Origin of the sequence: Rhizobium sp. RCC_161_2, assembly GCF_041355235.1 — a bacterium.
GTDB lineage: Bacteria > Pseudomonadota > Alphaproteobacteria > Rhizobiales > Rhizobiaceae > Rhizobium.
In genome coordinates this window covers 574,019-631,689 of sequence record NZ_JBFUPL010000001.1, presented here as the reverse complement: position 1 = coordinate 631,689, position 57,671 = coordinate 574,019, and the positions used below count along the sequence as shown (strand labels likewise).

Annotated in this window: 51 protein-coding genes (2 of these 51 running past the window's edge); 25 read left to right on the top strand and 26 right to left on the bottom strand. The window is 59.0% G+C overall.

Features of this window, described 5'->3' with window-relative positions; translation table 11 throughout:
* The 3 genes from AB6803_RS02775 to AB6803_RS02765 form a co-directional block, all read right to left on the bottom strand.
* Positions 1-454, bottom strand: partial view of an amino acid ABC transporter permease gene (locus AB6803_RS02775; RefSeq protein ID WP_371107424.1) — the 5' portion only. It extends 215 nt beyond the left edge of the window; only the first 454 of its 669 coding nucleotides appear in the window; it begins with the start codon at positions 452-454; the stop codon falls past the left edge of the window.
* On the bottom strand, positions 451-1,092 hold the full coding sequence (locus AB6803_RS02770) for an amino acid ABC transporter permease (protein WP_153364325.1): 642 nt from the start codon (positions 1,090-1,092) through the stop codon (positions 451-453). Before AB6803_RS02770 ends, AB6803_RS02775 begins: the two co-directional genes overlap by 4 nt.
* Before the next feature lie 80 nt (positions 1,093-1,172).
* Complete coding sequence (locus AB6803_RS02765) at positions 1,173-2,000, bottom strand: transporter substrate-binding domain-containing protein (RefSeq protein WP_371107423.1); 828 nt, start codon at positions 1,998-2,000, stop codon at positions 1,173-1,175.
* 228 nt (positions 2,001-2,228) lie between these two features.
* Here AB6803_RS02765 and AB6803_RS02760 point away from each other — a divergent pair, with 228 nt between their 5' ends.
* From AB6803_RS02760 to AB6803_RS02750, 3 genes are all read left to right on the top strand, one after another.
* Entirely contained in the window at positions 2,229-2,972 is a 744-nt protein-coding gene (locus AB6803_RS02760; protein WP_371107700.1) for a UTRA domain-containing protein, read from the top strand.
* Positions 2,969-3,904 (top strand): LysR substrate-binding domain-containing protein, encoded by a 936-nt coding sequence (locus AB6803_RS02755; protein WP_371107422.1) that lies wholly within the window; start codon positions 2,969-2,971, stop codon positions 3,902-3,904. The genes AB6803_RS02760 and AB6803_RS02755 overlap by 4 nt, the downstream gene beginning before the upstream one ends.
* A gap of 105 nt (positions 3,905-4,009) precedes the next feature.
* The gene (locus tag AB6803_RS02750) at positions 4,010-5,350 is read left to right on the top strand and encodes an LLM class flavin-dependent oxidoreductase (RefSeq protein WP_371107421.1); all 1,341 of its coding nucleotides are present in this window, start codon (positions 4,010-4,012) and stop codon (positions 5,348-5,350) included.
* A gap of 6 nt (positions 5,351-5,356) precedes the next feature.
* Here AB6803_RS02750 and AB6803_RS02745 read toward each other — a convergent pair whose 3' ends face one another.
* Entirely contained in the window at positions 5,357-6,520 is a 1,164-nt protein-coding gene (locus AB6803_RS02745) for an aminotransferase (protein WP_371107420.1), read from the bottom strand.
* Between the two features lie 378 nt (positions 6,521-6,898).
* On the opposite strand from AB6803_RS02745, the gene AB6803_RS02740 reads away from it, so the two are divergent.
* The 3 genes from AB6803_RS02740 (at position 6,899) to AB6803_RS02730 (ending at position 11,123) form a co-directional block, all read left to right on the top strand.
* Positions 6,899-7,570, top strand: coding sequence for a hypothetical protein (locus AB6803_RS02740; protein WP_371107419.1), 672 nt, complete (start codon positions 6,899-6,901; stop codon positions 7,568-7,570).
* A gap of 382 nt (positions 7,571-7,952) precedes the next feature.
* Positions 7,953-9,164, top strand: a complete 1,212-nt coding sequence (locus AB6803_RS02735) for an efflux RND transporter periplasmic adaptor subunit (RefSeq protein WP_371107418.1) — start codon at positions 7,953-7,955, stop codon at positions 9,162-9,164.
* Positions 9,165-9,167: 3 nt separating this feature from the next.
* Positions 9,168-11,123, top strand: a complete 1,956-nt coding sequence (locus tag AB6803_RS02730) for a MacB family efflux pump subunit (RefSeq protein ID WP_371107417.1) — start codon at positions 9,168-9,170, stop codon at positions 11,121-11,123.
* Between the two features lie 398 nt (positions 11,124-11,521).
* Here the strand turns inward: AB6803_RS02730 and AB6803_RS02725 are convergent, their stop codons facing one another.
* The 9 genes from AB6803_RS02725 to AB6803_RS02685 all read right to left on the bottom strand — a co-directional run bounded on the left by AB6803_RS02725 (position 11,522) and on the right by AB6803_RS02685 (position 22,125).
* Positions 11,522-12,799, bottom strand: a complete 1,278-nt coding sequence (locus AB6803_RS02725) for an ATP-binding protein (protein WP_371107416.1) — start codon at positions 12,797-12,799, stop codon at positions 11,522-11,524.
* Positions 12,796-13,527: a response regulator gene (locus AB6803_RS02720; protein ID WP_371107415.1), complete on the bottom strand. Its 732-nt coding sequence runs from the start codon at positions 13,525-13,527 to the stop codon at positions 12,796-12,798. The genes AB6803_RS02725 and AB6803_RS02720 overlap by 4 nt, the downstream gene beginning before the upstream one ends.
* Positions 13,528-13,692: 165 nt before the next feature.
* Positions 13,693-14,748: a hypothetical protein gene (locus AB6803_RS02715; RefSeq protein ID WP_371107414.1), complete on the bottom strand. Its 1,056-nt coding sequence runs from the start codon at positions 14,746-14,748 to the stop codon at positions 13,693-13,695.
* 18 nt (positions 14,749-14,766) lie between these two features.
* Positions 14,767-16,092, bottom strand: coding sequence for a glycosyltransferase family 4 protein (locus tag AB6803_RS02710; protein ID WP_371107413.1), 1,326 nt, complete (start codon positions 16,090-16,092; stop codon positions 14,767-14,769).
* Between the two features lie 39 nt (positions 16,093-16,131).
* On the bottom strand, positions 16,132-16,995 hold the full coding sequence (locus tag AB6803_RS02705) for an FkbM family methyltransferase (RefSeq protein WP_371107412.1): 864 nt from the start codon (positions 16,993-16,995) through the stop codon (positions 16,132-16,134).
* A 128-nt stretch (positions 16,996-17,123) separates the two neighbouring features.
* Entirely contained in the window at positions 17,124-18,296 is a 1,173-nt protein-coding gene (locus AB6803_RS02700; protein ID WP_371107411.1) for a polysaccharide biosynthesis/export family protein, read from the bottom strand.
* Between the two features lie 55 nt (positions 18,297-18,351).
* Positions 18,352-19,365 (bottom strand): helix-turn-helix transcriptional regulator, encoded by a 1,014-nt coding sequence (locus AB6803_RS02695; protein WP_371107410.1) that lies wholly within the window; start codon positions 19,363-19,365, stop codon positions 18,352-18,354.
* Positions 19,366-20,023: 658 nt separating this feature from the next.
* A complete protein-coding gene (locus tag AB6803_RS02690; RefSeq protein ID WP_371107409.1) occupies positions 20,024-20,755 on the bottom strand; it encodes an ABC transporter ATP-binding protein in 732 nt (243 codons plus the stop codon).
* Positions 20,752-22,125 carry a capsule biosynthesis protein gene (locus tag AB6803_RS02685; protein ID WP_371107408.1) on the bottom strand — a complete coding sequence of 458 codons (1,374 nt, stop codon included), beginning with the start codon at positions 22,123-22,125 and terminating at the stop codon, positions 20,752-20,754. Before AB6803_RS02685 ends, AB6803_RS02690 begins: the two co-directional genes overlap by 4 nt.
* A 186-nt stretch (positions 22,126-22,311) precedes the next feature.
* On the opposite strand from AB6803_RS02685, the gene AB6803_RS02680 reads away from it, so the two are divergent.
* The 5 genes from AB6803_RS02680 (at position 22,312) to AB6803_RS02660 (ending at position 29,586) form a co-directional block, all read left to right on the top strand.
* Positions 22,312-23,742, top strand: a complete 1,431-nt coding sequence (locus tag AB6803_RS02680; protein WP_371107407.1) for a capsular biosynthesis protein — start codon at positions 22,312-22,314, stop codon at positions 23,740-23,742.
* A gap of 21 nt (positions 23,743-23,763) precedes the next feature.
* Positions 23,764-25,893 carry a capsular polysaccharide biosynthesis protein gene (locus AB6803_RS02675; RefSeq protein WP_371107406.1) on the top strand — a complete coding sequence of 710 codons (2,130 nt, stop codon included), beginning with the start codon at positions 23,764-23,766 and terminating at the stop codon, positions 25,891-25,893.
* Positions 25,890-27,251, top strand: a complete 1,362-nt coding sequence (locus AB6803_RS02670) for a glycosyltransferase family 4 protein (RefSeq protein WP_371107405.1) — start codon at positions 25,890-25,892, stop codon at positions 27,249-27,251. The genes AB6803_RS02675 and AB6803_RS02670 overlap by 4 nt, the downstream gene beginning before the upstream one ends.
* A gap of 54 nt (positions 27,252-27,305) precedes the next feature.
* Entirely contained in the window at positions 27,306-28,406 is a 1,101-nt protein-coding gene (locus tag AB6803_RS02665; RefSeq protein WP_371107404.1) for an FkbM family methyltransferase, read from the top strand.
* Between the two features lie 85 nt (positions 28,407-28,491).
* Positions 28,492-29,586: a DUF6270 domain-containing protein gene (locus AB6803_RS02660; RefSeq protein WP_371107403.1), complete on the top strand. Its 1,095-nt coding sequence runs from the start codon at positions 28,492-28,494 to the stop codon at positions 29,584-29,586.
* A gap of 28 nt (positions 29,587-29,614) precedes the next feature.
* Here AB6803_RS02660 and AB6803_RS02655 read toward each other — a convergent pair whose 3' ends face one another.
* A complete protein-coding gene (locus tag AB6803_RS02655; protein ID WP_371107402.1) occupies positions 29,615-30,424 on the bottom strand; it encodes an ABC transporter permease in 810 nt (269 codons plus the stop codon).
* A gap of 14 nt (positions 30,425-30,438) precedes the next feature.
* Here AB6803_RS02655 and AB6803_RS02650 point away from each other — a divergent pair, with 14 nt between their 5' ends.
* Complete coding sequence (locus AB6803_RS02650) at positions 30,439-31,797, top strand: capsule biosynthesis protein (protein WP_371107401.1); 1,359 nt, start codon at positions 30,439-30,441, stop codon at positions 31,795-31,797.
* A gap of 57 nt (positions 31,798-31,854) precedes the next feature.
* On the opposite strand, the gene AB6803_RS02645 is transcribed toward AB6803_RS02650, so the two are convergent.
* From AB6803_RS02645 to AB6803_RS02625, 5 genes are all read right to left on the bottom strand, one after another.
* Complete coding sequence (locus AB6803_RS02645; RefSeq protein WP_371107400.1) at positions 31,855-32,700, bottom strand: tetratricopeptide repeat protein; 846 nt, start codon at positions 32,698-32,700, stop codon at positions 31,855-31,857.
* Positions 32,697-33,614 carry a hypothetical protein gene (locus AB6803_RS02640; protein ID WP_371107399.1) on the bottom strand — a complete coding sequence of 306 codons (918 nt, stop codon included), beginning with the start codon at positions 33,612-33,614 and terminating at the stop codon, positions 32,697-32,699. Before AB6803_RS02640 ends, AB6803_RS02645 begins: the two co-directional genes overlap by 4 nt.
* Positions 33,615-33,654: 40 nt before the next feature.
* Complete coding sequence (locus tag AB6803_RS02635) at positions 33,655-35,973, bottom strand: glycosyltransferase family 4 protein (RefSeq protein ID WP_371107398.1); 2,319 nt, start codon at positions 35,971-35,973, stop codon at positions 33,655-33,657.
* Between the two features lie 157 nt (positions 35,974-36,130).
* A complete protein-coding gene (locus AB6803_RS02630; protein WP_371107397.1) occupies positions 36,131-37,321 on the bottom strand; it encodes a Hint domain-containing protein in 1,191 nt (396 codons plus the stop codon).
* A 39-nt stretch (positions 37,322-37,360) separates the two neighbouring features.
* Positions 37,361-38,053, bottom strand: coding sequence for an outer membrane protein (locus tag AB6803_RS02625; protein ID WP_371107396.1), 693 nt, complete (start codon positions 38,051-38,053; stop codon positions 37,361-37,363).
* Between the two features lie 502 nt (positions 38,054-38,555).
* Between AB6803_RS02625 and AB6803_RS02620 the strand changes: the two genes are divergently transcribed.
* Entirely contained in the window at positions 38,556-38,966 is a 411-nt protein-coding gene (locus AB6803_RS02620; RefSeq protein WP_371107395.1) for a hypothetical protein, read from the top strand.
* Between the two features lie 684 nt (positions 38,967-39,650).
* On the opposite strand, the gene AB6803_RS02615 is transcribed toward AB6803_RS02620, so the two are convergent.
* A complete protein-coding gene (locus tag AB6803_RS02615; protein ID WP_371107394.1) occupies positions 39,651-40,190 on the bottom strand; it encodes a DUF982 domain-containing protein in 540 nt (179 codons plus the stop codon).
* A gap of 311 nt (positions 40,191-40,501) precedes the next feature.
* Between AB6803_RS02615 and AB6803_RS02610 the strand changes: the two genes are divergently transcribed.
* Complete coding sequence (locus AB6803_RS02610; protein WP_371107393.1) at positions 40,502-41,245, top strand: IclR family transcriptional regulator; 744 nt, start codon at positions 40,502-40,504, stop codon at positions 41,243-41,245.
* Between the two features lie 83 nt (positions 41,246-41,328).
* Here AB6803_RS02610 and AB6803_RS02605 read toward each other — a convergent pair whose 3' ends face one another.
* The 3 genes from AB6803_RS02605 to AB6803_RS02595 all read right to left on the bottom strand — a co-directional run bounded on the left by AB6803_RS02605 (position 41,329) and on the right by AB6803_RS02595 (position 43,380).
* Positions 41,329-41,574 (bottom strand): helix-turn-helix domain-containing protein, encoded by a 246-nt coding sequence (locus tag AB6803_RS02605; protein WP_007697897.1) that lies wholly within the window; start codon positions 41,572-41,574, stop codon positions 41,329-41,331.
* Positions 41,575-41,849: 275 nt separating this feature from the next.
* Complete coding sequence (locus AB6803_RS02600; protein WP_371107392.1) at positions 41,850-42,377, bottom strand: DUF992 domain-containing protein; 528 nt, start codon at positions 42,375-42,377, stop codon at positions 41,850-41,852.
* Positions 42,378-42,480: 103 nt separating this feature from the next.
* Positions 42,481-43,380, bottom strand: coding sequence for a GNAT family N-acetyltransferase (locus tag AB6803_RS02595; protein WP_371107391.1), 900 nt, complete (start codon positions 43,378-43,380; stop codon positions 42,481-42,483).
* Between the two features lie 275 nt (positions 43,381-43,655).
* On the opposite strand from AB6803_RS02595, the gene AB6803_RS02590 reads away from it, so the two are divergent.
* The 6 genes from AB6803_RS02590 (at position 43,656) to AB6803_RS02565 (ending at position 50,562) form a co-directional block, all read left to right on the top strand.
* On the top strand, positions 43,656-44,984 hold the full coding sequence (locus AB6803_RS02590) for an NAD(P)/FAD-dependent oxidoreductase (protein WP_371107390.1): 1,329 nt from the start codon (positions 43,656-43,658) through the stop codon (positions 44,982-44,984).
* 129 nt (positions 44,985-45,113) lie between these two features.
* Positions 45,114-46,037: a 2-hydroxyacid dehydrogenase gene (locus AB6803_RS02585; RefSeq protein WP_371107389.1), complete on the top strand. Its 924-nt coding sequence runs from the start codon at positions 45,114-45,116 to the stop codon at positions 46,035-46,037.
* A 22-nt stretch (positions 46,038-46,059) separates the two neighbouring features.
* Positions 46,060-46,413, top strand: a complete 354-nt coding sequence (locus AB6803_RS02580; RefSeq protein WP_371107388.1) for a cupin domain-containing protein — start codon at positions 46,060-46,062, stop codon at positions 46,411-46,413.
* Between the two features lie 157 nt (positions 46,414-46,570).
* On the top strand, positions 46,571-48,034 hold the full coding sequence (locus tag AB6803_RS02575; protein ID WP_371107387.1) for an aldehyde dehydrogenase: 1,464 nt from the start codon (positions 46,571-46,573) through the stop codon (positions 48,032-48,034).
* A 9-nt stretch (positions 48,035-48,043) separates the two neighbouring features.
* Positions 48,044-49,087, top strand: a complete 1,044-nt coding sequence (locus AB6803_RS02570) for a tartrate dehydrogenase (RefSeq protein ID WP_371107386.1) — start codon at positions 48,044-48,046, stop codon at positions 49,085-49,087.
* A 20-nt stretch (positions 49,088-49,107) separates the two neighbouring features.
* Positions 49,108-50,562, top strand: coding sequence for an NAD-dependent succinate-semialdehyde dehydrogenase (locus AB6803_RS02565; RefSeq protein WP_371107385.1), 1,455 nt, complete (start codon positions 49,108-49,110; stop codon positions 50,560-50,562).
* Between the two features lie 90 nt (positions 50,563-50,652).
* On the opposite strand, the gene AB6803_RS02560 is transcribed toward AB6803_RS02565, so the two are convergent.
* Positions 50,653-51,243 carry a TetR/AcrR family transcriptional regulator gene (locus tag AB6803_RS02560; protein ID WP_371107384.1) on the bottom strand — a complete coding sequence of 197 codons (591 nt, stop codon included), beginning with the start codon at positions 51,241-51,243 and terminating at the stop codon, positions 50,653-50,655.
* 165 nt (positions 51,244-51,408) lie between these two features.
* Here AB6803_RS02560 and AB6803_RS02555 point away from each other — a divergent pair, with 165 nt between their 5' ends.
* On the top strand, positions 51,409-51,807 hold the full coding sequence (locus AB6803_RS02555; protein ID WP_371107383.1) for a RidA family protein: 399 nt from the start codon (positions 51,409-51,411) through the stop codon (positions 51,805-51,807).
* Positions 51,808-51,823: 16 nt separating this feature from the next.
* Here AB6803_RS02555 and AB6803_RS02550 read toward each other — a convergent pair whose 3' ends face one another.
* A complete protein-coding gene (locus tag AB6803_RS02550; protein ID WP_371107382.1) occupies positions 51,824-53,101 on the bottom strand; it encodes an NAD(P)/FAD-dependent oxidoreductase in 1,278 nt (425 codons plus the stop codon).
* 14 nt (positions 53,102-53,115) lie between these two features.
* Positions 53,116-53,784: a haloacid dehalogenase type II gene (locus tag AB6803_RS02545; RefSeq protein ID WP_371107381.1), complete on the bottom strand. Its 669-nt coding sequence runs from the start codon at positions 53,782-53,784 to the stop codon at positions 53,116-53,118.
* Positions 53,785-54,124: 340 nt separating this feature from the next.
* Here AB6803_RS02545 and AB6803_RS02540 point away from each other — a divergent pair, with 340 nt between their 5' ends.
* From AB6803_RS02540 to AB6803_RS02525, 4 genes are all read left to right on the top strand, one after another.
* A complete protein-coding gene (locus AB6803_RS02540; protein WP_371107380.1) occupies positions 54,125-54,964 on the top strand; it encodes a GNAT family N-acetyltransferase in 840 nt (279 codons plus the stop codon).
* An 11-nt stretch (positions 54,965-54,975) separates the two neighbouring features.
* Entirely contained in the window at positions 54,976-56,349 is a 1,374-nt protein-coding gene (locus AB6803_RS02535; protein ID WP_371107379.1) for an aspartate aminotransferase family protein, read from the top strand.
* Positions 56,350-56,641: 292 nt separating this feature from the next.
* Positions 56,642-57,358 (top strand): HAD-IA family hydrolase, encoded by a 717-nt coding sequence (locus tag AB6803_RS02530; protein ID WP_371107378.1) that lies wholly within the window; start codon positions 56,642-56,644, stop codon positions 57,356-57,358.
* Between the two features lie 74 nt (positions 57,359-57,432).
* Positions 57,433-57,671, top strand: the start of a protein-coding gene (locus tag AB6803_RS02525; RefSeq protein ID WP_371107377.1) for an ABC transporter substrate-binding protein. It continues 1,372 nt past the right edge of the window; the window shows 239 of its 1,611 coding nt (coding positions 1-239); the start codon lies at positions 57,433-57,435; the stop codon falls past the right edge of the window.

Here is a 57,671-nt window from a genome sequence, read left to right as displayed (position 1 = left end):
TGTTGAGCGATGGCGGCAGCACCAGCATGGTCATTTCGGGCAGCAGGATGCGCCGGACAATCTGGCCTTGGGTGAGACCGACGCATTCGCCGGCCTCGATATGGCCCCTGGGCACCGCCTGAAAGCCGGAGCGGAAGATTTCGCTGAAATAGGCGGCGCCATAGATCGAGATACCAATCAAACCGGCCGGCAGCGGATCGAGCGACAGGCCGACAAAGGGACCGCCGTAGTAAACCAGGAATATCTGAATCAGGAAGGGCGTACCGCGCAGGATCGCGACGACGAAGCCGAGCGCCTTGTCGAGCAGCACTCCGCCATATTGCCGTCCCACAGCCACCAGAAACCCGATGATGGCAGCGGCGATCGTGCCGACAATCCAGATCATGATCGTGACACCGGCACCGCTGACGATTGCCGGCCATTGATCGAGGAGGACATTGATGTCGAAGCTCATCGCGGCACTCCTGGAAGACGGCGCTCGATCAGGCCACCGGCCAGCGCGACGATCCAGTTGATCGCCAGATAGATGAGACCGGCGGACGCGAAAAGCTGCAGCGGCAGGAAGGTACTGCCGGCCAAGTCCTGCGCCATGCGCGTCAATTCGACGATGCCGACGACTGAAACCAATGACGACGCCTTGAGAATGAGGATCGCTTCATTGACGAGCGCCGGAAAGGTAAGCCGCAGGGCGATCGGAACCTTGATGCGCCGGAAGATCTGGCTGGGCGAGAGGCCGACCATCTCGGCGGATTCGACCAAGCCGACGGGAACGCTGGCGAAGCCGCCGCGCAGGTTCTCTGCCTGATAGGCCGCCGTGCATAGCGACAGGCCGATAATGGCCGCCACGATGCTCGGTACATTGATGCCGATGACCGGCAGCAGATTGTAGATCAGCAGCAGTTGCACGAGCAGCGGCACGCCACGGAAAAAGCTGATGAAAATCTGGGCAGGCAGCATAAGGTGGCGCCGCTGCGACAGGAGCATTCCCGACAAAAGGATCGCGATCGCAAAGCCGATCAGGATCGACACGACGCTGATCGTCACCGTGTAGATTGACGCCTGCAGCAACAATTCGAAGAGTTTGAAGGACATATGTTCGGATGTCGTCCACTTGACAGTCGCGGATCATGCCCCGGCAGACCCCGAGGCATGATCGATTGCTGACGGGCCTATCAGAATGCCGGGTCTTTGATCGAATCCGGCGTGTCGAAGCTCGCACCGAACCACTTCTTCTGCAGAGCGGCCATGCGTCCATCAGCCTTGATCTTCAGGAGAGCGGCGTCGACCGCGTCCATCAACGGCGCATGATCGACATCCTTCAGGCCGATGAAGCCGAAATAGGACTTCTTGCCGAAGGGCGGCAACACGACCTCGAAGGTGCCTTCGCGCTGCTTGGCGACGAAAGCGATGTTCGGCAGCGAGTTGGCAACGCCGGCAATGCGGCCGGCTGCAAGATCGGCGTAGGATTCCGTAAAGGCCGGATATTCGCGGATCTCCGCCTTTGTCGGCAGCGTATCGGAGAATTCCTTGAGCTGGTCGAGCTGCGACGTTGCCTTGCCGACGCCGATTTTCTTGCCGGCAATATCTTCCGGTTTTGTGATCGTCGTGTCGCCAGCCTTCTTCAGAATAGCGATGGTGGCTTCGGCGATCGGCGGCGTGAAGCGATAGCGCTCCATGCGCTTCTTGGTGATGGTCGCAGGACCCGCGACGATGTCAAACTTACCGGCCTCGAGAGCGGGGAAAACGCCGTCCCAGGGAAGCGCCACCCACTCGATCTTCACGCCGAGTTCCTTACCGATCTCGGCGAAGAGGTCGACGTTCAAACCGGCATGTTCGCCGGCATCGATAAAGTCGAATGGCGCGAACGCCGTTTCGGTCCCCACCTTCAGGGTGCCGGCCGCCTTGACGGCTGCGAGCGTGTCGGCCGCATGCGCGGAAAGCGTCGCTCCGAACAGGAACGCGGCGCCCACCAGCCCCTTGAGCAATGAATTTTTCTTCATGGTCTTCTCTCCAGTTTTTTGCCCTTCCAGCGGAAGAGTTCAAGTTCCCCAGCGTATTCCCGCCGAACGGGCTTCTGTGACCCGCTTTTGTCTATACAAATAGATATAGGCAGGCCTACACTGTCAATGTAAAACTCAGAGAACGCAAAAATTGTGCCGGACGGCTAGGTTGGAGACGGCGGATGCTGGCTTCCGGATTTGAGCACGTCGCTGGATCGAGGTTAAGTGTTGGTCTCAATTCATCAGAGAATCTACCGGGATATCGAGACGAGGATCATGAGCGGCGACTGGCAACCCGGCCAGCGCATCCCCGTCGAGCACGAACTGGCTGCGGAATATCGATGCTCGCGGATGACGGTCAACAAGGCTCTGTCGGCCCTGGCCGAGCGCGGCATGATCGTGCGTCGGCGCAAGGCCGGCTCCTTCGTCGCCGCGCAGCAGATCGACCGCACGGTGATGGATATCCAGGATATCAGCACCGAAGCGGAGCTTGCCGGGTATGAACACGACTATCGGATGTTGATGCGCAGAGTTGAGAGGCTGGATGCCTCCGACGCCGTGCTATTGCGCGAGCCGGCGGGGGCGGAAATCCTGCGACTCCAATGCCTGCATCTGGTCGACGGCAAGCCAAATGCCATCGAACGGCGGATCATCATGCTCGATGCGGTGCCGCTTGCGAGAGACGAGACCTTTGCCTCCGTGCCGCCGGCCAAGTGGCTGCTGGAGCAGGTTCCCTGGTCGAAGGCCAGGCATATTATTCGCGCGGTTTCGGCTGATGCGGCGACAGCGCGACTGCTTGAGACCGAACGCGGCGAGGCCTGTCTCACACTCATCCGCCAGACATGGCAAAATGGCGGTACCGTTACCTATGTCGAGATCACACATCCCGGCGACCGCTTTCAATTCGCCGGCGACTTTCAGCCCGCCGAGAAGGAGGCGTCTGACCACATGGTCCGGAGAAGCGCGACGTGACCGACAAACGCCCCTTCAAGACCATCCCGCTCAAGGGGCTTCAGGCCTTCGAAGCCGTGGGACGCTGTGGCAGCGTCACGGCCGCGGCCCTGGAATTGAAGGTCTCCCCCGGCGCGATCAGCCAGCAGGTCCGCAAGATCGAAAGCTTCCTCGGCGTCACGCTTTTGGAACGCAACGGCCGCACTGCCGAACTGACCCTATGGGGCAGGCTCTACCATCAGGAGATATCGAAGGGCTTCGAACAATTCGCCATCGCCGAACAGAAGCTGGAGCGGGCACGCAACGAGAATGCGCTGGTGCTCAGCGCGCTGTCTTCCGTGGTCAATAAATGGATCGGCCGGCGGATTTTCGATTGGCAGGCTCTCCATCCGGACGCGCATGTCAGGATCCTCGGTCGCGACAAGGAGCCCCGCATGGGCTTCGACGAAATCGACTTCCGCATCAGCTACGGGTGGTCGGACGTGCTTCAACACGAACATTATGCCGAACTGTTCCGCGATTGGGTCGTCCCCGCCTGCTCCCCGGCACTGACACTGGGTCAGGAGCCGTCGATTTCAGAGCTTCTCTCGCACCCGTTGCTGCACGTCGAATGGGAGCGGCATTTTACGCCCTACCCCAGCTGGTCGGAATTCGCCGCGAAAGTGGGCGTATCGCTCAAGGAAACGGCACCTGGACTGTCTTTCACCTTGTCGAGCAGTGCAATCGATGCCGCCGTCAACAAGCGGGGCGTCGTTCTCGCGCAGATGTCGATGATCGCCGATGAACTGGAAGCCCAGACCCTCGTCATTCCTGTCGATATCAGGATCCCGCTGCGCGAAAGCTATTTCCTTGCCTGGGATCGATCTGCTCTTCAGAAGCCCTATGGTGCTGCGTTTCGCGACTGGGTCGTTGCCGTTTCCCGCCAGCAGGCGCGGATCTCCGCGCCATCGTGACGTTTTAGAAAAACTAAAACGGAAGACAGCTTCAACGATATTGATGAAAAAACATGCGTGGCGATAATTTGCGCAGACATCAACGATCGAGATTGGAAGCATTTCATGGCACGCACCGACAAGATGAAGCTCGGCACTTTTGTCTATACGTTCGGTTTCCACCCGGCGTCCTGGCTTCATCCGGAGAGCGATGTCAACGGCGCCAATGACTTCCGCCATCTTCTTGATGTTGCGGAACGATCGGAAGCGGCGAAATTCGATTTCATGTTCATGGCGGATTCGCCGGCCGCGGCCGTCGGCGATCCCGATGCCCTTGCGCGTATTCCAACGAAGATGAACCGCTTCGAGCCGCTTTCTCTACTCTCGGCCCTGTCGGTCACCACCCAAAATCTCGGCCTCGTCGCCACCGTCTCGACGAGCTACTATGAGCCCTACAACGTCGCCCGCCTCTTCGCTTCGATCGATCACCTGAGCGGCGGCCGCGCATGCTGGAACGTCGTGACCTCCGATCATGACGAGACAGGCTATAACTTCAATCGGGAAGGACTGGACCCGCATGCCCTGCGCTATGAACGCGGCAATGAATTCGTCGACGTCGTCTTCGGCCTCTGGGACAGTTTCGAGGACGGTGCCCTGCTGCTCGACCGCGAAAGCGGCATCTATTACGACAAGACAAAGCATCACACACTGAACCACAAGGGCAAGCATTTCCAGGTGCGCGGCCCGCTCAACATCGCCCGCTCGCCGCAGGGCCGTCCAATCATCGCACAGGCCGGCGGGTCGGAGCCCGGCATGGACATGGCGGCCCGCACCGCCGAGATCGTCTTCAGCCTCGCCTCCAACATCGACCGCAACCGCGCCTTCTATGACAATGTGAAGAAGCGCATGCCGGCCTATGGGCGCGATCCGGACGACCTGAAAATCATGCCTGGCGTCGTCATCAATGTCGGCGAGACCGAGGCCGAGGCGCAAGCGAAGGTCAACTATCTGATCGACAAGATGCACCCGGACGTCGGCCGGTTGATGCTGTCTGAGTTCCTCGAGGCGGATCTGCGCGGCGTGCCGCTGGACCAGCCCTTTCCAATGGACCGGTTGCCGGACGCGCCCAAGGGCTCCCGAGCGCTCTTCGATGAACTCGTCGACTTCGTCAAGAGCGGCCATACGGTCGGGGAGCTCATCCGCCATTATGCCGAGAAGCACACAGGCAACGGCATTACCGGCACGCCGACGCAGATCGCCGACTTCATGGAAGAATGGTTCGAGACGCGTGCCGCAGACGGTTTCATCCTGATGTTCCCGACCTTGCCGGCCAGCCTTGACGACTTCGTGACGCTCGTCCTGCCGGAACTGCGCCGGCGCGGGCTTTTCCGCGAAGAATACGAGGGCTCGACCCTTCGCGAAAATCTCGGGCTCTCGATGCCCGTCAACCGATTTGCGAAAGCCTAGCCTGCATCACCGCAGCCGTTCGCCCAGCAGACCGATCGAGGCAACATCGGCATTGGCGAAAGCAAGGCGCAGATAGCGCTCCTGCCCCTCGCCGAAATAGCTTCCTGGGATCGAGATGATGCCCACCTGTTTTGCCAGCCTTTCGGCGACCGTCGTGGACGACTGGTCGGCGAAGGGATGGCGGATGAAGGCAAAATAGGCGCCGATCGCAGCGATGTCCCAGCCAGGCAACTCCGACATGGTGCCCTTCAGCGCATCCGCGCGGCGCGCGATCTCCAGCCGGTTGCCGGCTCGCCAATCGGCGAGGATGGGCAGCGCCGCAGCCACGGCATGCTGCGCGGAACGCGGCGCGCAGATCTGCATATTGTCCATGACCTTGGTGATCTCGGCAAGCAGCTTTGGCCCTGCCGTTACCGCTCCGAGCCTATGGCCCGGAATACAGAAGGACTTGGAGAAGCTGTAGAGCAGGACGAGTGTGTCTTCCCATCCCGGTTCGGACAGAAGCGCATGCGGCGGTCCGTAGCCCTCGGCAAGGAAGTCGCGATAGGTTTCGTCGATGATCAGCCATGCGCCGTATTTCCGGCAGAGCAGGAAAAGCTCGCGCAGCAGCGCCGGCGGATAGACGGCCCCGGTCGGATTATTGGGCGTGACGACCGCCAGCACCCGTGCGCCGGCGGCAAGCGCCTGCTCAGCGGAGGCGATATCCGGGAGAAAGCCGTTCGTCGCATCACACTGCACCAGCGCGCGCTTGATGCCGAGCATCGCTAGGGTCGTCTCGTGATTGAAATAGAAGGGATTGGTCAGCGCCACGGTATCGCCAGCCCCGGCGAGCGCGATCGCCACCGACATGAACGCCTGATTGCAGCCAGAGGTGATGTGAATATTTTCCGCCTGGATCGGCGCGCGGTAAACCTCGCTCACATGCAGGGCGTAGGCGTCCCGCAGCACTGCTTCTCCCTCGATCGGCCCGTATCCGGTCATCGCCTGCGACGAGGCGGCTTCGCCGAGAAGCCGCAGCATCTCAGGATGCGCAGGATATCCGGGCACGGCCTGCGACAGGTCGATCAATGGCCCCCTGCCCCCGGAATATTCACGGCTCCAGGCAATGACGGATGGGATGGGCGGCGGGGAGAGACGGGCAATGAGCGAATTGGCTTCGGCGGCGGGCATATCGATTATCCTTTTGAAACCGATTGCTACACCGATATCGATCGCCTTCTCAACCGCTTTGTCGGAAGATGCGAGCAGAATAGGCAGCGGAATTTCTCCCGTTGCGCTGTTGCTGCTTTGCCTGGGACGAAACGAGCGGTCCTGGCCGTTCAGGCTGCATATGATTCTATGACTCTCAGGCGCCACCGGGCGAAGGCCTGAATAGCGCGAATGCCCTACGGAAAAATTTGTAATCAATTGTGGCAGAAGGGCTCCCTGCAAACTTTGTTCGCAATAGTCCCCACCTGCAGAAACATTCGGAAATATAGAGACGCACTGCATTCATCTTGCCTCACTAGATTAGCTCCAGTGAATTGAATCAGACTAAAGGCACTGATCATGAGGCAACTGCGTATCGTCGCGACTGTATTGATGACCGCTATCGGCGGCATGAGCACCACTGTTCTTGCCGCGGAGCCCGTAACCGCACCCACCGACCAAAGCGTTCCCGGCCCTGAAATGGCACATTCCATGCCGGAACCGGTGGCGCCGAAAGGGTTGCCGTGCCCCGGTCCCTGCGGTGTCCCCCGAATGGATGAGCTTATAACGGCGTTCGGGAAAGGCATGCCCTTCCCGCCGCCGCACGGAATGCCCGGTGATTTTCACCGACCGGAACCGGCGCTCGAGCTTGCAACCAAGCTATCGGCACTTGAAACGCTGATCGGCATCCATTCCGCCCAACTTGACGCCTGGAGGGATTACACAAGTGCTCTGACCGATTTCTTCGCTCCGCCGAAGCATGAGCCGATGGGGCCGCCGCCTGTCGATGGCGCAAAGCCGGCAAATGCCGACAATGACGCCGGGAAGCCGCACGGACTGTTCGGCGAAGAGGCCGCTGATCGCGCGCTGGACCGCGCGGCCAAGGCACGTGTCCTGAAGGACAAGGCGACGGCGCTGCACAATGTTCTGACCCCGGACCAGTTCGCCAAGCTCGAGGACGCCGAACGATCACTGGAACCTGGCCCCATGGGTCCAGGCCCAATGGGCGCTGGCCCCCACGAATTTCACTAGGACCTAACCGCTCTAGACGAAGTCATTCGATCTCCACCTCCACCCGCCAAGGATTGCCCCCAGCCGGACGCGGTTTATCAAATCCTTGTCAGGTGGAAGGAGCGGCCTCCGCAACAGGCCGACAGGTCCGAGGACGCCCCGCCCGGCGTCCTCGGACCAATTCGCATGATGCTATTTCTCGCCGGAGAGTCGATCGGCGAGATCGATATCTCCAAACCCGCAGTGCCCGACACCGCCCTCTATACCTGCGCAACCAGATGATGACATGCTGAAGTCCCCGAACCAGATATCCATACGAACCGAACTGGAGCAAGCGTGCGAAACCGCGCTGCGTGCCACGCCGGCAAGCCCCTCGCGACACAAACGGTACCGACGTCCTGGCATGGTCCTGGCCGCATCGGTCCTGCTCGTCGGTGCCGGCGTATTCCTGTTTCGCGACGATATCGTCCCAGAGCAGGCCTCATCCGCCATCACCGCAATGGTTACCCGCGGCAATGTCGAGGAAGCGGTACTGGCTTCGGGTACGTTCAAGCCGATCAAGCTCGTCGCTGTCGGCGCACAGGTCTCCGGCCGCATTACCGCGCTGGATGTCAAGCTCGGCGACGAAGTCCAGAAGGACACGCTGATTGCCGAGATCGACTCCACGACGCAAAGCAACGATCTGAGAACAGCACAGGCTTCGCTTGCCAACGTCAAGGCACAGCGCCAGGAAAGCGAAGCCGATCTCGAGAATGCCCAACTGACTCTGACGCGGCAGCGGACCATCTTCCGCAGTCAGGCCGGCTCCAAGGCCGACCTCGATACGGCGGAAGCCAATGTCAAGAAGATCACCGCCCAGATCGCGGCCCTCGACGCGCAGATCATCGCGGCGGAGGTTGCGGTGGAGACGGCACGGGCCAATCTTTCCTATACCCGCATCACCGCGCCGATGGACGGGACCGTGCTTGCGATCGTCAATCAGCAAGGCCAGACCGTCAACGCGGCCCAATCGGCACCGACGATCGTCATTCTCGGTGAGCTCGACACGATGGTCGTCCGCACTGAGATTTCGGAAGCCGATATCGTCAAGGTCAAGGTGGGCCAGCCGGTCTATTTCACCATCCTCGGCGATCCCGCCACCCGCTACGATGCCGTGCTGCAATCGATCGAGCCGGCGCCTGAATCGATCACCAGCGACAGCAGCGTCACATCTTCCAGCTCCACCACGTCCTCCAGCAGCAGTAGCAGTTCGACGTCCTCCTCCTCGTCGTCCGCGATCTACTACAACGGCGTCTTCGCCGTGCCGAACCAGGAAAACCATTTCCGCACCTACATGTCGGCCGAAGTCCATATCGTGCTCGGCGCAGCCAAAAATGCGCTGACCATTCCCTCCTCGGCACTCGGCGTGAAAACGGCCGACGGCTCCTATGGCGTGCAAGTGATCGGCACCGACGGCAAGCAGGTGGGGAGAACGGTCGTCATCGGGCTCAACAACAACGTCACCGCCGAGGTTCTGTCCGGCCTGTCGGAAGGCGAACGTGTCGTGATCGGCGAGGCAAGCGCGACGGTGACGAAGACCAGCATGGGCGGCGGCCCGCCGCCGATGGGGTTCTGAGCCGTGTTGTCCCCTTTCATAGAACTGAAAAGCGTCCGCCGCGAATACCAATCCGGCGATCGCACCATCGCGGTGTTGAAGGATATCGATCTATCGATTGCCGAAGGCGAGATGGTCGCCATCGTCGGCCCCTCCGGCTCCGGCAAGTCGACGCTGATGAATATCATCGGCCTGCTCGACCGCCCGACCAACGGCACCTATGCCATCGCCGGCTCCCAAACCCATCTGCTCGACAGCGATGCGCTTTCGCAGCTGCGGCGAGAGCATTTCGGCTTCATCTTCCAGCGTTATCATCTGCTTTCGGAGCTGACGGCGCTCGGCAATGTCGAAGTGCCGGCGATCTACGCCGGGCAACCCGGCGAGGCGCGCAGCGAACGCGCCGCAGCCCTTCTGCACCGTCTCGGTATGGGTGACCGATCCGGTCACCGCCCGGGCCAATTGTCCGGCGGCCAGCAGCAGCGTGTTTCGATTGCCCGCGCGCTGATGAACAATGGCCGTGTCATCCTGGCCGACGAGCCGACCGGAGCGCTTGATCGCGAAAGTGGCGAAGAGGTGCTGCGCATCCTCGCCGAACTACATGCCGAAGGCCATACGGTGATCATCGTCACCCATGATATGCAGGTCGCGGCCCGCGCTAATCGTATTATCGAGATTTCCGACGGGGATATCATCGCCGACAGGCGCTCGACCGACAGAAATCCTCGCCCTCACGGCCCCTCGCCCAAAACGATTCCAAGCAAGGCCGGTTGGCGCGAACTGGGCAGCCGCCTGACCGAAGCCTTCCTCATGGCGGTGCTTGCGCTCAAAGCCCACCGGCTGCGCACGTTCCTCACCATGCTCGGCATCATCATCGGTATCGCCTCGGTGGTCTGCGTCATCGCGCTCGGTGAAGGATCACAGCGCAAAGTATTGTCCAACATCAATAATCTTGGAACCAACACGCTGGAAATCTTTCCCGGCAAGAGTTTCGGAGACATGCGCTCCGGACGCATAAAGACCCTGATGGTCAGCGACGCCGATGCCCTGGCTGAGCTTACCTATGTCGCCGCCGTCACGCCGACGGTCTCGACCAGCAGCACCGCGCGGTTCGGTTCGACGGAGGCCAATGCACTGATCAATGGCGTCGGCGATGCCTATTTCTCAGTCAAGGGCTCCAAGCTCGTCGCCGGTCGCCTGTTCGACAGCGATAGCGTCCATCGAATGGCGCAAGACGCTGTCATCGACCAAAACACAGCCACGACGCTCTTTGAAGACAAAGGTATTGATCCGTTGGGGCAGACGATCTTCGTCGGCAAGGTACCCGTGCGGGTCATTGGCGTCATCGCCTCGCAGCAGGGCGGTTTCGGCTCCAGCGACAACCTCTCGATCTATCTTCCCTATACCAGTGTGCAGGCAAGGTTCCTGGGCGACATGTCGCTGCGTAGCATTACCGTGCGCGTCAGCGACGATGCAGAGAGCGCGACCGCCGAGGCGGCGGTGACGCAATTTCTGGAGCGCCGGCACAAGGCCAAGGATTTCTTCATTCTCAACACCGACGATATCCGCCAGGCGATCACCAGCACGATCCGGACGATGACACTGCTTGTCTCCGCAATTGCCGTTATTTCGCTGCTCGTCGGAGGCATCGGCGTCATGAACATCATGCTGGTCTCGGTGTCCGAGCGCATTGCGGAGATCGGCGTTCGCATGGCGGTCGGCGCGCGTCGGCAGGATATCTTGCAACAATTCCTGATCGAGGCGGTCCTGGTCTGCCTGCTGGGCGGCGCACTTGGTATCGCCACGGCGCTCGGCTTCGGCTTTGCCTTCAACCGGCTCGGTTCCAATTTTACACTGGTCTATTCGGTAAATTCGATTGTGCTTGCCTTCACATGCTCATGCATGATTGGCCTCACCTTCGGCTATCTGCCGGCCCGCAATGCTTCCAGGCTCGATCCGGTCGCAGCTCTGTCGAGAGACTGAGCCATCCGGACCTAAGATATAGCATTAAGAGTAATCCGGCTTCGCCATCCGTGTTGGGGGGCGTTATGGCGAAGCCGGTATGCGGGGGCGGTCAAAAGCTTGCTCGAGCAAAGCTTACGACCAGGACCAATTCTACATGAACGGGCGGCTACAACATTTCTGAACATTGCTGAAACAAGGAGTTTTCGGGACATTTATTGTCCCGACATTGCCTTCTACGGGCTGTTATTTAGTAAGCTAAACGAAGTTATTCGTCCCTCCTAATCAGCCAGTTTTTCATACTTCTGGCAAGCATATTATTTCTCGCACCGCTAAAATATGGCCAAGATTCCCCCATAGCGACAGCTCTTGCGCGCCCGCCGACCGCGGCAAATTGGCATTCCAGCGACCAGTAAACGTCAGGATACAGGCTTACCGCTGATTCTCTGATTGGGACTCTTGAAGGTAATCAACTGCTCCAGGCCCCGGGGATGTCGATTGCGCACGACGATCTCCCCTTCGAACCTCGAGATGATTTCCTTGGCGATGGCCATTCCGAGACCAGCTCCCGGAAAGGATCTTTGCCGCGCAATATCGATACGGAAAAAGGGTTCGAACACCTGGTTCAAGCGCTCCTCGGGAATGCCGGGGCCGGTATCGACAATTCTGACAACGGCTTTGTCGCCGAAATGGGCAACCGTGACGATTGCCGATTCTCCATGTGTCGCGGCGTTGATGAGGAGATTGCGCAACGCCCTGGTGAGTGCCAGGACGCCCGCCGAAATCGACGCTGGCTGTAACTCTCCGCTTTCGATGTTCATGCCGATCACCGCAAGCTCCTCCACGATATCAGCCACGATCGCATCAAGCCTCACGCACTGCAGGCCATCGCTGGAGATCTCCTCGCGAACCAGCCCGATGGCGCTATCGGCGATCGTGTCGAGCTCCTCCAGATCGGCAAGCCATTTGCGCCGGTCTTCCTCATCCTTGATGAATTCAGCCCGCAACCGCATGCGCGTCATTGGGGTCCTGAGATCGTGCCCGGCGGCGGCTACCAGCCGCATTCGGCTTTCCGTCGCAGCCTTCACGCGCGCGGATAGTCCATTGAGAGCCTGCGCTGTAACGCGAATTTCGCCAGGGCCGGTTTCCGGCACATGCGGAAGCGTTCCGTCCGGGCCGATCTCGGCCACGGCCCGTTCCAGCATGCGAAGCGGCTTCATGATCTTCGAGGCGGCAAAGATGGATACCAGAACGCTTCCCGTGATGATCAGGCCGAGCCATCCTATCAGAATCATCCAGCCTCCGGGTGGCGGACCGAATTCCGGCATCGGCATCACCATCCAATTGCCATCGGAAAGCTTGATAGAGGCAGTCGTTTCTCCGCTCATCTGCCGCGTTATGGTTGCATATCGCGCTGCTGCTACACGGCTTAGCGCCTCCATCAGAACTCTGGAAAGGTGCTCGTCGCCAGGTCCGTCCGCCGGAAGCGCGGCGATCACCAGACCGGAAGACACCGCCGCGCTCCGATCGTTCTCCGCAAATGTCGCAAGGATCGACAGCTGACGCGCTACCGGTTCCATCGTCATGTCCGGTCGCGGCCCCCGCATCACCAGGCTCGCCACCAAAGACGACGTGGTGACGACCAGAACAATGGCCGTCAGCAGAAGAAGCGCAAGACGAGCGCCCAGGGATTTCATGGATCGCCCTTGACCGCCGTCACCGGAACAACGAGCTGATATCCGCTATTCCGGATCGTCCTGAAGACCGGATCGTCGACGGTTTCGCCCAGCTTACGGCGCAACCGGCTCATCAATACGTCGATGGAGCGATCCGCCGGATCGCGATCCCGTCCTTGCGTCAGGTCCAGCAACTGGTCGCGGGACAGCAGCCGGCCGGATCGTTCAAGGAAGACCTTGAGGAGGTCGAACTCGGCTCCCGTCAGTGCAATGATCTCGCCGTTATCCTTGGTGACGCGTCGAAGCTGCGGGTCCAGGGTCATCTCCGCGAAAAGATAGCGCCGCTGCTCCGGCTCTGGTGACAAATCCTCATTCACCCGGCGCAGGACCGCGCGTATGCGCGCCGCCAGCTCTCGCGGGTTGAACGGCTTGCCGAGATAATCATCGGCGCCGATCTCAAGCCCCAGGATCCGGTCGATATCTTCCTTCAGGGCGGTCAGGAGAATGACGGGGATGCGGGGCCGGCGATTTCTGAGATCGCGGCAAAGGTCGAGGCCCGACCCATCGGGCAGCATGACATCGAGGACGAGCAGATCCGGAGCGCGACGGTTGAGCGCATCGTTGCAGCCGCGCAAGTCGCTTGCCGTCGAGACACGGAAGCCCTGCTCCTCAAGATATCGGCTGAGGAGGGCGCGAATCTCGTGGTCATCGTCGACGATGAGGACATCAGGCGCGGCGGTCAAAGTCATGGGCATCGTTCCATTTCTGCTAAGTTTTATACGAACTCCCATTCAAAAGAAGACTTTTCACGGGCAAGACCCGCAAAATTCCCTGCAGGAAACGTTGGTTTACAAAAATCTTGCCGAAAGAAATATTGAGCAATGAAACAGGGCGACGCACGAGGCGTCACCAGGCTATGCCTCGCGCTGCCATTCGACAGTCCAGCCGGAAAGGCGACCCTCGATGGCGCCACTGTCCATCATGAACCGGATTTCGATGGGAAGTTGCGGTTCGACAATGTCAACGCGCATGCTCGCCTCGAAAGAACCCGTCCCCTCCGGACAAACCCGAAGTTTACCGAGTGTCTCCCCGGAATGAACCTCTATGGTGAAGATCTGACCGTAGCAGTCCTCATCGATATCGAAGGCCAGCTTGACACTCCAGCGGCCGGGAGGAAGGTGAAAATAAGGACCATAGATGACGCATCGCGCGCCGCCGGTGAGATCGATCGAATCCTCAATGCTTTCGTTGGGCCTGTCGCCCGAAAGGAATGTCTCTCGCGGCCAGAAAATAGGCCGCCCGGAAATATCGCCACGCCCGATTTCCAGGGGAAGAAGAACCTCTTTGACAGCCTCGTGCAGGGGTTTGCTAAGTTCGGATCCGTCTTCCAACGGAGGCACATATCCGGCAATAACCGCTGCCGCTGCTTCCTCCAATTTCGGAGGTGCCACCAGCAGTTCTCCAACTGATGCGGTCATGCCAAGATGCTGCAACGCGCTGTTGATCTGGTCTGGTGTGAGATCGATGTCGAAATGTTCGTCTATTCTCTTCAGCAGCATGTCTATGCCACTCGGGCCGCCGACATCATTGCGGCGCATGATAAGCCCAGTGGAAGCATGCGCTATCGGCTCGAGGCAGGCGAGACTTGCCGAGACGGCCCTGATCAGCCCGAAGTCCTGGCCCTGGGTGGAGCGCGCAAGATAAGAAACGGCATCCATCGGATTTTCGAGGAACAGCATGAAGGGCAGATTCACACGCAGCATCAGCTCTGTCAGTTTTGCCTCTGGAAACTGTGAAACAAGAATGGCGTGCGCCTTCGTCCGGTTTCGCACATGTTGCCGGAGGTCCTCGACTTTATCGGTCGAAATGACTGCATAATCGCCAAATGCCTCGCGCGCCGCTGCATGAAGCGCCGCAACGCCCCAGGATGACATCACGCCCGGCATACCGAAGGCGAAGAGGATCGTCATATAAGGCTCCTCCCCGATCTATCCATGGAAGAGAGTGTCATAGAGCTCACCAACCCTTTGATGGTATCGGTCCGCGGAAAATTGAGCCGCCTGCTTCGGGCCAACCTCGGCGAAATGCGAGCAAAGCCCGTCATCCTGCGCCAGAGTGGATATCGCCCTGCGCATGTCATCGACATTATAAGGATCAATGAGCAATGCGGCTTTGCCTGCAATCTCGGGAATAGATCCTTCGGTTGAGCTGAGAACAGGGGTTCCCAACTGCATGGATTCGAGCACCGGCAATCCGAAACCCTCGTAAAGCGATGGAAAAAGCACGGCCCGCGCGCCCCTGATCAGGCTTATGAGCAACGGATAAGAAACGAAATCGAAGCGCTGGATCTGGCGCTGCGGAATGATCCGGTCGTCAGCACGGCGATAGAAACGAAAACGCTCGTCGTTGATCAGCTCTTGGGTAGCGTCGCCTTTCCAACCCGGGGCACCGACAATGATCAGGGGCAGATCCACCTTGCTGGCGAGATAGGCCTCGATAAGGCGAGCAATATTCTTCTTCGGCTCGAAGGCGCCGAAAAACAGAAAATACCCCTTCCAGTCGAGATGGAAGATACCGGCGATTTCGTCGGCCACCACGTCGTCCGGCTTGGCGCGGAGTGCGTCCGGCACGTCGACAGCCTGGTAGGTATTGCTGACGCGTTTCTCGTCCACGCCCAGCACCTTGATGATGTCGGCGCGGGAGGTTTCGGAGACCGTGATGATGTGATCCGCCCGCTTCACCAGGGACCGCAACATCCTGTAGTGATAACGCTTGTCATCCTCGGTCAGATAGGGCAGCCGCAACGGCACGAGGTCGTGGATCGTGTAGACGTTCAACGATCTCTTTGCGGCGATCGGCATCGGATAGGTGCAATGCAGGAGATCCGGCCTATTTTCAAAACCTAGAGCGAGATTGTTGCCATAACGTTTGAAATGATGACGCGCGAGGTTGAACAGATCGTTCGAGGCGTAAAGCAGCCCGGAATCGCCAATCTGCGCCTGAAGCGATTTCAGGATGACCGTACCGTTCAGCGGAATAGGAATGGGATTGACGCCGAACGGGGCGGCAATGCGCCTCCGCAACCAGCGCCGGGCAATGAAGAGCGGTCCGGTCGGGCGTTCACTGCTGTCATCGAACAGAACAACTTCGCGCAACATCGGATCGCGCGGAATGTTCCCCTTGATGTCATGGATGACGCCGGTCTTATAGCCGAGCGTACGGGCCGTCGACATCAGGCTCCGGGTATAGGTAGCGACACCCGTGCCCTTCTTGAGCGAAAGATTGAGACCATCGTAAAGAATCGTCCGACTCACTAGCCTCTCCCACCATCGTTACTTACTTGGACAGCCGCCTCAGGCCGGCGTGTCACGGGAAAGGACGAGAAGCGAATCGTCGCCCCCATACACTGTCAGAAGCTGCTCACGCGTGACCAACACGGCTTCGCCGCTGAAATCGAGACGTCGGAGTGATCCGTAGACCGCGGTCAATTGGTCAAGAAAGCCGCCCGCGTCGACATAGCGCCCGGCGTTGAATTCGACGACGATGATCGGCTTGTGGCGGGCGATTGTCTCGCTCATCCCCTCGAATATGGCCTCCTCCGCTCCCTCGGCATCGATCTTGATGAAATCGATCCGCGCGGAGGCGGCACAAAGCCGATCCAGCGTCATGACCGGAACCTGGACCACCGCGCCGCTTTCAGCGTTGGGAACAAAGCGATCGGAAACGATCAATGCATTCTTCGGCTCGCTTCGAGGAATATAAAGCGGAGCCCATTCGCCGTTTACATTGCCGAGAGCGACAGTCTCGATCTTCGTTCGCTTGGAGAGACCATTGAGATCAACGCTGCGGTTCAGAAAATCCGCCGCATGGGGATTGGGCTCCACAGCGATAAGCTGGCCTTCATCGCCGACAAGTTCGGCCAGAAGTATGGAGTAATATCCGAAATTCGCACCGACATCGATGGCGGTCATGCCCTGCTTGACGTTGCGGGCGCAGAACAACGTCAGCCAGATCTCCCAGAAGCCGTCGAGCACGATGTGGGAACCGAAGCCTCTGTCGCGCGTGTCCACATAAAGCTTGTAACGCCCGAGGACACGCACCAAAGCCGTGTGATCACCCAGATAGGTACTGGTCACACGCTGCAGTATGGCTGCCTCGGCCTGATGCCGATCAAACGCCATAAGTTCATGAAGGTGAAGCAGCGGTGACGTACTCATGTCAACTCTCCGTAACCAGCCGGTGCGCAGAGCAGTCCGTAAGCCTGACATCATGGTGATGGCCCCATTCTGCTCGTCCACGCATCTCGACGTCTTTCACACGCAAACTAGAAATTATACAGTCGTTATCAATTCGCCGTTGCAGCGCTTATGCCAACGGATGTGGCGGATAGCGCCTGCGATGTGAGTCCCTGGAACAAGCCCATAAACTTCTGCACATCGACGGAGCTCGCGTTGGAAACGTAAACGATGTCGCGCGGCTGGATTTCGAAACTCTGCATTGCCAGCAACGTCGCCGCGTTCTTCAGATTGAACCTGTAGACAATCGGAACTGCGGTCCCTCTGCGCAGAAGCGGATTATTCGGCGGAACGACCCTGCGCGCGACATCAAGTGGTTCGTAGCGGAGCAGGAATACGCCCGTCACGTCTGCTCGACTGTCCTGAAGCCCACCCGCACGCGCCACCGCATTTGCCATTGTGACGCGTTGCGAGCTGAAGGCCACCTCGCCATTTTGTCCGGTCGCGCCAAGAATCGTAAAGGTCCTTGGTTCACGCACCACCGTCACGACGTCCTCGGGACGCAACCGTATATTCTCACGCGGCGACTGGACGATCGTCTCGAAGGGGAGAGCCATGGTTGCTCCCCTTCTCGTCAAATAGACTACGCTCTCGTTGACCCCGGCGCGCAATCCGCCCGCAGCAGCAATCACGTCCAATATGCGGTCCCCGGCCGGCGAAAGCGGCACGCGTGCGCCGCCGGCGACTTCACCAGTGACGGTCACGGTGTTGGAGGTGCTCTGTTGCACCGTTACCAGCGCTTGCGGCTGGACGGCCTTACCGGCAAGTCCCGCAATCACCAAGCTCTCAACTTGCGCCGGCGTACGACCGGCCGCATTGATTCGACCCACATAGGGTATGCCGATACTCCTGTCGCTGCTCACGACCTGTGGCGGAATCGTCACGGAGCTGCCGGAAGCCTGCTGCTGGCCGCCGCTGCTGGCAGCCGTGCCGAACAGGCTGCCGGGCGGCGCCTCCCAGAGGCTGACGGACACCACGTCCCCCACGGCGATGCGCAGGCCAGGATCACGCGGACCCTCACCAAATTTGGCAGCAAGACTGGGTCGCGGGCGCTCCACGTTCCGTATCATCGACTGCGAATTGACATCCACCAATGCGAATGATGGCGAAGCCTGCCGGGCCGCCTCCTCCAGGATTCGTGACGTCTTCGGTCCGGATTCAGGTAACGCACAGCCTGTCAAAAGGCAGGCGAGGACACAAAAAATTCCAATTCTTAGTTGCATTACCCATCCCGAGAGGCACAGAGGCAGTTATAACTCATGCTTGCCTGCATGCGCATCATACCGTTCCGGCCTCGTCGCTTCGTTCTCGCGTAAAGCGGAGGATCGACGAGGGGCTGAAGCCATACGCATGCTTGTACAGAACCGAGAAACGTCCCGGATTCGAGAACTGAAGACTCATCGCGAGATCGGTTATACTCTCAGCCTGGCCGCCCTTGATAGCGCCATGGGCGGCGGCAAGACGATAATTGCACAATATCCCCATCGGAGTGTCCCCTCGATAGGTCCGAAACATGCGCTGAAGCGCCCGCGGACTACAGCTGGCGGCATTCGCGAGATCTTCCAGCATGATCGAATTGTGCAGATTGTCGCGCATGAACGCCTCCGCCCTCAGTAACTGACGGGGAGCCGTCTCCAATGCGCCGCGACTGAACGCATCGGATAGATTGTGTGGCAGCTTCGCAAAAAGCTTGACCAGCACCAGTTCGTTATAGGCTTTGGCAAGCATGACCCGTTCCGCTGGACGGGCCGACATGAGATCCTTCTCCGCCTGCCGCAGGGTCTGATAGAGCCCCTGAGCTCCACCCTGGCGGAAACTGACCGAAGACAGGACGAATTCCTGTACATAGGGCCTGCCCGTTAATTCCTCGAAATGCTGGCGCAGCACCGCTTCCGGAACTTGGAACATCAGCCAGGAGCTTCGCGGCTTGATTTCCAGCCGCTTTCCCATCCGGTCGCTGATGCTTGCGACATTATTAGCGGAAATACGCACCGACCTGCGCGTGCGCCTGTCATATGCCTCAACCTCCCCCGCCAGGACGAAGACAATGCTTACGCGAGGCATGTCGTGTTTGGCGACCCCCTCCAGGCTGCCCGAATGCTCAGCGCTGACGATCGACGCTGATTGGAGAGGCTGCTTGCTGAACTTGAAGGAATAATCTCCGCCGGGATCCGGCGGTACCGTCCACTTCCAGTTCGGCTCTAAAACATCGAGATTGCGAACAATCGCATCACGAGAATACACCTCAAAGGTGCCAACGCATTGCTCGACAACTCTTCCCAACATAGTCATCTGCTACCCTACTCGAAATCTAAAGTTGCACCCCAACAATTGCAAGCACTCGATTTTCATTTAGGCCAGATTTTGCCGATTCCATTTAAGGGTGAGACCATAGGCGCACTCCTTCAATCGTCCTAACACGGCATAATTATTCAGCTTAAATTACATTAAGCGCTGTTAAATTAGCACAGCAGATTTCTTCCGAACAGTACAGATAATGACAATGCTAACATATTTGCGCCATTGGGCTTCTCCCGCAAGACGTGAACTTTTCGTTAAGACGAAGTAGGACAAAAAGCGCCTATTATAGTATCCAATCATATCCAAAATAACGGTCTAAGGTTGCAGAACGAATCACTAAAATGCAAGATCAAATCCGGGTGAAAATGATTGCCGCCAGGAGGACGTGAAAGCATCGGTAGAATCTCTCCCTGCAAGAGTGCCTGCATCGAGCAATCAGCTATAAAGCGAATTAATTTCCATTATGCTAATTTAGTATGCGTTACTTGAATAAATTTCCCGATGTGCGCGCGCCACGCAAATCCACCATGATAACAAGCCGGAACCTCATGGCCGGCAGGCGGCCACCATCCAAGAATACTGTGCCATTTTGAGACGCATTAAGGACCGAACCTGCATTTCAGGATCCGTGGATCCTCAAATGAATCGATCACAATGTCGAATAAATGCGAAAAGCATACTCGACATCATCGAAAACACGGCCTCGGCCGTTCTTCAGGACCAGCGCAGAGGTGCAGATATCGCCGATCACATTTAAGTTATGTCCGACGACAATCATCGAGCGGTCCTTCCGCTTGACGAAAAGCTCCTCGAAAGAACGAGTCTGAAACCGCTTGTCGCCGACAGCCATTACCTCATCGATGAGATAGCAGTCGAAATCGATAGCGAGCGACATGCCAAAGGCCAGCCGCGCGCGCATGCCCGATGAATAGGTCTTGAGTGGCATGCGCAAATATTTGCCGAGGTCGCTGAAGTCCTCCACCAGGTCGCGGATGTCGTCGAATGGCTTGTCATAGATGCGCGACAAGAACCGCATGCAGTCGTAGCCTGTCATCGATCCGCCGAACCCCCCGCTGAGCGCGATGGGCCAGGACATGGACATGTTGCGCACGATCTTGCCCGAGGTCGGCTCCTCGATTCCGGCGATCAAGCGCACGAGGGTGGATTTGCCGGCGCCGTTGTGGCCGAGGACCGCGATCTTCTCACCGCGCGAAATCTTGAAGCTGATGCCGTCCAGCACGCGGCGCATGCGGCCGTGCACATCATACTCCTTGACGATGTCGAACACGCCGACAATCCCGTCCGGCTGCGCCGAAACATCATTCTTTGGCGGCTCTTTCGGTGTCGCAAACTCGCCGAGGCTGATAGGAATACTGTTCATCGCGATGCCGCATGCTCCAGAACTTGGGAGACAAAGAACCGCACGATCCAGTAGATGGCGCCGCATATCGCAAAGAACATCAGAAACGACAGGACGCGTTTTGGATAAAGCGGATGATCGGGCAGATTCGGATTGGAAATGCGCTCAAGATAGAGCTGCTGACGCTGCGCATCGATCTTGGCATTTTCCAGCGAGGTAGTCGCTGAGGCCAGCATCTTGGCCGCCATTTCCCTTTCCAGCAGCAGCTGTTCATATTGCGCGATGCGCGGTGCCATGGAACTGTCGCTGCCCACGACACGCGCCCGCTCATCGCTGACCTGGCGTTCCATCGCCGTCACCCGCGCGCGCAATGCCTCCCCCTGCGGACTTTGCGGCGCCTGCTCATCAAGAGCCGCCAGCCGCGCCTTGCTGTCGGCCACATCGTCCGAAAGCCGTGCGATCATATCAAGAGCGGCGGCCGACTGCTTGGTCGGATCGATGAGCGTTTCCCGATTGCGGAAATCCGTCAGATTCTTTTGCGTGGTTTGCAGTCTCGCTTGACTGTCGGTCAGTTCGACCTGCGCGTAGCGTATGGCATCTCCTCGAGCGCGGTCGTTGAGGCGGTTGATGAGCTCTTCGGCATGCTGCACCAGGGCATTTGCCAGATTATAGGAGTCCTCTGCCCGGAACGCATGCACCTCCAGGGTCGTGACACCACTGCCGCTATTGGTATCGACCTTGACGAAATGCTTGTAGTGCTGAAACAGCTCTTCATTGTTCGCCACGGTCCATGGCAGCGGATACCGATTCAGAAAGTCGGCCTCGGGGCGCGACATGATATCCTTCAAACCGTTCTTCGCGGTGAGCTCATCCACGGCTGCGCGCGACATCATGAACTCGCTGACAATATAGCTATCGTCCTGCGCCCGCACGAAGCCGGTGCTTTGCAAGAAGCCGCTAAGCAGCCCCGCCGCGTTCCGGTTAGGGCTGCGAACGACGAACTGTGTTTCGGAGACATACTGGTCCGAACAGATGAAGGCGTAGTAGGTGGCGCCGAGCAACCCGGGGATCACGAGCATCAAGAGCAACAGCAGATGCGATCGCAGCCAGCGTCCGAATGTGCTCCACCAGCTCAAATCCTTGCCGGAAACCGTGACGGACGAGCGTACGGTTACCAGCGTAACGAAATCGGTGAATTCTCTGTTGTTCTCGATGCGGGTCATTTGAGGGCCGTCACATCTCTCTCTCGGAGAATAATAGGGACATCTCTGTAGTTTTCCGGAGTCATCATCAAGACGTCGGAGAGCCTCCCACCTCGAGTACGCCGCGCCATCATGTCTCGCAGCTGTACAAATCCAGAAGAGACACGGAATTTCGCTATAGGTTCCCATATATCCTTTTAAAGTCAAATATATTTCGCGACTAATAGCGATTTTCTGCTTTTAAATTCAAATAGATGCCTTCCTGTCGCAATTAATACTTTGGCGGCGCGATCAGTATGGCGTGGGTAAAACGCCGCAGCAATAAATGTCAGTCACTTAGCCACTGCTCCTTCATTGCTGTTCAAGGAATTCGGAATGGGAAAGTTCGGAGGAATCTCGGACCGTGGCAGCAATTTTGTAAACCTGCGCGATCACATGAACTTCCGGACGGCCAATCGCTCCAGATGGCCCATTGGCAACGCGCCCACTTCAAAGCCCCTTGTTCTCCTCCTGCAAGGGCCGGTAGGCCCGTTCTTCGATATCCTCGCCAAGGCTCTCGTCACCGGCGGATACGACACGTTGAAAGTCAACTTCAATGGCGGCGACTGGCTGTTTTCTCATGGTAAGGGCGCACTGAATTTCTGCGGCACGACCGATGCCTGGGCCGATTGGCTTAAGGCCTTTATCAAAAGAGATGCGCCGCTGGTCATCGTGCTCTTCGGCGATTGCCGACCGTATCACCGGATGGCCATCGATGTCGCAGGGCAGCTGGGCGTGCCCGTGCTTTGTTTCGAGGAGGGCTATGCCCGCCCCCATTTCATCTCCTGCGAATGGGGCGGCAACAACGCCCGCTCGCCGCTGCGCACCGATACATCCGTGACTGCGGATTCGGACATGCCGTTGGAGCCCGTGGAATTGATGCGGGGCAATCTGTTTCGGTCGATGGCGATGGAGGGCATCGCCTACTACGTCGTGAAGGCGCTGGGCGCGCCGTTCTTTTTCGGCAACGAGCATCACCGCGATCGGGCAATAGTGTCGGAAGTGATCCTGTGGGCACGTAATTTCTATCGCAAACTGCGCTACTACCCCAGAAACAACAATCTGACGGTCGATCTGATCGAGAATCAGGAAGGCCGCTACTTCGTCGTCGCGCTGCAGGTCCATGACGACCAGCAGCTCTTGAGCCATGGCCGCGGCTGGACGATGGAGCGACTGATAACCGAGACGATCAGATCCTTTGCTCGTTGTGCGAACCCAGCTCATCAACTTGTCTTCAAGATTCACCCCATGGATCGCGGGCATAAGAGCTATCGGCCCTTCGTGAAACAGCTGGCCATGCTCAGCAAATGCGAGGAGCGCGTGCAGGTGCTCGACGACGGATCGATCGGCCTTCTCATCCGCCATTCGCTCGGGCTTGTCACCGTCAACAGCACGTCCGGCCTTCTCGCCCTCAACCATGGAAAACCGCTTCTTGCGCTCGGCGACACTTTCTACGGCGCCGAAGGGCTTGCGACTTTGCCGAAAAATGATGCGCTATCCGCCACGGCAATAGACGATTTCTGGCAGAGCCCGATCGCTCCGCAAAAGGAACGGGTGCAGCAGTTCGTTCGCCACATGTATCGCCAGAGCCTTGTCAACGGCAGCTTCTATCTCCGCCCCTATATCGAAGGCACCGCCGAGCGCGTCGTGCAACGCATTCGCCAGCAATTTCCGGCAGCTGAGGCTGCAAGGACGGTCGTTTTCCCGCACGCGGACAATTCAATTCTGCTGGAACAGCCGGATTTCGGCAGTCGCAGCGGATTGTGACGCGGGATCGGGAGATTGCAAATGTTTTCAGATTTCACACTATTTCCCCATGAGGAGCGGCCCGGACCGGCGGAGGGCAGCGAGCGAGGCCTGTGGCTGCCGCCGACGGATGCGAGACTTCTCGCCTTTTTGCCGACACGCTGGCGTTTTCCGCTGATCGGTCCCACGCTCTCCGCCTCGCTTCAGCCGATCGAACTTGCAAGGGGAGCAGCCGATGGCGTGGTTGGCTGGGGCGACAAACCGCCTGCGCGCATTGCCCGTCGCTATGCTCAAATGCGTCGCCTTCCCTACTGGACCCTGGAAGACGGCTTCCTGCGTTCCGTCGGCCTCGGCAAGGCAGGGGCCCCTTCCGTTTCCCTGATCGCAGATGATCTTGGCATTCATTTCTCGGCTCACATGGCGTCCCGGTTGGAGACATTGCTGCAGGGCGGGACGCCCGGCGCCGATCTGGCGCGGGCGAAAAAGCTGCGTGAATGGATCGTTCAAGAGCGGCTTTCCAAATACAACCATCTGCCGGAGGGGAACGTCCTGCTTCGACCCACCCGTCGCAAGCGCATCCTTTTGGTGGATCAGGTCGTCGGTGATCGTTCCGTCGCCGGCTCGGGCGCCAATGCCGGAACCTTTCTCACGATGTGGGATGCTGCGCGTGCGGAGAGCAACGCGGATATCATTATCAAGAGTCATCCCGATGTCGTGGCCGGCCGCGCCAAAGGCTATCTGACCTCACATGCGCGCGAAAGCCGGGTCCAGCTCATCGATACGACCATTTCCCCTCATTCCGTACTGGATATGGTCGATGAAGTCTGGACGGTCTCAAGCCAGCTCGGCCTGGATGCGCTGCTGCGCGGCATGACTGTCGTGACATTCGGCATGCCTGCCTACGCGGGATGGGGCCTGACGCAGGACCGCGCCGACAGCCTCATCGCAGCTGTGGCGCGTGCCCGCCGGACACGCCGCATCGGTCTCGACGAACTCGCCCATGCCATGCTTCTTCAATATTCACTCTATGTCGACCCGGTAACACGCCAGCCGATCGCGGCTGAACAGGCCGTCGAACGGCTGCTGCAATGGCGCCACCGCGCGGCCTCGCTCTCCGGCCGCTATCTCTGCATTAATTTCTCCATACATAAGCGTTCGGTTCTACGCCGCTACCTGACCAGCCCCTCCTCCGAGGTTCATTTCGCGAACAGACCTACCGTCACCCAGATCCAGGCGGCGGACAAAATCGTCCTATGGGGCAACACCGCCCCGCCGGAGGAAAGCACCCTATGGAAACAGGGGGGAAGGCGGTCGATCATCCGGGTGGAGGACGGGTTCATTCGTTCCGCCGGGCTCGGTACATCGCTCGTCCCGCCATCCTCGCTTTGCTTTGACGCCGACGGCATCTATTTCGATGCCTCCAGGTCAAGCAGGCTTGAGACAATCCTGAACACCACGGAATTTGACAGCGCGCTGCTCGAACGCGCAAAGAGGCTCCGTCAAACCATCGTTTCGATGGGCATCACCAAGTACAATTTGCCGCCGCAGCCCTCGCCCAACTACCGCGCGCAAGCCAAGGGACGAGCCATCGTGCTTGTGGCCGGGCAGGTACCGAATGATGCCTCGCTGCGGCTTGGCATGGCGAGCCACGATTCCGACACCGAGCTTCTGACAGCTGTCCGACGCGCACGCGTCGACGCCTTCATCGTCTATAAGCAGCATCCGGATCTCCTTGCCGAGCCCTTCCTGCATCCGTCGCGAATCCGGCCACCACACGACATCGCCGACCTTGTCGTCGGCAACGTCGATCTGAATGATCTGCTTAACACGGCCGACGAAGTCCATGTCGCGACCTCGCAGGTCGGCTTCGAAGCACTCCTGCGGGAACGGTCGGTATGGTGCTACGGACTGCCTTTCTACGCTGGCTGGGGACTGACCAACGATGCCGTCGTTTCGCTTCGACGCAAGCGGACCTTGAGCCTCGACGCGCTCGTGGCCGGCGCACTCATCCTCTACCCGCATTACTGGTCGAATATCGCCGACCTGCCTTGCGAGGTGGAAGATGTCATTGCCGAATTGTACCGCGCTCGCCAGGGCACGGCACCGGACCCCTCAAGGCGCGGATGGCTGGCGCATATGATCCATATGTCTGGAGTAAGAAGGCTGCGATGAACTCTGTTGTCATGGATATTTCCCGCCTCATCGAGCGGGCACACTGCCCGACACCCACGGGTATTGATCGCTATGAACTCCACTATGCGCTCTGGCTCAACGAGCGCCGCAAACAAGCCGCGTCACAAGATACCAATCAGCTTTCGCAAACGCCGTCATTCATCGAGACCGGCTATCACGGGGCAATATCCGTCGGAACCGCGCGGGCGGATAGCCTGATTTCCACGCTCAACCGCCGCTGGGCCACGACTGAACTCTCCTCTTCCCAGGCCGCTCTTCTGGAAAGAATCTTCGCCGCCATCGACGGCAAGCTTCCTTGGCGTGCAACTGCGGAAATGAGTCCCGTCGATATTCATGCGCAGAGGCTGCGGAAGTTCGCCCATGTGGTCGCCACCCATTTCGCGCAGGGACCAGTCGTGCCTCGCAACACCTCGTTCATGCATGTCTCCCACAGTCGGCTCGAACGAACCTCGGCTTTTTCCTGGCTCAAGCAAACCGGCCGCAACGGCGTATTCTACGTGCATGATCTCATCCCCCTGTCGCATCCAGAATTTGTTCGACCCGAGGAACCAGAACGACATCGCCGCAGAATGGACACCGTGCTGCAACACGCAGCGCTCGTCCTCTGCAATTCGCAGGTGACCGCCCGCGCTCTTCGTACCTACGCCCAGGAGAGCAATCGGGCGCTGCCATCGATTGCAGTACTGCCGCCAGGTGTCGAGCAGTGCTTCCTGAATCCGCCGCAAGATATCAAACGGCCCCAAAACCCCTATTTCGTCACGCTCGGCACTATCGAACCGCGTAAGAACCACATGTTGCTGCTCAGCCTCTGGCAGTATCTCGCGGAGCGTGATGGTCCCAATGCGCCTCGCCTGGTGATCGTCGGCAAGAGAGGATGGGAGAACAGCCATGTTCTCGCGATGCTCGAGCGCTGCCCTTCCTTGCCGGGGCTCGTGATCGAGGTGCCGGGACTGGAAGATGCAGCACTGGCACGGCTCGTTTCCGGCGCCGCGGCGCTGTTGGCTCCGTCCTTCGCGGAAGGATACGGCATGCCGATTACCGAAGCGCTGGCGCTTCGCACGCCCGTCATTGCCTCCAATATCGCGTCGCATCGGGAGGCAGCCGGCATCGACGAAGCAATCTTCCTGAACCCGCTCGACGGCCTGAACTGGCGCGCGGCGGTAGATGCGATCGCCGCCTCGCCGCTACGCCGGACCAGGGCAAGTGTCGCCAATCGATGGGATACGCATTTCGACGATTTGGAGGCCCTGATCGCAAGCGATGTCGCCGCGCGCCGCTATTCCGCACAGCGCGCACCACAGCGCTCTCAAACCATGTCGCTCGGAGCGCTGTCATGAATAACAACCTGAATTTATCAAAGGGCGATGCCGACAGGAGGAAGGGCCAGCAAAGTGACAAGCTACTACGACATTGAAAACTGCTATAAATTCATCCTCGGACGTAAACTCAACGAGGACGAACGGGGCGCTATAGCCCGGAACTTGCTACAGCTCAGCGACCTTTCGTTGGAGGAGCACCGCAAGCGCTTTCTGACCTCGGCCGAATTCCATAACCGCCATGGCGAGTTGCTTTTCAACAATTTCATTCCGAAATCGATTACCGTGTTATTTGAAACAAAATACAATTTTAAATTGTATCTCGACTTGCGGCAGTATCACATTTCCTTCGGGATTATGAATGGCGAATATGAGAAGTTCGACATCGATTTGATCAAGGCGATCGTGCCGGATGACGGGCACTTCATCGATGTTGGCGGCAATGTCGGCTACTACTCGCTCTCCGTGGCAGCCCGCTCCGCATTCAAAGGCAAGGTGCTTGCCTTTGAGCCGCTACCAAAACTATGGAACCTCTTCAATCGGTCAATCAAGGAAAACGGCCTTGCTGACCGCATCAGCGCGCGCCAGCTAGCTCTGGCCGATGCGCGCGGAGAACTCCCGCTCAATAATGCTGAAGAGACGAACAACGCCGGCGCCACAAGGTTGATGACCGACAATGTCGACAAGCAGCTCGGTCGGAGGGTCGAGGTCGAAACGCTTGATCGGGTTATAGGGGAGATGCGACCAGACGCGATGAAAGTCGATATCCAAGGCGCCGAAGGTCTCTTTCTCCAAGGTGCGCAACAAACCATCACCACATATAAGCCGACAATACTCATGGAGATCAATCGCGACATGCTAGCGATTCTCTCGAAGACGACGCCGGGCGACATTTATCGGCACCTTGCGGGATTGGGCTACAGCATATGGAGCACTTCCCTGGAGAGGGTGACGCAGGTGGAGACGGCAGCTGAGCTCGATCTGCATTTTTCCGCCGGTAGGGTTGCGAATATTCTGGCCATCCATGCAGATCGTTTTGGTGAGGTACGCGAGCGTATTCAGGCCTTCGGCGTAGAGATGGCGGGGAAACCACACGTGCCCGTAAAAGCGATGAAGTCGGAAAAATCGGTAAAGGCAAAAGTCAAGCGAAGCCGTGTGAAAGAGACGGCTATCTAATCGTCATCAACGCCGGAGTTCATCGGGGATGGTGAATTGCGGACATTCAATTTGGGGGAATCGTTCAAATGATAAGGGCAACTACATGAGCGTTGTCGCCTATTATGGCTCATGTCCCAGCGAGGAATTTGTAAAATACGCCTTCCCGGACAGCAGGCTTGGCTTCTTTTGCTATGGAATAAATGTTGCCAGCTTCACGGATGACAGGAAGGTCAGCGTCAAGGGCATCGAGCAATGGCCGGAGCAGATCAGGAAGAAATTGCTGTACGAGACAAAGAAGGGCTTCCGAAAAAGGCTGAAGGACGCTGCCCCACAAACGCTGGTGATGGACTTCTCCCGCGCGTCGCGTGCTTCGATCATGTGCCACAAGAACGGCGTGCTGACAGTTCCCTACGAATTGCTCGAAGCTGGCCCGCTTCAACAGCTTGAAGCGTTCAACCTTTTCAAGGTCGTGCCTTTTGGAAGTCGCGAATTTTGGAAGCTTGTGACCGATGCATTGCAGAAATTTTGTGATTTCCTGACTGCCGAACTGCCGGAGACGGAGGTCATCTTTCTCGACGTCCCGCCCACAGCCGACTACCGCGGGACACTGACCGACAGCAACACCTACATGACGGATTTCTGCCGGTGGCAGATGCGTTATCCGATTTGCCGCATGCTGATCGACTTCTGCCTGGCGCGGATCAAGAACAGCCGCGTACTGACACCACCGGTTCCGCTCTACTCCGACGACGCCGCACTTTATGGTCCGGCGCCGATGCACTACGCGGCGGAAGTCTGGATGGAGACAGCTGAAATCTATCACGCCAATGGTGGCTTTAGCGGGCTGGGGCGCTCGTGCGACCTCGTGTCAACGCTCAGCAACTATTCCGGTCTGATGGAAGCCTTCTCCAAGACCGCCTTGTCAAAGCCCAACCTGCAGCGTTTCGGCCTCGATATCCTGCATGGCGCCCTGCCCTATCTGTTTGCGAAAATCCAAAGTCCAGCGCGCACCCATTTTGACGAACCAATCGACTCGTCTGATGTCGTCGCGGCTTTTCGCTGGATCTTGGGACGGGAGCCGGAATCGGCCGAAACTTTCCTTAATCACTACGCCTTGGCCAATCGCAGGGAATTGCGAGATACGCTGCTACAGTCGTTCGAATTCAAGCACCAGGTGAAATCTTATGTCAACCAATAGACCCGCTCGGCATGCGACCATCGACGCTCTATTCGAACTTCACGTGGTGGCGTGCCCGGTCGACCAGGTAGAGCCCCACTGCCGTAGTGAAGAGGCAGCATTTGAAAAGGTAATCGATATCATAGTAGGCTTTAATCGTATCGCCAAACATGCCGGCACGGAACAGCTCGAAGCAGTGGACAAGCGGAACATAGAGCGCAAGCTTTTGTGCCCCGCTCGGCAGCCACGCCACCATAAAGAACATGCCGGAAATCGGCAGCATGAGATAATGCATCGGCTGGACGAGCTTCTCTACGAACTCGAACCTTTCCGAGGCGGCGGCAAAAACCAGCCCAACCGCAAAAGAGAACCACGCCATGAACAACCAGCCGGCCAGCAGCGAACCAAGATCCTGATAGGGCTGCACGAGGCCCATCAATCGGACCGCGGTATAGACGACGACGAGCGCAGCCGTTATGCCGCCGATCTCCAGCAAGGCGCGGGAGATAAGTGCGTCAGGCAGGCGAATCTGACGGTGATACATCAATGGCAAATTCTGGCGCAGGCACGAGACCGCATGGCTGGAAACGTGACGCCAGAGGGTCAGTGGCATGTAACCGCTAAGAACGAAGGCACCAATAATGAGCCCGTGCGCTTCATGCCTCAAGACGGTCCACATGATCATGACACCACACGTGAGGATCATCGGCTCCAGCAGCAGCCAAAGAAAGCCAACATTCTCTCGTCCATAGCGCATTACCATTTCGCGCATGATCATCGCGCCGAGGACACGGGCCTGGATCTTCAATCCCGTGACGAACTGCGCAAAGCCCTGAGCCTCACCATGCATCGGATCCATACGGGAGATTCCTTATGTTTCCCCGTGCGTTATCGACGGGTCATTCCACGATACCGGCCAAGGCTTACCGCTCAATGTTCTTTGCGTCAGCTTTGGACAATTACCGTACAAGGCACGCGGATCTCCGGGTGCCCGCGCAAACAATCAACTGGAAAGGTGCTGCCATGGTTCTCCTAACTCCCGAGGCTGAGGGCAAAGTACCCGATAGAAAGCAGCGCCAGCCGTCGTTCGATTACCAAGCCACCCCGATCCTTGGGCAGAAGAAAGCCATCAAGCGTCGAAAGCGATCCAAGCGCCAATATATGTTCCTGCTTATCGTCCTGCTCCCCACGTTGATGACGAGCGTCTATTATGCCTTCTTCGCCGCGCCGATCTTCGTGTCGGAAGCTTCATTCGTTGTACGCATGGCGGCACCGCCATCTTCAAATGCTTTCGGCTCCCTGCTGCAGAACAGCGGCATAACGCGCTCGCAGGACGACACTTTCTCCGTTCAGGAATATTTGCGCTCGCGCGACGCGCTGAAGGAACTTGGCGAGCAGATGCCGGTGCGCGCGATTTTCGGAAGTCCGCAGGCCGATTGGCTAATGCGTTATCCCCGTTTCTGGGAAAACAATAGCGAGGAAGAACTCTACAACTATTACTCCGGCCGTGTCGAAGTCATCCATAACGATACGACCGGCATCACGGTCTTGCGCACCACCGCCTTTCATGCGCAAGACGCCTATGATTTGAACAATACGCTGCTTACGCTCGGCGGCGATCTGCTGTTGCGTATGAACGATCGCGCGCGCGGAGACGCCGTCCGATTTGCCGATAACGAGGTAAAGGAAGCGGAACAGCAGGTTATCGATGCGCAGAAAAAAATCACGACCTTCCGCAACAAGGAGCTGATGATTGACCCGAACGCCAGTTCCACCTCGATGGTTGAACTTATCAGTCAGCTGTCCGTCCAGTTGGCCAATGCACGCGCACGCCTTGCCGAAACGCGCAAGACCGCTCCGGATAGCAACGCAGTGCCATTCATGACGAGCCAGATCGCCGCGCTCGAACAACAGATCGACTTGGAACGCAGCAAAATGGTCGGGTCTGATAGCTCTATTGCCCCTAGGATCGCAGATTATGAGAGCCTGGTCCTCATGCGGGAATTTGCCAACAAGGCAATGGTTTCCGCCCTTGATTCACTCGAAGCGGCAAGGGCAGATGCGCGTCGGCAGCAACTTTATCTGGAAGTGGTGGTGCCGCCGCATTTACCCGACGAGGCCGAGTTGCCGCTAGCCCTCAAGAACATCGTTATTGTGTTCCTGACCACGAGCTTGGCATACCTGCTTGGCTGGCTCATGCTCTCCGCGATCCGAGATCATGATCACGGCTGAGCGTGAAATAGAACATGACCGGCTAAGGCCGGTCATGCCAGTCAATCTATGTGTCCATTAGTCCGCCTGCCAGAAGCAGGTATAGATTTCGCCCATGCACGAACGGATTTCGCGTTCACAGATGGAGTTGGGCGCCACGTAACCGTACAGCTTGAACTCGGCATCACGGGCACGAATATAGTGTTGCAAGGCGGAGCCCATGTCGCGCTTGGCCTTGTAAAGATGCCCGAGTTGGATCTCGACATCGGCGAGCGCTGTCGGCTGGTTGGCCTTGGCATAGTTACCATAGGCTTCATAGAGCTTTAGCGCTTCCTCGAAATCACCGGCCTCCTTGGTCACATTCGCATAGACGGCGATCAGATCAACTTCCCCATCAACAGAGACCAGACTCCGCAACTGCTCGCGTGCCTGCTCCCATTGCCCCAATTGGACAAGATCCATAGCCTTCTGGCGCCTGCGCTCAATGCCGAAACGAGACAGTCGCAGACCGGCAACATCGACGTGCCGCGCGATTTCCGGATCATTCGGGGCTAGGGCACCCGCGCGGCTGTACCATTCGAGCGCGGCTTCCGGATCGTTCATTTTGTTGTGGAGATGGCCAAGCTGAAGATGAATGTCGGCGTCATGCGGCTCCTTGTCGAGGAACCGCCGATAGGCTTCCAGCGCAGCGTCAAAATCCCCCAGTTCCTTATAGGCATGGCCGAGCTGGACGAAGAGGTCGATCCGTGTCGGGTTCCGCTGCAGCGCCTCATCATAATAAAATGCCGCGTTTGCCCAGTCACGCCGGTCACGGGCGGCATCCGCCTCCGCCAAAGGATTGACCGAATGCCCGACCTCCGGCTTTTCCCTTGCCGTATGGTTGACGCGCAGCAATGTGGATGCGATGCGAAGCTCTCGTCTCATGGTGCGTGCCGCATGGAGATGTTACGGGGACGCAGCCAGGAGTCCTCCGGGCGACGCTCATGGATACGTATGCGCAGCTCGACGAAGCGATGCTCCCGCCTGATAGTGACGCATAAAGTCCCCGAAAACGGACCGCTCAGGGTAATGCTCTGCAGGACGTCCAAGCCGGAATTTGCGACGATTTCAACGTCCAGCTTGGCGTTTTCTGCTTGGATCAGGTCGAGATCCAACAGCCAGGCTCCCTCGGCAAAACTACGCTTGGGACCGGTCAGCAGCCAGCCCGGTTCCACCTGCCAGTTCCCGTCGTTGATCTGAAGCGGTTGGTGCAAAAGATCCGGAGCAATCATCCAGCCGACATTCTCGACCTCACGGACAAAGATTGCCGTCGCCTGCCCTTCCATATTGACCAGCAGGCCCGCCGAAGAGAGGCGGGCGTTGGATGGATCGGAGCCTTCGCGAGCCTCGCTGTCGTTTTCGAGCAACAGCGTGTCCCAGAAAGCCGTCAGGCCGTCCCGGCGCGCGAGGGCAACGATCTTCTTCACCACCGCTGCCCGCGTAACCACGCCACGTCTGAGGTCGAATTCCAGTCCAAGCCGCTCCGACGAGGTCGGGTCGCGGCCGCATATCCGTGAAAAGGCATAACGAAGGAATGCCGCATCGTCGCCTGGGGCGAACCGGATGAAATTCTCCAATATGGCGAAGTGATCCGGCTCGCGGCGGATAGCCTGAATACCGGATCGTTCGTTGAGCAGGGGCGGCATGGGGCGACGCGCTTTCATCGCGTCGACAACGCGCAACCGATTGGTTCCATTGCGAATGGCATTCGCAAGGGAAAGCCTGTCATCTGGAGTCAGATCGGTGTCCGTCAGATCCAGTGCCGTTGCCCAGGCATCGACAAAGGATTCGGCGGGCAAGGTGAATATGTCCTTCGGAACGACATTCACGGGCTGTTGTCTATGCAACTCGGCGACGGTCAATATTGCCCCCTAACATTTGTTCGATCGCGATAACATGCCGCGCAGCAGTACGCGGATAGGAATACCAGTGTGCCGCCTGGATGCGTTCGTTATCGCGCATCTGCAGCAATAGCGGGTTCTGTGCGAGGCTGAGCAGAGCCTCGGCGATGCACTCGATTTCCGTGCTTTTAACGACATGGCTGATCGGCCACATGTCACGCAGAACCGGCGAGCGGGAACACAACAGCGGACGGTTTACGCTCATTGCGATACGGGCGGCACCGGTCGCCGTTTCGGTGGAATGGCCATAAAGGAAAGACAGCAGGTCACACGTCATAAGCTCGCGACGCAACTCCTCCTCGGGCACGAAGTCGAAACGAGCGGTCACGTGATCCGACAAATCCAGATACTCGATCAAGTTCTCGATGGCCGCCCGCGCCATCCGCGATTCATCATTCAAAACCATGCAGTTCAGCAATTTCAGCCGCAATCTTGGATCGTAGGTGCGAGCTTCCGCGAAAGCGAGCACAAGGCGATCGATATTCTTGTGCGGCATCAAGAAACCGAAAGAGCCGATGGTGAACTGTGATGAATCCGGCTTGGGCGCATTCTCCGGCTCCAGAAGAACGCCATGCGGAATGACGATTGCATTCGGGTGCCCAGCCGCCGACAAGGACGCAGCGTCTTCCGCGGAATGCACGAAAACAACGTCGAAGGCTTTCGTCCATCGCAACGAGCCACCACGAAGAGCTTCCTTCACGCTGTGCATCGTAACGGCACGCAGCCGGTGCTTGGTTGACGGCAGCACCTGCGCCAGCAGCTCCATATCCGGTGTGGAAAAATGGCCCGGATGATGCTGCATCCACAACACATCCGCCCGCCCGTGCTCCAGCCTTGCGGCAAAGCGCTTCAGGGAGGCGAGATCGTAACCCCAGAGCCGCGACAGGCTATGAGGCGAGGTATCCGCCTCTTCCGGAGATTTCTCCGGCAAGGCATCGTTCATGATCCGCCGCGCGAAGATATGATCGATCTTGTTCGAAAAGGCCGGCTGTGAATAGAGATGCTGCGAATAGGTGGCGATGCCGCATTGCTGCTGCCACGAAGAGACGAGATCGATGGTCCAGTCGAGCTTCGCTTCAGCGGCGATGCGACGCGGCTTCGCCAAGGCAGCAAGGACACGGCGCGCCACGGCATGCCAGGTAAAATGTGCTGCAAGCAACTTCTGCGCCCGCTCGCTGCGGGCCCGAGCTTCGTCGGGATGATCCAGCACCGCACGCATCTGCGCGCCCAGATGCTCCACTGACGGTTCAGCCCAAAGACTGAAGGAGCCGGCCACATGAGCCCGAGACGCGGACATATGGTAGTCGACCAACCATGCGGTGTCGGGGTGGCAGAAGTCGAGTTGCCCGCTGTAATTGGTCGACACCACTGGCACATCAAGCCGCATGGCTTCGGCCAGGGGCAAAGCGAAGCCCTCGCCGCGGCTAGGCGCTACCACCATGGCGGCGGATCGATAAAGAGCAAGAAGCTGTTCATCGTCGTAATATTGGTCGACAACGACAATTGGGGGCGCGTCAAGAAGTCTGTCGCGGTTTTCTGCCAGCACCGACGCCAGTATGCTGTCCGGGTTTGGAAAGGTCTTGATCACCAGTTCCACCGCATCATCCACACGGAAACTGCGCAGATATGCATCGATCAGAACATCGATGCCCTTGCGCGGAAAGCAGGAAGAGACATGGAGGATGCGCTTGCGCCCGTTTTCCGGCAGAGGCGCCACCGGATTGCCGCTGGGAAGCGAGACGTGATCGCAACCATTGCCGATGACCTCGATCGGGATGGTTACGCCGGAGCGCTGGAAGGCGTCGCGAACAAAGTTCGCCGTCACCATGATAAGATTGAGGTCCTGATTGAATCTGTCCACCAGATACTGGGGGAATTCCAGCTCTTCCCATGCGAAGCCAACGTAAGCGTTGACCTGCCCGATCATGTCATGCGTCTTGGGCGGCCAGGTGTTTCTGAGATGGATGTCAAACCGTTCGTTTGCGGGATAGTCCTCGCGCATGTGGCGCATGATGTCCGGCGCGGCGGCGAGGCGGGCATCGGTCTGCCAATCCTCCTCGGCCGTATGACATGTGAGATTGACTCCGAGATTGATCAGCGCGCGGGCCAGATGGCGATTGACGATCGCAAGGCTATAGTCGCCTTTGAACACTCCGTCGAAGAAAACGGTTTTGTCGGAAAATTTCTCAATCAATAATTTTTCGTCGATGCCCCCGGCATCGAGCGGATAGGGCGACACGGCACCTTCATAACGCATTCACCACTCCCAAGCCCCTGCAACAAAAGAAATGGGCGGGATGCCGTGCGAAACAAAGCCTCGCTATTGGACGAAGAATTGAATGCTGGAATCACCGCCTCCCCGATATGCTTTTTGGGGCGGACGACCGAAGCCGTCCGCCCCATGTTCAGCCGGCTCAGGAAGCCTTGGCATCTTCGATGATGTAGCCCAGCTCTTCGGCACGCGTGCTGAGGGCATGGCGGGCCTTTTCGAGAACCGCGCCGGCATAGACCGGCGGATAGCACCAGTCGTTCCAGGTCCGCGTCGCTCCAGCTCCAAACGCACCAAACCGGAGAACGCCTGGCTCGATGAAGGACAGACGTCCACCGAGATCGAGGTAGGTTTCGGTCTGGGCGCCTTCCGCCAGGATGATGCTGTGTTGATCCAGTTCGATGTGGTAGTATTCGAACGGCTCGAGCACCGTCTCCTGGGTGATCGTCGTTCCGTTGACGAGGAACTTCGCCGGAATGAGCGACTCCTCCAGGAACATGCAATGATCCGGAGAAATCAAAAGGTCCCGTTCCGGAACATTTTCCGCGATCGAGCCTGCCATCATGCGGACCGGCAGCGTATCGCGCGGCTTGTCGATCGCCTTCGGATCAAGCCGGCGGCGGCCGACCCATTTGATATCGGCAACGCCCTTATGAGTGACCACGAGATCGCCGACGCGGAGATCTTCAACCGGTACATCGCCTTCCGGCGTCCGGATGAGGGTGCCGCGCAGGAAGCAGCTTGTGAAGGTCAGCGTATCCGTGTTGGCATCATACGTATAGGTCACGCCAGCCGGAATGGTGTAGGAGCCGAGCGTAATCGGGATGATACCACCGGTCGTAAAGGTGATCGTGTTGCCGCTTTGCGAAATTGCGTTCGATCCGACAACCTCGATCTTGTCACCGGTCTGGACGTTGATGACATTCGGCGGTGTCGAAAGATTCAAGTTGATGCCGCCGGTATCATAAATGAAAGTGCCTGTGCCGTTGGCATGGGCGAAATCGACGGTAACGCCGTTCAGCAGGCCGACGTTCAGCAAGCCCGTATCGACTTCGATGGTGGAATTCGCTCCGGGCTGATAGACGAAGGTCGAACCCGCCGATACACCAGCGAGACCAGCGTCAATGGTTACGTGCGCGCCATTGATGGCCTCGATGACAGTGTTCGAGACGATACCGCCGCCAACCACGCTGCTGATTGTGACGTCGACACCATCAACGATCACCGTGCCGTTGGAGACGAGCCCGAGCGCAATCGTGTCGGAACTGGTGCCAGCATTGCTACTGTCGATGGTAGTTGTACCACCATCTAGGAGACCAATATTAATCAAAGCCATGTTACTGTCCTCTCTCTGAGACTAAATACGAGCCACTTGTCAGAACTTGTAATTCAAACCCACACGGATGCTGTGGAAGTCAGGTGTTGCTTTGCTCCACAGAGCATCTCCCCCTACATTAGACTTTCCAAAGTCCACATACTGGTATTCGAGCTTCGCGGTCAGATGATCCGTGAAGGCGTGTTCCACGCCGGCGCCGAGTACCCAACCGGCTTTGGTTTTGTCGTCGTCGAAGCTGCCAACACCAGCCAGCGAGCCCTTGTAGTTAAAATGCCCATAGGCAAGACCGCCGGTGGCATAAAATAAGGTGTTGTCGTAGGCATAGCCGACACGCGGACGAACCGTGCCGAACCAGTTGATCTTCGAGGAGCCATGCGCTCCGTCGCTGCTAACCGAGTCATGAATGTTGGCGCCCTGGAAGTCGGCTTCGAGGCCTATTACCCAGTTCGGATCCAGCTGATAATTGTAACCGATCTGGCCGCCACCGAAGAAACCGGAGCCCTTGATCTTGCCGAAATTGCCCAGATAGGTATCGCCGGAATGCAAACCATATCTGTCGTCACCGGCAAAGCCGCCGCCGCCGTTCACACCGATGTAAAAGCCTGTCCAGGTGAATGTCGGCTCTTCAATCGGCGCTTGGGGGGGAGTTGAAACCGAGAGATCCGCAGCGTAACTCGCACTCGCCAAACCGACCGCGAAAAGGAAAGCAATGGATCCGGATACCTTATGCATTCTTGATTCTCCTCAAGGCATTTCATGGATTAACATGCAACTTCAGCAAGTTGACGTTGCAGCCATAATATAGACTTGATTATATGTGTAAATACGAAGGTACGCATATATATTTCCAATATGCCAGCTTTACGTGTATAGACACGTCGCAATTCGTATTGAAAAATATTGCAAACTATCCTTTTAGAGCTGACGACGCGCGACGTCCTTCGCAGATGCGATAGCGCTGATATGACGTAGCCGATTCTGATGGACCGCCAGCGGTATCCTACCAACACAAAGCAGGCTTAGGTCTTTGACCGACGCAGAATTCATCACCAGATCGGTTGCCTGCAGTCATAAGCCCGGGTACAGAAAATTTGCGACCAGTCGGCCGACCATCATGCGGGTCCGCGACGATCATCCGCAACTTACGAAGCAGATGGATCTGAGAACCACTTGATACCTGCAAAAGCCCCTGCCTTTCGTGATAGCTCTACTGCTGACCATCGCCGAGTGCTGAATGAACCTTCCTGATGAAAAGGCCGAATACGAAACTGGTGAGCAGGCGTTGAACGCGGCCATTGTGGAATACCCGTGGATGGACTTTTATCTCGTGAGCCTTGATGAAACCCATGCGGTGGTCAGGGGCACGGTGGACATAAGTTACGGCTATCAGCTGCACATCGAGTTCATTGGTGTGGGCTTCATCGACTGTCCGATGAGTTGGAAGTCCGATACCGGCTCGGAGGTCTTCTCCAGGTCCTCGCCCGAGACACTCCCGGACGATACGCGCAAGCGCTTCTTCGACAACAACGGCGGTGACGTATTTCGTTTTACGATAGAGGGCTTTCATGGCCCCTTGTTCGCGTACATCGTAGCCGAAGAGATGCGATTCCGACGTTCCCACGAACTGGTATACCTGCCCTGGTGAGGAGTACAGGGCCGGACAGCCCCTTGCGAACTGCCGGAAGATTCCTCCGGGCCGTACGATGTTCACAATTCTTCCGGACTTAGCGCAGGATTCTGCACTGCTCTTGTCCTGATCCCAAGTACTGGCGTCATTGGGCCCGCTCTGTCGCTTTTCAAATAGACCGGTTTTGCCGCACTCGTCAGGTTGACCGTGCTGCTGCAGATAGAGATTCGTGGCAGCTGGAGGCTCAACGGGGCGGACCACTCGATTGGGTCGTTGAGCCTCCCCTCGGTCACTAAGCCACCCGCACCTTCCAACGAACAAGCTCGCTGAACTTCACGGTTTTCCGTTTGCGGATGATCCGATCGAAAAGCCAATCCTTGGCGCGAATGTCGATACAGATCGGCAATCGTAAGGCGGATAAGCTGTTCCTCGTTGTGGGCCGCGCGCATCCGACCTTTCATCCCGGCACGGATTTGATCTGCCGTGCGCAATCAGACTTCTGCTGTCGTTTCCCGCATGGACTGTCCGCCATAAGCGGTACACATCTGAACCGTTGTCGCAACCGCCAAATTGCGATGGCAGGAGGTCCGGCTAATTTGCTCGGAGCGATGGCCGGGCCTCCACCTCCACGAGGGAAGAGAACGCAAAGCTACCTTATCGCCATCCGCGCGATCAATCAGAAATCAACGGAATTCGGAAACGTCAAAGCAAGACGCGGATGCCTGCCTCGCTGGCGGCATTGATAAGGGCTTGCCGGACTTCCTCCGGTGAAGCCCGATGGTTGATCCCATCGATGCACGCCTGAAGTGCGGCCTCGAAAGCGTCTCCTTTGGGACCCGACCAGAAATCCGTGAGGCATTCGATGGTTTTTTCGATGGTATCGACGACGAGATACCCGCCACCGCTTCGGATCGCAATCTGGACTGGCGCAAAACCTGGAAAATTGATGTCTGCCGGATCGGTAGCGATTTCCACCATTTCCCGAAAGCGTTTGGCGGTAAGCCGGCCGATCTTTTCTATCTTTCTTTCAATCGTGGTGCCACGAGCAACATCATCACGATCGGAGGTTGCAAATTCAACGTCCCCGGGGAACTCCTCCGAACCGCCAAGCAATGGATCTTTTGCGGTGGCCAGACATGGCTGAATCTGAATCGCGGATTGGGAAATGTCGAAAGGAATGGAATCTGTAAAAGTACCACCGAGATCGATGTCGGCGCGAAAGCTCTTATTATTCTGCCGCATGCCAATATTTCCTAACAATTGCGTATCAAACCCGCCCAATTAGCGGACCTGCACAGCCGCGATACAGTGCTTCACTAATAATCTCAGTCGCACTAAAGCAATTCTCATGGCCCAATTAGGGCTGTTCGGCATTTTTTGACAGACATAATACCAATAAAAGTCGTTCCATTGGTACGTGCCAAATTGTTAGGCTTCTCTCTAGATTTTGATATTTATACGTGTTTCTGGTTGTGAAGTCCAGCGCCTGTCTCATATTTGACTTCGAGTTCCAATAGTGGAACCGTAAGTTACAGTCATTGAGGAGTGTCGACATGAGCTCCCTTGAGGATGCCATCGCTATTCTGGCTTGCTTTTCTTTGGAGGAGCCGGCGTTGACGCAGGCCGAACTGACGCGGAGGCTCGGACGCCCAAAGGCGACGATTTCTCGCGTCATGCGCAGCCTGCGCGAGAGCGGTGTTCTGGAATTCGAGCCGACACGCAGGCTCTATTCGCCTGGCTTGCGTCTCTTCGAACTCGGGCAGATCTGTCGCTCCAATCATAATTTTCTGGAAAGCATCCAGAGGCGGCTGGAAGACATTTGTAGAATTGGCGGGCACACGGGGTACATCTCCGTATTCGACGGCACACAGATGGTTGCTCTCAGGATCGTTCGCGGCTCCAGCCCTCTAGCGATCGCGACGGTGCCTGGCCACCGTATGCCGTTGCATGCGACATCAAGCGGTCGCGCCATGCTGGCATTGCTGAGCGACCGGGAGCGGCGCCACCGTGTACCGGATCCCCTGCCCTTCGTTTCGCAGAACAGTCCACTCGACCACGACGCCCTTCTGGAACGCATACAGAAAATCCGAACGACAGGACGCTCTTCCGCCTCCAACGAAACACAGCACGGCGTCTCTTCTCAGGGCATCGCGTTACGCGATCCGGAAAGCGGCGAGATCATCGGCGTCGCCGTCTCTTATCCCGACAGTCTTGGGACGGAGGAACTCAAACAGATGATCGGCAACCTTCTCGCCCAGATGAAGTCGGAGCTTACGCGGCGCGGGAGCGCAATCTGACCCTGTCTCACGAACGCCAATTGCAGCCAGTCGAAGACGGTCAACGTTGGGAGGTGGCGCACCCGGAGGGGTGCGCCCCGTTTTCACATGACCAGAAAGGTCGATGGCGCAACCTGCAATGCAGCAGCGAGCCGCCGAAGTTTTGCCGGATCTGCATCAGCACCAAGCTCGATCTCGGAAATCTCGTCTTGGGTAAGGCCACAGGTCTCTGAGAGATCGGCGATCGTATAGCCGATAGCCTCGCGGGAACGCCTGACGGCGGTGCCGATTTCAGAATGGGGAACCACGGAAGCTTTCGAACTATTGAGGTTGCTGGGAGTAATGGACATGAATTTCTCCTTCCAAAGTCCACCGGCAAGCCAAATTGCCGGGTGAAGGCAGCTATGCAGCCATGAGCAATCTCGACCTAAACAGACACGGCCGAGCGCCCGGCCAATATAGTCATAGATCCTTAGCAAACAAGTGCCGAAGTTTGTCGGGATAATTCACCTGGTTCGAGGGCCGGATTTTCCTCTTCTTCGGTATGCCGAGACGGCGGTCATTCCGCCCTTCTTTCCTCCGCCGCGCGCACTCCCACGACACGCGGCGAAAGGGACGCGCAGCATTATCTCGTGGCGGTGCGCAATTGCAGCCTCGATACGCCGGCGGCGACGTTAAGCCCCGTTCCCGCTTCGCCGCTCAGCGGCTGCAAGCCGAAGTTTTTCGAATTCCCGCCGACAAGTGCGTTTGCGCCAAGACCCAGGCCGACCGAGGCGCCTGCCGACGCACCGACATAACTGCCGGCCAAAGCGCCCTCTCCGGCACGGGTCGCCTGGGTGCTGTAAACCACCCAGCTCAGATAGGACTTGCCGGTAATGCCGATATCGAGACCGAGCTTGCCGATGGATCCGACATAGCGTTCAGCCGGTCCGGATCGCCGCTTGAACAGGCAATCGACCGATTTGTTGGAGCCGATCACCATTCCGACACCCCCGGCAATCTGGCAGGATAACGTGCCGAGACGTTCCTTCGGCCCGGCTACAGCCTGTTCCTTATGGGGTTGCTTGTGTGACCTATGCATCGTTTGGGCATCGGCGCTTGGGACACCAAAAGCCAGTGATATGGCAGCGACAGCGAGAGCAAAGTTTTTCATGAGGTTTCCTCCTTGGGTATTCGCACCTCTTCAACGCGCCGAAGAGGAGTTCGTTCGAACCGGGGAGGATTTTCCTGGTACTGAGGCTGCAGCCAAGCGATCGCTATCCGAGCGCTTGGCTGGCCAGACCGTAGGTCAGTGGCAACCCGTCGCTGGGCGGAGCGCCGTCGCCGCGCAGCCAGGAGCGCCGCAGTGACATGCTGGTAACGGTATCGTAGATGGGCAGTCCCGATTGCATGATGAAACGCGGAAAGGCGCCGGTCTGCTGGCGAGTATCAATCCGCAGGAAGCTGCCTGCGTGCTCGACCACATGTGGTCGCGTCACGGCGATCGCCTCCTCGTCGCTTGCCGCCACGACGGGGCCGATCACATGACCGCGCCCGAAGCGGCGGCACAGCGAAAAGGCTATTATTCGGCCACTCCGGACGAGCGCTACACCCTTCGAGATGCTCAGAAGGCGCGCGAGAATGGATGTACGATCCGCGCCATAGGCCGCCAGATCCAAAGCCGCGATTTCGGCAAGGTCGGTTTCATCGACCGATCGCAGCAGCGTGCCGGATGGCAAGGGCTCCGCGGGCGGAGCGGCCGCCTCGCCGTTGCATTGATAGACAATCCCCTCGGCGCGAAATCCGAACGAGTCGTAGAGCCGCTTGGCGGAGCGGGTCGCACTGAGGCCGAGCGCCCGCGAACCTGTCTCGGCGATGATATGTTCCATCATCCAGCGGCCGGTTCCGAGCGTCTGCAATCTCGGTGACGTGATCACCATGCCGAATGTGGTAAAATCGGGCGTGAAATCGAACCACATGGCCGAGCCGAGCACACGGCCGATGGCGTCACGCGCTACGATACCCCGTCCCATATCGAGAACGATCTGCCAGTCCTTGGCGCGATGCGGCCAGCCGACTGAGAGGGACAGTGCGTGCAGCGCATCGAGATCGGCGTCCTTGATCTCACCGATGGTCAATTCGAAGGAATCCAGTTGGATCGAGCTGGATTTGGCCATGATTGTCTCCCCTCCCGCCAACCGCGTTCTCCGATGAGCCCGAACGCCTGCCGGGCGTTTGGATGAATAGGCTCTCGAATTTCTCCAGGCAATGACGCCCTCTTCGGTTGTAGCCGCAGCCGCGCAACAGAATGCACTTGAAATCCCGCTAAAATCAGAAGATTCCACCAAAGCCGCCAAGCCTTCGGCAGACAGGAGACAAGCCCTGCCTTATTCTTAGGAAAGTTTCCTTCTCCCGAGAATACGCTCCTCCCCATTGCTCCAGAGATTCATCGATGTCTCCTCCCGTCGGCCGCGTCGCCAGCAACCACGACCTTCCGAACTCGGCCGATGTCGTCGTGCTCGGCGGCGGCATGGCCGGCGTCGCGGCGGCCTATGAGCTTGCCAGACGTGGTACGTCCGTCGTCCTCATCGAAAAGGGCGTGATTGCCGGCGAACAATCGAGCCGTAACTGGGGCTGGTGCCGTCAGCAAAACCGCGATCCGAGAGAGCTGCCGCTCGCGCAGCTTGCCCTGCGTCGGTGGGAAAACCTCAATTCGGAGCTCGGTGAGGAGACAGGCTTTCGCGGTGCGGGTCTCATCTATGCTTCGACACAGAAGGCCAGCATCGACACCTGGGAGCGATGGGGTGTCATCGCCAGGGGCTTCGGCGTCGACACGCGGATGCTGACGGGAAGCGAATGCGCCAAGATGCTTCCCGGTAACAGCCGTCGCTGGAATGGTGGCGTTTATTCCCCAACCGATGGGCGAGCCGAACCCGAGCTTGCGGTACCTGCCTTGGCACGCGCCGCCCAGCGGCTCGGCGTCATCATTCTCCAGAATTGCGCGGTTCGCGAGTTGGAAACGGAAGCCGGGCGCATCAGCGGTGTCGTCACGGAAAAGGGCAGTATCCGCACCTCGGCCGTCCTCGTTGCCGGCGGCGCCTGGAGCGGCATGTTCCTCCGGCATCATGGCATCCGCTTCCTGCAGGCAAGCGTCAAATCCACCTCGTTCTACACCCCCTCTGCGCCAGCCGTGACGGAAGGCGGCATTGCGATGGAAGACGTAACGATGCGCCGCCGGCTCGATGGCGGCTATACCGTCGGCCTGAGCGGTCTCGGCCAGTTGCAGATCACGCCCTACGGCCTGCTGCAGGCCCGCGAATTCTGGCGCACCTTTCAGATCAGGCGAAAGGGCCTGACCTATGCCTTCGGACGCCCGTTTTTCGAAGGTCCGGAGGCGATCGCCCGCTGGAAGGCGAATGGCATCTCACCCTTCGAACGCATTCGTACGCTCGATCCGCAGCCGGACGCCCATCTCGTCAAACGCGGTATCGACCGGCTGGTATCGACCTATCCGGCGCTTGCCGGCATCCGCCCGGCGCAAAGCTGGGGCGGCATAGTGGATTCCACGCCAGATGCCATACCGGTGATTTCCTCGGTCGCATCGCGGCCCGGTCTGTTCATTTCCTCCGGCTATAGCGGCCACGGTTTCGGGATCGGGCCTGGAGCCGGCATGCTCGCCGCCGATCTTATTCGCGGCGACAAGCCCTCCGTCGATCCAACGCCCTTTCGCTATGAACGCATGATCGACGGAACGGATCTTGGAAAGCCAGGAATGCTGTGATGACGGCTCGAGCGGTCAACGCCGCCTGAATAGAAAAAATCGGATCGACATGCGGTCGATCAGCCCCACTTCGACATATGCTGCGGCTGCAAAGGCGGCAGAATACCAAGAGCAAGCGCGAGAGAATCCATGGCTTTTCTATTCAATTCCGATGCGGAACGGGCGAAGATCTTCGCAGCCGCCTTTGCACGTGAACTGCCCTCCCTCCCCTTCATCGCCGATGCCGCCAGCGTCGACCCGGAAACGGTCAAATATCTGATCACCTGGACGGCGCCGGCCGATCTCGGCCGCTATCGCAACCTCGAAATCCTGTTCTCGATCGGCGCCGGCGTCGATCAGTTCCCGCTTGCCACGCTGCCCGAGAACGTGAAGCTCGTCCGCATGGTGGAAGACGGCATTGCCAGGATGATGCAGGAATATGTGACGCTCGGCGTGCTCGCACTGCATCGCGACCTGCCAGGCTATATCGAGCAGCAACGCGCGGAGAAATGGATCGTTCGGCCGGTCCGCCAGGCATCCGACCGCCGCGTCGGCGTGCTCGGCCTCGGTAATCTCGGCCTTGCCGTCCTCGAGCGCCTGCGCCCGTTCGGCTTTCCGCTTTCCGGATGGAGCCGCTCGCCACGTGCCGTCGAAGGCGTCACCTGCTTTCATGGTGCTGACCAGTTGCCGGAATTCCTGGCGGCGGTCGATATTCTCGTTTGCCTGCTGCCATTGACGTCGGAAACACGCGGCATCCTGAATGCCGATCTGTTCAGGGCCCTGCCGCAAGGCGCTGGCCTTGTACATGCCGGCCGGGGCCAGCAACTCGACGCGGCAGCCCTTATCGATGCGCTCGATAGCGGCCACCTCAGCGGCGCGGTTCTCGACGTCACCGACCCGGAACCGCTGCCGGCCGAACACGCGCTCTGGTGTCACCCCAGGATCATTCTGACGCCGCATATTGCCAGCGCCACCCAGCCGGAAACGGCGGCACAGACAGTCATCACCAATATTCGCCGCCACGAGGCGGGACTTGACCCGATCGGTCTCGTCGACCGCAGCCGCGGCTACTGATCATCATCGCGAAAGGAATCCCATGTCCCTGCTGAAAACCATCGACCCCGCGCCGTCCTTCGAGCCCAGGCAGTCCAAAGCCCTGCCGGAGCGGCTGATCTCGGGAGATCCATCCTTCAAGACCTGGGCCCAGGACAGCGCCCGTGAGGGGATGATCAACACAGGCGTTTGGGAAGCGACCCCGGGCGAAAACCATTCTATCAAGGGTGAGACCTTCGAATTCTGCCATATCCTTCAGGGCGTCATCGAATTGACCGAGGAAGGCTGCGCACCGGTAACCTATCGCGCAGGCGACAGCTTCGTCATGAAGCCGGGCTACAAGGGTGTGTGGCGGACGATAGAGACTGTTCGCAAGATCTACGTAACGGTCACCTGATGACCTGCCTCGCGGACCTTCCGGTCTTCGAGGCGCCGAATCTTGCACTGAAACGCCAAGGGCAAACGGGATATTCCATCGCGACATTGCAAGGACTCGATGGAAACTGCCAGGACGCAGCCGATAGACTTGAGCGACCCTGCGGCAAGGAACAGCCATGACCCTCAGTTTCGACCCAGATTCGCTCGAACTTCCAAGCGGACACTTCATTGATGGCCGCTATGTGGAGGCACGCGGCGAATTGACCATGCATCGCCCTTCGGACGGGGCTGCTTTCGCGGAATGCCCAATCGCCGGAAAGGATATCGTCGACCATGCCGTCGCGGCGGCAAGCAACGCGCTGAAGACGAGCGGCTGGGCGACACTTCGACCGCGTGAGCGGACCAAGGCCCTGGTGCGGTGGGCCGACCTCATGGAAGAGGAAGCGGTGAAACTTGCGCGACTGGAGGCGGTGTCCTCGACCCGCCCGATCGGACAACTTATCGCCGGCGATGTCGCGATCACCGCCGAACAGATCCGCTTCTTCGCCGAATTCGCCGACAAGGAAGGCAGCGACCTCGTGCCGACCGACGGCAACAGCCTCGGCATGATCATGACCGAACCCTATGGGGTCGTGGGTGCGATCACGCCCTGGAACTTCCCGATTTCCATGGCCGGCTGGAAGATCGGTCCTGCGCTTGCGGCCGGCAACGCCATCGTGCTCAAACCATCCGAGATGACGCCGTTTTCGACGCTCTATATGGCAGAGTTGTCGGTGCGTGCCGGTATTCCGGCTGGCTTGATCAACATCGTCCTCGGCGACGGCCCGACGACGGGTGCTGCGATCACCGGCCATTCCGGCATCGGCAAGATCAGCTTCACCGGCTCGACGGGGGCCGGTTCGGCGATCATGGAGAATATCGCCCGCACCGGCGTGAAGCCGATGACGCTGGAACTGGGGGGCAAGAGCCCGCAACTCGTCTTTGCTGATGCCGATCTCGATCTGGCCGCAGAGGCGATTGCTCGCAACATTCTCTCCAATGCCGGGCAGGCCTGCGTCGCGGGTTCACGTTTGATCGCCGAGCGCTCGATTGCCGAGCCTCTGGCGGAAGCGATCCTGACGCATATGCGTAGTATCAAGCCCGGTCCGACCTGGGACGAGCAAAGCCAATATTCCCCGATCATCTCGGAGCGCCAGATCGGACGGATCGATAGCCTCGTGCAAGCCGCGATCGATGCCGGTGCGGAATGCCTGACCGGCGGCGTGCGGCTGGACCATCAGGGCTATTTCTATGCCCCGACGCTGCTTGCCGATGTCGACCAGAATTCGCCCGCTGTCACCGAGGAGATTTTCGGGCCTGTGCTGACGCTGCAGACCTTCGAGACGGAGGAGGAAGCGCTTTTGCTTGCCGATCATCCGACATACGGGCTTGCGGCGGGGCTGTTCACGCGCGATCTTTCCCGCGCCGTTCGCGTCACGCGCCAGCTTCAGGCGGGAACCATCTGGGTCAACCGCTACGGCCGTTCGCGCGACCATATTCTGCCGACCGGCGGCTATAAGAGCTCCGGCATCGGCAAGGACCTCGGCCGCGACGCCTATCTCGCCAATCGTCGGAGCAAGTCCGTGCTGATCAACATTTGAGGACCTGACATGAAGACCTATAAAATCGCTCTCATCCCCGGAGACGGCATCGGCACGGACGTCATCGCCGCCGCATGGCAGGTCTTGGAGAAAGTGGCGGCCAAGGCGGGCTTCGGACTTCAGCCGACCAGCTTCCCCTGGTCCTGCGCCTACTACAAGGAAACGGGCGCGATGATGCCGGCTGACGGCATTGCGACGCTGCGCGGTTTCGACGCCATCCTGCTCGGCGCCGTCGGCTGGCCAGCCGAAGTCCCCGATTCCGTTTCGCTTCATGGCCTGCTGCTGCCGATCCGCAAGGCCTTCGAGCAATATGCCAATATCCGGCCGCATCGTCTGTTGCCGGGCGTCGAAGGACCGCTGAAGGCCCGTGACTTCGACATCGTCTGCATTCGCGAAAATACCGAGGGCGAATATTCCGGCGCCGGCGGGCGCGTGCATCAGGGAACGGCTAACGAAGTCGCCGTCGAGACCTCGATCTTCACCAGGGCGGGCGTGGAACGCATCCTGCGCTTCGGCTTCGAGCAGGCCCGCGCGCGGCGCGGCAAGCTCGCTTCCGTCACCAAATCGAATGCGCAGAAATATTCCATGGTCTTCTGGGACGAGATGACCGCGCGGCTGGCTGCCGAATATCCCGATGTCAGCGTCACGAACTACCATATCGACGCCATGGCGGCGCGCATGGTGATGGCGCCGGAAAGCCTCGACGTCATCGTCGCCTCCAATCTGTTCGGCGATATCCTGACCGACCTTGGCGCCGCCATCCAGGGTGGCCTCGGCTTTGCCGCCTCCGCCAACCTCAACCCTGACCGCAGCGCGCCGTCGATGTTCGAGCCGGTGCACGGCTCCGCCCCCGATATAGCTCATCTCGGCATCGCCAATCCGATCGCCGCCATCTGGTCGGCCGCGATGATGCTCGATCATCTCGGCGAAAAGGCAGCGGCGACCGAGATCATGGATGCCATCGCCGCTGCGACAGAGGCCGGTATCGGCACGGTTCCCGGCAAGGACAAGACCGACGCAATCACCTATGCTGTGCTGAACGCACTCGCCTGAACGACAAGGAAGCGACACTAATGGACCTCAAGGACAAGAGCCTGTTTCGCCAGCAAGGCCTGATCGGTGGAACCTGGCGCGACGCCGCCTCCGGCAAGACCGTCGATGTCATCGATCCGGCAACGCAGGCCGTGATGGGCACCGTTCCCGATATGGACGGAGCTGAAACCCGCGCCGCCATCGACGCCGCCAATGCCGCCTTCCCGGCCTGGCGCGAGAAGACCCATGCCGAGCGCGCCTTGCTGCTCGAAGCCTGGTTCGATCTGATGATCGAGAATTGCGACGATCTCGGCCTGATCCTGACGACCGAACAGGGCAAGCCGCTCGCTGAAGCATGTGGCGAAATTCGCTACGGCGCCTCCTTCGTCAAGTGGTTCGCCGAGGAAGCACGCCGCATCAACGGCACGACCATCCCCTCACCGACCCGCGACCGGCGCATCGTCGTCCTCAAGCAGCCGGTCGGCGTCTGCGGCATCATCACGCCGTGGAACTTCCCGAATGCGATGATCACCCGCAAGGTGGCGCCGGCGCTTGCAGCCGGCTGCACCGTCGTGATCAAGCCCTCCGACTTCACGCCCTATTCGGCACTGGCGCTTGGCGTTCTGGCCGAACGGGCGGGCATTCCCGCCGGCGTCATCAACATCGTCACCGGCATGCCGACCGAAATCGGCAACGAGCTTATGCACAACGAAACGGTGCGCAAAATCTCGTTTACCGGCTCGACCCGCGTCGGTGCGCTCCTGATGCGCGGCGCGGCCGACAACATCAAGCGGCTTAGCCTCGAACTCGGCGGCAATGCGCCCTTTATCGTTTTCGATGATGCCGATCTCGATCTCGCCGTCGAAGGCGCCATCGCTTCCAAATTCCGTAATGGCGGCCAGACCTGCGTCTGCTCGAACCGTATCCTGGTGCAGGACGGCGTCTATGACGCCTTTGCCGACAAGCTTGCGGCTCGCGTTTCCGCCATGAAGGTCGGCCCCGGCACGCAGGCCGGCGTCGATATCGGCCCGATGATCAACGCGGCCGCCATCGACAAGATCGAACGCCACGTCAGCGACGCCGTCGAAAAGGGCGCGAAGATCATCGCCAAGGCTTCGAACCTGCCGGAGGGCCGTCAATATGCCGCCCCGGTGGTGCTCTCGGGCGCAACAACCGACATGCTGCTTGCCAGCGAAGAGACCTTTGGGCCGGTCGCACCGCTCTTCCGCTTCAAGACTGATGACGAGGCCATCGCCATTGCCAACGGCACGCCGTTCGGACTGGCCGCCTATTTCTACACCGAAAGCCTAAAGCGCTCCTGGGCAGTTGGCGAAGCACTGGAATTCGGCATGGTCGGCCTCAACACAGGTGCCATTTCCACCGAAGTCGCCCCCTTCGGCGGCGTCAAGCAATCCGGACTTGGACGCGAGGGCTCGCAATATGGCATCGAGGAATATCTCGAGATGAAGACCTTCCACATCGGCGGGCTTGCCTGACATATCTGCCAGAATGGGGCGGCGGTGAAAGCCGCGCCCTAAACTGACTTGCAGAACGGACATCGTAGCAACTTCTTTGCCAGTAGAAGTTCACGCCTTCAGAAGAAGGCCCGACGCTAAGGCTTGAAAGGTCTCGACAGCCCTGGGCAGCACATGCTGCGGATCGTCGCTGGCGGCGACCCAGAGCGCGGCATTGAGCGCGGCGCCACTGAGAAGCCGGGCTGCCGCCTCTGCGTCGACCGGTTTCAGGGCCTCCTGGGCGATAAGACGCTCCACTGTCTGCTTGGTTGCCTGAAGGCAGCTGCTTTGGCTGGGCCATTTCGACGGATCACCCAACACTGCGGGTCCATCGAGCAGAACGATGCGTTGGACCTCCGGAACAAGCGCCATCTCGATATAGGCCGCGCCTTCGGCAAGCAGGCCTTTCCAATCATCGCCCGCGAGAACGCCGATCTCTTGGGCGCGCGACGCCATTTCCGAGTCGATCTGATCGACGACCGCCGCCAGAAGCCCGCGCTTATCACCGAAATTATGATAAAGAGCGCCCCGTGTCAGACCGACTTCGGCGGTCAACTCATCCATCGAGGCGGCCGAATATCCCTTTTCGGCAAAGGCCCTTCGTGCCGCCGCGATCAACTTGGCACGGTTCTCCTCCATCGTCTCGACACGTCGTTTTGCCATCTCGCCCTCAATTTCATATACGCTGCGTATATAGATTTGACATACGGGCCGTATATGGTTATTTCACATACGTACCGTATATCAGATGAGGCGGCGGCCTGTGAAGCTCACAGTTCGTGCTGCGCTTGTCTGGCGCCTGTCAACATCGATGAAGAAAGATCAGGAATGACCAAACGCGAAGCAATCTTCCCCGCCAACCGCCATGCCCTTTACGAGGAACATGGCTATTCCGCTGCCATTCGGTCCGGAGACCTCCTGTTCGTGTCGGGGCAGGTCGGCAGCCGTTCCGATGGGACGCCCGAACCTGTTTTCGAACGCCAGGTGCAGTTGGCCTTCGAAAACCTCAAGGCAACGCTGCACGCGGCAGGCTGCACGTTCGATGACATCGTCGATGTCACGACGTTCCACACCGACCCTGAAAACCAGTTTCCAACAATCATGGCCGTCAAACAGACGGTTTTCCGCGAGCCGCCCTATCCGAACTGGACCGCAATCGGCGTGAACTGGCTCGCCGGCTTCGATTTCGAGATCAAGGTCATTGCCCGCATCCCAGCGAAGGCCTAATTCCGGAAATTTCCGGCTACTGAAAGCGGTCGAGTGTCTTGTAATAGGCGCCGACCAGCGGCAGGAACCAGGGCTTGCCGAAATGTCCCGGGACGGCGGGCCAGGCGAGGTTCTTGACGGGATTGCGATCCGTCTTACCCAGGATGGCATCAGCGATCATCATGCCCATATGGGTCGCCATTTGCGCGCCATGGCCGGAATAGCCCATCGCGTACCACAACCCATCGACATAGCCGGCGCGCGGGAAACGGTCCTTAGTCATGTCGACCAGACCACCCCAGCAATAATCGATTTCGACCTTGGCCAGATGCGGAAAGATCTCGGCAAGGCCGGCGCGCAGGATTTCGCCGCTCTTGCCGTCCGAGCGCTGATCCGACGTCGCGGAAAAGCGTGCCCGGCCGCCGAATATCAGACGATTGTCCGGAGCAAGCCGGAAATAATTGCCGATATTGAGCGAGGTGACGCAGGTGCGATTGCCGGGCATGGTCGCGCCGACCTCGGCCTCCGTCAGCGGACGCGTAGCGATGATGAAGCTGCCGACCGAGATGATACGTCGGCGGAAATAGCTGAAAATGCTGGGTGTATAGGCGCCGGTCGCCAGGAAAACGTTGTCGGCCGAAACCTTGCCGCGCACGGTCGTCAATTCATGCCGGCCGCCATTGATCTTCCTGTCGGTCACAGCCGCGTTCTCGAAGATCGTGGCCCCATGACGAACCGCCGCCTCGGCAAGGCCGACCACATAGCGGCCCATATGCATCATGGCGCTCTTCTTGGAGAGCATCGCCCCGTGAAACGCGGTAGATCCGACTTCCCTTTTGAGATCATCAGCCGTCAGCAGCGCGGTATCCGGATCGATCTCGCGATTGACCGCCTCGAAATTCTTGGCGATCCCCTCGAAATGCGCCGGCTTGGATGCGAGCTTCAGCTTTCCGGCGCGACGAAAATTGCAGTCGATCGCTTCCTCGGCAACGATCCGCTCCACAGTATCGACAGCGTCGTCGAAGGCGCGATAGAGCGCCTTTGCCCTCTCGACCCCGAGCTCGGCCTTGGCGGAGATGAAGCTATGGGCGAGGCCGTTGTTGAGATGGCCGCCATTGCGGCCAGACGCGCCGGAGCCGACTGTGCCTGCCTCCAGCACGACCACTTTTGCGCCGGCTTTGGCAAGCTGGAGTGCTGCCCCCAACCCGGTAAAGCCGCCACCGATCACCGCGACGTCGTAGTGACCTTCGAGCGGCGCCGTGCTCTGCTTCTCAAAGCGCGGGGCTGTGTCGTGCCAGTAGGACTTGAATTGCATGGCGGCCTCTCCCGTCAGAGCCCGACAACGCCGGGCAGGCCGGAGATATCCTTGATTTCGGTATATTCATAGTAAGGGTTGGCGGGCTCGTGGCCGCGATTGACCCAGACCTTGTGCTTGATGCCGAGATCGTAGGCCGACATCAGGTCGTAGCGGAAGGACGAGGAGCAATGCAGCACGTCTTCCGGATTGCAGCCGAGCATGTCGAACATATATTCGAACGCCTGGAAGCGCGGCTTGTAGGCATTGGCCTGCTGCGCGGTGAAGACCGCATGGAACGGCGCGCCGAGCTTTTCGACATTGTGCATGATCTGCTCGTTCATGGCGTTGGAGAGGATGACCAACGGAATTTCCTTGGCAACCTTGGCAAGTCCGGCCGGAACGTCGGCATGCGGTCCCCAGCTCGGCACCGTCTCATAGATGGAGCGGGCATCCTCGTCGCGGAAGGTGACGCCGTTCTTGCGGCAGGTGCGCTCTACGGAATTGTGGATCACCTCATTATAGGGTTTCCAGTCCCCCAGAATTTCATCCAGCCGGTAGGCGGCGAAATTCTTGATGAACTGCGCCATGCGCGGCTGGTCGAGCTCACCACCATAAATCTTCTGGGCAGCCTCGGCCATCTGGAAATTCGTCAGAGTGCCGTAGCAATCGAAGGTGATGTATTTCGGCCGGAACGTCGTCATGTCTTGGATCCTTGCAGGGTGCCGCGCAGGCGCTTGATGATATGAAGACATCATAGGCAGCCTTTCTCCATCGGTTCACCGCATTTGCGCCGCCGAGAAGCAGAAAGTTTTGTATCCGCGCTCCGCTTTGGCAGAGAGTTGCGTACATGACCCTTCGGCATTGCCGATAACCGGGCAATAGGACGTTCAAAAGCACCCCGTCGGCTCAAATGGCCAGCATAAGATGCGGCGGGCATGCCGGCGAACGGTGGAAGATATTGCCGGAATGCTCTCGTCAGGACGATCTTCTTCCGTTGCGGGTCTATCAAAAAAGGAAAGCAATGAATGGGAGACACAGCCTGTGCAGGCAACCGCGATCGACCTTCGCCCCCTCGACCAATCTCACCTTCAATCGGCGCTGGCGCTGTCACGTCAAGCCGGGTGGCCGCACCGGCTGGAAGAGTGGCAGATGCTGCTGGAGCTCAGCAACGGCCTCGTGGCCATCGAGAACGAAAAGGTCGTTGGGACGATCTTCGTCACGCCCTATGGCAATCAGATCGCCACCATCAACATGGTGATCGTCGATGAATCGATGCGTGGACGCGGCATTGGCCGGCGCATCATGCAGGCGGCTCTCGATATCGTCGGCGAACGGGAGTGCCGACTGGTAGCGACAGCCGATGGCCTGCCGCTTTACGAGAGTCTCGGCTTTCGGAAGACAGGCACGATCGTCCAGCACCAGGGAATGCTTGCTGCCTGCACCGCACCGGAGACAATCGAATGGGCGACAGAGGCCGATCTCGATGAGGTCGTAGCTCTCGATCGTGTCGCCTATCCTGCGGATCGCAGTGGGCTCATCCAGAGCTTATTTCGGGCGGGCCGACTGGCGGTTCTGCGCGAATCGGGAGTGATTCACGGTTATGCTGCCTGGCGGCCTTTCGGTCGCGGCGAGCTTTGCGGTCCGGTGATCGCGGAGACTGCCCAGGCTGCGGAAGACCTCCTCCGCTTCCTGTTCGCGGCCAGGCCCGGTGTCTTCATGCGCGTCGATACCGGGGTCGAAACCGGCCTTGCTTCGTTCCTGACTGAGCACGGCCTTACCCATGTCGGCGGCGGCATTCCGATGCGCCGGACACCTTCGTCCGCTTCCTTACCCGTTCCAAGCGTTCACACATTTGCCCTGGCCAGCCAGGCTTTGGGCTGAAGAGAGATATCATGCTGAGCAATTCCCTCATCGAACTCGACCGCGCCCACCTCGTTCACCCCGTTGCCTCCTATCGCGGCCATGAGCAGGCCGGCGTCCGCGTGCTGAAATCCGCCAAAGGCGCAACCGTCACCGATGCCTCGGGCCACCAGATGCTCGACGGCTTTGCCGGCCTGTGGTGCGTCAATGCCGGATATGGCCAGGAAAGCATCGTCGAGGCCGCTGCGCGCCAGATGCGCGAGCTGCCCTATGCCACCGGCTATTTCAGCCTTGGCTCCGAACCGGCCATCCGGCTGGCGGCCGAACTCGCCGAGCGAACGCCCGGCGATCTCAACCACGTCTACTTCACGCTTGGCGGTTCCGACGCCGTCGACAGCACGGTCCGCTTCATCCGCTACTACTATCACTCACTGGGCAAGCCGACGAAGGACCAGTTCATCTCACTCGAACAGGGATATCACGGCTCGTCCACCGTCGGCGCGGGCCTGACGGCGCTTCCGGTCTTCCACGCCGGCTTCGGCATGCCACTCGACTGGCAGCATAAGATTCCGACACACTACGCCTATCGCAACCCTGTTGGCACCGATCCGCAGGCGATCATCGCCGCTTCGGTCAAGGCGCTGCGCGCCAAGGTCGAGGAAATCGGCGTCGAGCGCGTGGCTGCTTTCTATGTGGAGCCGATCCAGGGCTCAGGCGGCGTGCTGGTTCCGCCGGCCGGCTGGATGAAGGCGATGCGCGATGTCTGCACCGAACTCGATATTCTGTTCGTCGCCGACGAAGTCATCACCGGTTTCGGGCGCACCGGCCCGCTGTTCGCCTGCTCGGACGAAGGCATCGTCCCCGATCTGATGACGACCGCCAAGGGCCTGACCTCCGGCTACGTGCCGATGGGCGCCGTCTTCCTGTCGGAGAAAGTCTACCAGACGATCGCCGACGGTGCCGGCGCGGCCGCGATCGGCCACGGCTATACCTATTCCGCCCATCCTGTCAGTGCCGCGGTCGGCCTCGAGGTGCTGCGCCTTTATGAGAACGGCCTCTTGGAAAACGGCGTGAAAGCGGGTGCGCGGCTGATGGCCGGTCTTCAATCGCTCTCTTCGCATCCGCTGGTCGGCGACGTGCGCGGGCGCGGCATGCTTGCCGCGATCGAACTGGTGGTCGACAAGGAGCGCAAGACGCCCCTGCCCGCAGCGGCCGATCCCTCGCGACGCATCTTCGATCGCGCCTGGAACAACGGGCTCGTCATTCGAGCCTTCGGCAACGGCGTTCTCGGCTATGCGCCGCCGCTCTGCTGCACCGAGGCTGAGATCGACGCGATCGTCGAGCGCACCGCCAAGACGCTCGACCAGACGCTGAACGATCCTGATGTTCGCGCGGCCCTCGTCTGAGCGCACGCGGGACATTTCGCCATTGGCCGGCGCGCTTCGCATCGGCCGATGGGCGGGATGAGCGAAATACCGCTTTGCCGCCATATTCGCAATTTTGTGCCGCCACAGCTCTCCCATTCAGAGAATCCGGCGAGCCTTAGCTGCGAAACTGAAATGGCTGAAGGTACCCAAAGCCCGAAAAACCAAGGTTTTCGGGAGATACAAGAAAATCCTCGGCAGTATGGGAACAGCATATTCTTCTGCATTCAGCCGAGGCGACCAGAATTGGTCGCATTCCATCGAGGACAGACACTTGGTTAAGAGCTTAGCGGATTTCAAATATTTGACCTTCGACGTCGTCGGGACCCTGATCGACTTTGAGGGCGGCATCAAGGATTGCCTCGCCGCAATCGCAGCGGAAAAGGGCGTCTCCGTGGACGGTGAAGAAGCGCTCGCGCTTTATCGCGCTGAGCGCTATTCCGGCGACGCAGGATTGTTTCCTGACGATCTGGTTCGCGTCTATCTCGCTATCGCCCCGAAGCTCGGCCTGCCGGCGGAGCAGAAATATGGCGAACGCCTGCGCGATTCCTGCCAGGATTGGAAAGGCTTTCCCGATAGCGCCGAAGCCCTCAAGCGCCTGTCCACGCGTTACAAGCTGATCGCCATGACGAATGCGCGCCGCTGGGCTTTCGAGCATTTCTCCAAGGAACTCGGCAACCCGTTTTATGCCGCATTCACCGCCGACGATACCGGGACGGAAAAGCCCGATCCGGCCTTTTTCGAACAGGTCTTCGCCTTTGTCGGCAAGGAAGGCGCATCGAAGGACGACATCCTGCATGTCGCACAGAGCCAGTATCACGATATCGGCATCTCACGGCAGCTCGGCATGACCAATTGCTGGATCCAGCGGCGCCACGCCCAGAATGGCTATGGCGGCACGATCGAGCCCAAGGAATTCACCAAGCCCGACTACCATTTCACCTCCATGGCAGGGCTTGCCGACGCAGTGGAGGCAGTGAAGGCCGCCTGACACAGTGATACCCGGAATTGATCCCGCAGGAAAAGACGGGACGCCAAATCGACCTTAACAACAAGGGGAACGCAATGAACGACAAGATCACGAATTGGACCAGCGCAGACGATGCCATGGTCGAGAATGCCATTCGCCGTGGCGCGACCCGCCGCGATCTCCTGCAGATGCTGCTCGCCGGCGGTGTCGCAGCCGTTGCAGGCGGCGCGATCTTCGGACGTGCCTCGTCAGCTCTTGCTGCCACCCCGGTTTCGGGTGGTGCACTGAAGGCGGCCGGCTGGTCTTCCTCGACCGCCGACACGCTCGATCCGGC

What these genes read in the sequence shown, in the direction of transcription:
- AB6803_RS02555 (WP_371107383.1), top strand. Translation starts at nt 51,409, where the DNA reads ATGACCAAACGCGAAGCAATCTTCCCCGCCAACCGCCATGCCCTTTAC.
- AB6803_RS02670 (WP_371107405.1), top strand. Translation starts at nt 25,890, where the DNA reads ATGAACTCTGTTGTCATGGATATTTCCCGCCTCATCGAGCGGGCACAC.
- AB6803_RS02625 (WP_371107396.1), bottom strand. Translation starts at nt 38,053, where the DNA reads ATGCATAAGGTATCCGGATCCATTGCTTTCCTTTTCGCGGTCGGTTTG.
- AB6803_RS02690 (WP_371107409.1), bottom strand. Translation starts at nt 20,755, where the DNA reads ATGAACAGTATTCCTATCAGCCTCGGCGAGTTTGCGACACCGAAAGAG.
- AB6803_RS02715 (WP_371107414.1), bottom strand. Translation starts at nt 14,748, where the DNA reads ATGACGATCCTCTTCGCCTTCGGTATGCCGGGCGTGATGTCATCCTGG.
- AB6803_RS02585 (WP_371107389.1), top strand. Translation starts at nt 45,114, where the DNA reads ATGGCTTTTCTATTCAATTCCGATGCGGAACGGGCGAAGATCTTCGCA.
- AB6803_RS02740 (WP_371107419.1), top strand. Translation starts at nt 6,899, where the DNA reads ATGAGGCAACTGCGTATCGTCGCGACTGTATTGATGACCGCTATCGGC.
- AB6803_RS02720 (WP_371107415.1), bottom strand. Translation starts at nt 13,527, where the DNA reads ATGACTTTGACCGCCGCGCCTGATGTCCTCATCGTCGACGATGACCAC.
- AB6803_RS02580 (WP_371107388.1), top strand. Translation starts at nt 46,060, where the DNA reads ATGTCCCTGCTGAAAACCATCGACCCCGCGCCGTCCTTCGAGCCCAGG.
- AB6803_RS02695 (WP_371107410.1), bottom strand. Translation starts at nt 19,365, where the DNA reads ATGACTATGTTGGGAAGAGTTGTCGAGCAATGCGTTGGCACCTTTGAG.
- AB6803_RS02595 (WP_371107391.1), bottom strand. Translation starts at nt 43,380, where the DNA reads ATGGCCAAATCCAGCTCGATCCAACTGGATTCCTTCGAATTGACCATC.
- AB6803_RS02645 (WP_371107400.1), bottom strand. Translation starts at nt 32,700, where the DNA reads ATGAGACGAGAGCTTCGCATCGCATCCACATTGCTGCGCGTCAACCAT.
- AB6803_RS02590 (WP_371107390.1), top strand. Translation starts at nt 43,656, where the DNA reads ATGTCTCCTCCCGTCGGCCGCGTCGCCAGCAACCACGACCTTCCGAAC.
- AB6803_RS02610 (WP_371107393.1), top strand. Translation starts at nt 40,502, where the DNA reads ATGAGCTCCCTTGAGGATGCCATCGCTATTCTGGCTTGCTTTTCTTTG.
- AB6803_RS02650 (WP_371107401.1), top strand. Translation starts at nt 30,439, where the DNA reads ATGTTTCCCCGTGCGTTATCGACGGGTCATTCCACGATACCGGCCAAG.
- AB6803_RS02750 (WP_371107421.1), top strand. Translation starts at nt 4,010, where the DNA reads ATGGCACGCACCGACAAGATGAAGCTCGGCACTTTTGTCTATACGTTC.
- AB6803_RS02550 (WP_371107382.1), bottom strand. Translation starts at nt 53,101, where the DNA reads ATGCAATTCAAGTCCTACTGGCACGACACAGCCCCGCGCTTTGAGAAG.
- AB6803_RS02630 (WP_371107397.1), bottom strand. Translation starts at nt 37,321, where the DNA reads ATGGCTTTGATTAATATTGGTCTCCTAGATGGTGGTACAACTACCATC.
- AB6803_RS02735 (WP_371107418.1), top strand. Translation starts at nt 7,953, where the DNA reads ATGGTCCTGGCCGCATCGGTCCTGCTCGTCGGTGCCGGCGTATTCCTG.
- AB6803_RS02635 (WP_371107398.1), bottom strand. Translation starts at nt 35,973, where the DNA reads ATGCGTTATGAAGGTGCCGTGTCGCCCTATCCGCTCGATGCCGGGGGC.
- AB6803_RS02675 (WP_371107406.1), top strand. Translation starts at nt 23,764, where the DNA reads ATGTTTTCAGATTTCACACTATTTCCCCATGAGGAGCGGCCCGGACCG.
- AB6803_RS02620 (WP_371107395.1), top strand. Translation starts at nt 38,556, where the DNA reads ATGAACCTTCCTGATGAAAAGGCCGAATACGAAACTGGTGAGCAGGCG.
- AB6803_RS02605 (WP_007697897.1), bottom strand. Translation starts at nt 41,574, where the DNA reads ATGTCCATTACTCCCAGCAACCTCAATAGTTCGAAAGCTTCCGTGGTT.
- AB6803_RS02615 (WP_371107394.1), bottom strand. Translation starts at nt 40,190, where the DNA reads ATGCGGCAGAATAATAAGAGCTTTCGCGCCGACATCGATCTCGGTGGT.
- AB6803_RS02570 (WP_371107386.1), top strand. Translation starts at nt 48,044, where the DNA reads ATGAAGACCTATAAAATCGCTCTCATCCCCGGAGACGGCATCGGCACG.
- AB6803_RS02705 (WP_371107412.1), bottom strand. Translation starts at nt 16,995, where the DNA reads ATGAGTACGTCACCGCTGCTTCACCTTCATGAACTTATGGCGTTTGAT.
- AB6803_RS02700 (WP_371107411.1), bottom strand. Translation starts at nt 18,296, where the DNA reads ATGCAACTAAGAATTGGAATTTTTTGTGTCCTCGCCTGCCTTTTGACA.
- AB6803_RS02745 (WP_371107420.1), bottom strand. Translation starts at nt 6,520, where the DNA reads ATGCCCGCCGCCGAAGCCAATTCGCTCATTGCCCGTCTCTCCCCGCCG.
- AB6803_RS02725 (WP_371107416.1), bottom strand. Translation starts at nt 12,799, where the DNA reads ATGAAATCCCTGGGCGCTCGTCTTGCGCTTCTTCTGCTGACGGCCATT.
- AB6803_RS02535 (WP_371107379.1), top strand. Translation starts at nt 54,976, where the DNA reads ATGCTGAGCAATTCCCTCATCGAACTCGACCGCGCCCACCTCGTTCAC.
- AB6803_RS02545 (WP_371107381.1), bottom strand. Translation starts at nt 53,784, where the DNA reads ATGACGACGTTCCGGCCGAAATACATCACCTTCGATTGCTACGGCACT.
- AB6803_RS02660 (WP_371107403.1), top strand. Translation starts at nt 28,492, where the DNA reads ATGAGCGTTGTCGCCTATTATGGCTCATGTCCCAGCGAGGAATTTGTA.
- AB6803_RS02685 (WP_371107408.1), bottom strand. Translation starts at nt 22,125, where the DNA reads ATGGGAACCTATAGCGAAATTCCGTGTCTCTTCTGGATTTGTACAGCT.
- AB6803_RS02770 (WP_153364325.1), bottom strand. Translation starts at nt 1,092, where the DNA reads ATGTCCTTCAAACTCTTCGAATTGTTGCTGCAGGCGTCAATCTACACG.
- AB6803_RS02765 (WP_371107423.1), bottom strand. Translation starts at nt 2,000, where the DNA reads ATGAAGAAAAATTCATTGCTCAAGGGGCTGGTGGGCGCCGCGTTCCTG.
- AB6803_RS02655 (WP_371107402.1), bottom strand. Translation starts at nt 30,424, where the DNA reads ATGGATCCGATGCATGGTGAGGCTCAGGGCTTTGCGCAGTTCGTCACG.
- AB6803_RS02600 (WP_371107392.1), bottom strand. Translation starts at nt 42,377, where the DNA reads ATGAAAAACTTTGCTCTCGCTGTCGCTGCCATATCACTGGCTTTTGGT.
- AB6803_RS02680 (WP_371107407.1), top strand. Translation starts at nt 22,312, where the DNA reads ATGGGAAAGTTCGGAGGAATCTCGGACCGTGGCAGCAATTTTGTAAAC.
- AB6803_RS02575 (WP_371107387.1), top strand. Translation starts at nt 46,571, where the DNA reads ATGACCCTCAGTTTCGACCCAGATTCGCTCGAACTTCCAAGCGGACAC.
- AB6803_RS02565 (WP_371107385.1), top strand. Translation starts at nt 49,108, where the DNA reads ATGGACCTCAAGGACAAGAGCCTGTTTCGCCAGCAAGGCCTGATCGGT.
- AB6803_RS02560 (WP_371107384.1), bottom strand. Translation starts at nt 51,243, where the DNA reads ATGGCAAAACGACGTGTCGAGACGATGGAGGAGAACCGTGCCAAGTTG.